The following is a 56,236-nucleotide window of genomic DNA, read 5'->3' as shown; positions in this document are numbered from 1 at the left end:
CGCCTTCGGTTCGCCGCTCTCCGAGGATCTCGGCAACACCGTCACGGCGGGCATCGTGAGCGCGATGGGGCGCACGAGCGTCAACCTCAGCCAGCTCAACACCTTCGCGGCGTTCATCCAGACCGACGCAGCCATCAACCCGGGCAACTCGGGCGGCCCGCTCGTCAACCTGGAAGGACAGCTCATCGGCATCAACTCGGCGATCTTTTCGCGCTCGGGCGGCTATCAGGGCATCGGCTTTGCCATCCCCGTCGACGTGGTGAAGAACGTGACGGACCAGCTCATCGAGAGCGGCAGCGTTCGCCGGGGCTATCTGGGCGTCCTCTTCGGACGGGTGAGTCCGGCCCTTGCGGAAGCCTGGAACGTGCCGCGCGGATCGGCGCTGGTCTCGGAGGTCCAGCCCGGCACCCCCGCCGACGAGGCCGGCCTCAAGGAAGGCGACGTCATCGTCGCCGTCGATGGACGGGAGCTTCAGGACAATTACCAGCTCCTGACCATCATCGGCAACAAGCACCCGGGCGACACGGTTGACCTCACCTATGTGCGCGACGGCGAACGCCACACCACGACCGTCACGCTCGGCACGCGCCCGGATGACCGCACCGCCGAGGCGGAAGGACCGCGCCCGAAAGACCGGAACTCCGACGTGATGAAGGAGGACCTCGGCTTCGAGATCCGCAACCTCACCCCGGCCACCGTGGAGCGGCTTGGCCTCACCGACCAGGACGTGACCGGCGTGCTCGTCGTCAACATCGACGAAAACAGTGACGCCTTCCGGGAAGCCGAACTCTTGCAGTACGACATCATCACCGAGATCGACCGCAAACCCGTCCGGAACGCGGCCGAGTTTCAGGAGATCTACGACAAGATCGAGCCCGGCAAGACGTTCATCGTCAAAGTCGCCCGCGTCACGCGGGGCGGACAGGTGAACGCGTTCTTCACGGCGCTGACCAAACCCAAGAAATAGCCTCCTCTTTGCGAAGTAGAGAAAGCCGCGCTCGGAAACGGGCGCGGCTTTTTTTTGGACCGCAGAGACGAACGGCTCCTTTCTTCAAACTTCCCCGGAGATGGACGGTGGAGCGTGAGCCGGAAATTTGGTATGTTGGCGGGACTGTGTGGACCGGGGCCTCCACCGCTCCGATCCTCTTCCCTCCGACCGAACCCGATGCTCATGACCCAGATCCGCCGCCTCGTAGAACGCGTCACCGAAGCGATGGGCCCGGACGCCACCCCGGACCGGGTGGAAGCCGTGGCTCAGGTCGTCCTCGACGAAGTATACGGCGAGGCAACCACGCCCGCGCCCGAGGCTCCTTTCGTCTCCCCCGAGCCGGGCGAACGCGCCATCATTACGGCGTACGGCCTGGACAGGCCCGGCATCCTCGCGGCCATCACGAACGTCGTCTCGGACGCCGGGTGCAACATCCTCGACGTCTCACAGAAAATCCTTCAGGGATACTTCACGCTCATCATGCTCACCGACATCACGAACATGCGCGGCGACGTGCGCACCCTTCAGCAAAAGCTCTCCGAGATCGGGGAACGGCTGCAGGTCCGCATCATCGTTCAGCATGAGGACCTCTTTCTCGCGATGCACCGTCCCTGACCGGCGCACCTTCCGACGCGTGGCGACGTATCGCGTCGGAGCACGTCCCGTGAACCTCTCTTTTTCCCGAACCCCACTTCCTCGAATCTCCGGTCTCCTCCATGCGCTACGACATCCGAGAGATCATCGACACCGTACAGATGCTCGAGGTCGAAAACTTCGACATCCGGACGATCACGCTCGGGATCTCGCTTCGTGACTGCAGCAGCCGTCTTCCGCAGACCGTGCGCGCCCGGGTCTACGACAAGATCCGGCGGACGGCGGCGCACCACGTGCACGCGGCCGAAGAGGTGGAGGCCCTCTTCGGCGTTCGGATCACGAACAAGCGCGTCTCCGTGACCCCGATGGCGCTCGTGGCCGACGGCGCTTCGCGAGACGACTTCATTGCCCTCGCCCAGATCCTCGACGTGGCGGCGGACCACGTAGGGATCGACTACATTGCCGGGTTCTCGGCGCTCGTCGAGAAGGGCATGACCGCCGGCGACCGCGCGCTCATCGAGGCGCTCCCCGAAGCGATGGCGACCACGGAGCGGGTCTGCGGCTCGGTCAATTGCGGCTCGACGGAGGCCGGCATCAACGGCGACGCCGTCCTCGCGATGGCCCGCGCCGTGAAGGAGACGGCCCGGTTGACCGCCGACCGTGACTCCATCGGATGCGCCCGCCTCGTGGCTTTTTGCAACGCCGTCCAGGACAACCCCTTCATTGCCGGGGCTTTTCACGGGGTGAGCGAGCCCGAGGCTACGATCAACGTCGGCATCTCCGGGCCGGGCGTCATCCTCCGCGCCGTCGGTGAGGTGGGCGCCTCGGCGAGCTTTGGGGCGCTCGCCGACGCCATCAAGCGCACCGCCTTCAAGATCACGCGCGCGGGCGAGCTCGTCGGGCATCGATGCGCCGAGCTCCTGAGCCGGAAGACCGGCATGCCCATCTCCTTCGGCGTCGTCGACATCTCGCTCGCGCCCACGCCCGCCGAGGGCGACTCCATCGCCGAAATCCTCATCGCGATGGGGCTCGAAGACGTGGGCGCCCCCGGCACGACGGCCGCCCTCGCCCTCCTCAACGAGGCCGTCAAGCGGGGCGGGCTGATGGCCGCCCGCCACGTCGGCGGCCTCAGCGGCGCGTTCATCCCCGTCGCCGAAGACGAGGCGATGGTGCAGGCGGCCATGAAAGGTCACATCACCCTCGAAAAGCTGGAGGCCATGACGGCCATCTGTTCCGTGGGGCTGGACATGGTGGCCGTCCCCGGCGACACGCCCGTGGAGACCCTCGCCGGGATCATGCTCGACGAGTTCGCCATCGGCATGGTGAACGACAAGACGACCTCGTGCCGCCTCATCCCCGTGTGGGGCAAAGGCGTCGGCGAGGTGGCGGACTACGGCGGGCTCCTCGGCCGCGCGCCCATCATGGCCGTCTCCACGCTCTCGAACGCGCCCTTCGCCCTTCGCGGCGGGCGCATCCCTGCTCCCATCCGGAGCCTCACGAACTGACGCGCCCGCTCGTGCCTCGATGAAGATGACCGTTCAAACGCTCACGCTCCGCCTCGCGACGCCTTTTCGCATCGCGCACGGCACGAGCACCGAACGGCACAACGTCCTCGTCCACCTCGGCGACGGGCTCGGCGAGGGCGCGCTCCCTCCGTACTACGGCCTCTCGATGGAGGAGGTCGTCTCTTACCTCCATCGCCTCGACCTCGACGCACTGCTCGCCGAAGACGTGCCGCCGCTCGTGCACGTCCTCGACGCCCTTCCCCCCGGCCCCGCCCCCGCCCGCGCCGCCGTCGACCTCGCGCTCCACGATCTCTGGGGCAAGCGACTCGGCCATCCCCTCTATCGTCTGTGGGGCCTCGACCCCGAGCGCGCCCCCCTCAGCGCCCGCACCCTCAGCATCCCCGAGAGCAACGCCGCCTTCCGAAAAACCCTCGCGCGTCACCGGGACGCCCCCATTCTCAAGCTGAAAATCGGCTCGGGCTCAACGGAGCGTGACGAGGAGATCATCCGCATCGCCCGCGAGGAGACCGGCGCCCGGCTGTGCGTGGACGCGAACAGCGCCTGGAGCGTCCGCGAAGCCGCCCTGTTCATCCCTCGCCTGACCGAATACGACCTGCTGTTCATCGAACAGCCCATCCCCGCCGGCGACCCTGACGACTGGCACGTGCTCCGCCGCCACCTCCCCGCCGGAGTCCCCCCGCTCATCGCCGACGAGAGCGCCCACCGAACCGAAGATGCCATCGTGCTCGCCGGGGCCGCCGACGGCGTGAACGTAAAGCTCGCCAAAACGGGCGGACTCCACGAAGCGCGGCGCATGATCACCGTGGCGAAAGCGCTCGACATGAAGGTCCTTCTCGGCTGCATGATCGAAAGCTCCGTCGCCGTCACGGCCGCCGCTCACCTCGCCCCGCTCGCCGACTTCCTCGACCTCGACGGCACGGTCCACCTCGCCAACGACCCCTTCTCCGGCATACGCTTCGACAACGGGCGCATCACCCTCCCCGACCGCCCGGGCCTCGGCGTGACGGCCCGTGAAACGGCGCTCCCGTAAAACTCCGGAGTCCGCCGAACCTCACGCGCCGCCGCGTCATACGATGGGGAAAGACCCCGGTCTGCCACGCTTTCCTTTCCATCGAGCCGAACGACGCCATGAAAATCGCCTGTCCGAAGTGCGCCTATGAACCCCGGCCCCACGACCGGTGGCAATGCGAATGTATGACCCTCTGGAACACCTTCGATACGCAGGGCCGCTGTCCGGGCTGCGGAAAAGTATGGCGGCACACCGCCTGCCCCCGATGCGGACGATGGTCGCCTCATCACGAGTGGTACCACGACCTCCCGCCCATCGACATCGAGGAGGTGGAATCGGGAGAAGAGATTCCGGCGAAGGGATAACCGGGCGTCGATGATCCGCGCACGCCCCGTCTTTGAGAAAAGCGATCAGTCCGACTCGCCCGAAAACTCCGGAGGCGCCCCGAGCACGTCGGTGACGGAAAGGATCTTCACCGGTCCCAGGCCCTGCGCCCGCACCTGTTCTTCGATCACGCTCCGATCCCCCACGACCACGAGGACGAGGTTGTCGGGATCGACGTATTTTCGCGCGGCTTCCGCGACGGCCTCTCCCGTCACGGCGAGGATGCCGTCGGTGTATTTTTCGAAGGAATCGAGGGGCAGATCGAAGTTTTCGAGTTCGGCCAGACGCCCGGCTACCTGACGCACCGCCTGGAAATTCGCCGGAAAACGCATCGCGAGGAAGTTTTTCGCCCGGTCGACCTCCTCCGCCGGGATCGGCTCGCGGATGCCGCGAAGCTCTTTCATAAACTCCGCGAGCGACGGACCGGTGACGGCGGTTTGCACGTCGGCTCCGGCGACGAAGGCCCCCTGTTTCCGCCGCATGTCAAAACTCGAGCGAGCGCCGTAGGTGTATCCCTTGTCCTCCCGGAGGTTCTGGTTCAGCCGCGACGTGAACGAGCCGCCGAGGATCGTGTTCATCACCTGAATCGCATAATAATCGCCGGTGTCGCGTCCCGGACCGACGCGTCCGATACGGATGACCGACTGCGCCGCGCCGGGCTTATCGACGAGGTAGACGGTCCGCCCCGTCACCTGTGGGACGTCCGGCACATCCGGCTCGGAGGGCCCGGCTTCGGAGGACCACGCGCCGAGCGCCGCTTCGAGCTTCGGCATCACCTCGTCCGCGGTGACGTCTCCCACCACGATGAGCGCGGCGCGGGCCGGCCCGTAGTGCGCCGCATAATACGCTCGGAGGTCTTCCGTGGTGAACCGCCGGAGGTCGGCTTCCCGCCCGAGCGGATACCGCGCATACGGGTGGTCCTTGCCGAAGAGCGTCTGATAAAGCATCGCGCCGGCGATCTCACTCGGCTCGTCGTGGCGGCGGAGCATCTCCGTCAGGCGTTGGAGCCGAAGGCGTTCGAGATCGGCCTCCGGAAAGTCGGGCCGAAGCGTCACGTCGGCCATGAGCCCGAGGGCTTCGTCGAAACGCTCCGTAGGCACGCGGAGGCCGACCGTGGTGAGGAAATCGGAGGCGCTGACGGAGAAACGGGCGCCGAGATAATCGATCGCGTCGGAGAGCTCGAGCGCCGAGCGGCCGGCCGCGCCTTCGTCAAGCATGTCGGCGGTGAGGTCGGCGAGGCCGTACTGTCCCGGTCGCTCATACGCCTGCCCCGCTTCGACGAGCAGGAGCGCCTGCACGAGCGGGACCTGATGCTTCTCCACGACCCAGACGCTGAGACCGTTCGAGAGCGTGAAGGTATGGATGGGCGGAAGCGTGACGTGCGGAGCGGGACCGACGGGCGGCGGCACGCTCCGGTCCGGCGTCTGTGCCTTTGCCGGTCGCGCAGACCCGAGAATCACCGCTACAACGAAGAACCGGCAAAAGGTGAAGAGACTGCGTTTCATGATCCGAGGGGCTGAAGGAAAAGCATGGCGAGGCGGACGAGCGGCGGGACCGGCGGATCAGTCGCCGGGGGGCGTCGTCTCGGCGGCGGGCCGGCTGTCCGGAACGGCGAGGGCGGCGGCGCCCTCCGGGACGACGCTGAGCACGACGCGACGATCGGGCTGGAGATAGGCGCTCACGAAAGCCGACACGTCATTCGGGCTCAGCGCTTTGAGTGCGCTCAGGTCCTCGTTGAAATAGTCGGGGTTGCGCGTATAGTAAAAGTAGGCATTGAACTGATCGGCCTTCTGCCCGAGCAGTTCGAGCCGTTCGAGGAAAGCCGTCTCGTTCTGATTGACCACGCGGCTCATCTCCCGCGTGGACGGCGCTTCCGTGGCAAGACGGGCGACCTCCTCGTCGATCACGGCCCGCAATTCTTCGAGCGTGTGCCCCCTGCGCGCCGTCGCGACGATAAAAAACTCGGAGGCGAGTTTCTTGGAATTCTGGAAAGCGAAAACGTCCTGGGCGATCTGGAGGTCGTACACGAGCCGCTCGTACAGCCGGGCGTTTTTGCCACCTGCGAAGATCTCCGCCGCCACGTCCGCCGCCGGGTTGCCGGGCGCGAAGGCGGGCGGCGTGATCCACGCCATGTACAGCCGGGGCAACTGCACCCGATCCTCCATGACGATCCGTTTTTCGGCCTCGAGCGAAGGCGTCGGGGCATAGAGCGGTTCCACTTTCGGCCCCGCCGGGATCTCCGCGAACCATTTCTCCACGAGCGCCGGCGTCGTCTCCAGGTCAATGTCCCCGGCGATGACGAGGCTTGCATTGTTCGGCGTATAATATGTCTTGAAGAAGTCCACGACGTCCTCGTACGTCGCCGCCGAAAGATCCTCCATAGAGCCGATGACCGGCCAGTGATACGGGAAATTGGGCGGATAGAGGTTCTCTCCGATCGTCTGCCAGGCGAGTCCGTACGGCCGATTCTCATAACTCTGCCGCCGTTCGTTCTTGACCACGTCCCGCTGCCCATCCACTTTCTCGGGCGTCATCGCGTCGAGGAGATAGCCCATGCGATCGGATTCGATGAAGAGCGCCAGTTCGAGCCCGTTCCTCGCGAACGTCTGCATGTAGTTCGTACGGTCGTTCGTAGTCGAGCCGTTGGGCGAGCCGCCGACGGCTTCGAACCACTCGTCGATCTTGCCCTCCGGCACGTGCTTCGAGCCTTCGAACATGAGGTGCTCGAAGAGATGGGCGAAGCCCGTTCGCCCGGGTTTTTCATACGCCGAACCGACGTGATACCAGAGGTTGGTGCTGATCAGCGGCGTGGAAGCGTCGCGGTGGAGAATGACGTTCAGACCGTTTTCGAGGGTGAACTGCTTGTACGGCTGAACGATGTGCCCGTCCTGGGCCGAGGCGGTGAGCGCAAACAGGCCGAACGCCAGAAAAAAGAGATATCGTGGGGACATGTCGATGCGGATCCGTGGGTCGGGACAACGGTGATGCCGTACGTTATTTGGCCGGAAAAGGTTCTTCAGGCTCCCCGCACGCGCAAGACGATCTTGCCTACGTTGCGATTGGCCTCCATGCGCCGATGCGCCTCGGCGACCTCCTCCCAGTCGAACACGGAGTCTATCACGGGGCGAACCCGTCCTTCTTCGAGGAGAAAACGCAGGAGCGGGGCAAGTTCTTTCGTGAGCCGGATCTTGTATGCCAGGCTGCGATTGCGAAGCGTCGAGGCCACCACTTTTGCGCGTTTCTTGAAGAGGAGTCGGAGGTCGAGCCCCTCGAGGCCGGCCCCGCCCATCGTGGCGAGCAGGACGAGCCGCCCGTCCACGGCGAGCGTCCGAAGGTTGCGTGTGAAGTACGGAGCGCCGATGAAGTCGAGGATCAGGTCCGCGCCGCGCCCCCCGGTCGCCTCCCGTACCCGGACGGCGAAGTCCTCGGAGCGATAGTCGATGGTCTGCATGGCACCGAGGCTCCGGCAGTGCTCGTGTTTGGCCGCCGAAGCGGTGACCAGAGGATGCGCCCCGGCGGCCCGGGCGAGCTGGATCGCCGCGGTGCCGACGCCGCCGGCGCCTGCGTGGATGAGCACCCACTGCTCGGGGTGCATCTCGCCGAGCCAGTACAGCGCCTGATAGGCCGTGAGGAACGCCTCCGGGAGCGCGGCCGCTTCCTCGAAGGAGAGCCCCTCCGGGATCGCCATGGCCAGGTCCTCGTGCAGGAGGGCGTATTCGGCGTACCCGCCTCCCGCGAGAAGCCCGAAGACCCGGTCGCCCGGATTCCAGCGCCGCACTTCCGCCCCGGTCGCCTCGACGGTCCCCGCGAGTTCCAGCCCGAGGATGTCGCTCGCTCCTTCCGGCGGCGGATACTTCCCCTCACGCTGAAGCAAATCGGCCCGGTTGAGCGCCGTCGCCGCCACACGCACGAGCAGTTCCCGGGGGCCCGGCTGCGGCTTCGGCCGGACGCCCATCGCGAGCGCCTCCACACCGCCGGGGTGACGGACGACAACAGCTTTCATCATGGCGTCCCGGCTCGCGCCGTTTCTCTTTCAGGATACGCCCCGAAGATATGCGCCGGGAGCGATTGTTTTCCGCCCCTCCCGAAAAAAGGCAGGGGCGTCCAGGCCGTCACCCGCGTGTGCTTGCGTTCGGCCGCCCCGCGGTTACGGATTTCGTCCCTGAGACGCCCTTAGAGCCGCCTACCGCCCGCCCGCAGCATGCCCTGGTCCGGAGACGGGTTCAGAAAAGAATCGGACTCGTCTATCCCTTCCGGCAGGCCGGCTCACCAAAACCGGCTTCCGAAGAAAAAATATTTAAGGTCTGGAATCAACGGGACGATATACCCTTCAGCAACCGCCAATTGCTCTTAGTCCAGAACCGTTCACTCAACCAGGATAGGTATCATGGGAGCTTTCGGAGATTTCTCTCGAATCAATACGAATATCCAGTCGCTGGATGCGCTTCGGCGCTTTCAGATGACCAATCAAAACCTTGGCGTCCGCCAGATGAGGCTTGCCACCGGCAGCCGAATCAACCGGGCCGAAGATGACTCGGCCGGCTTCCACATCGCGAAGAAGCTGGAAGCACGGGTGAGGGGTCAGGCTCAGGCACTGGCCAACATCGGCGACGCCAAGAGCATGCTCACCGTTGCCGAGGGCAGCCTTGGAACCGTGATGGACATCCTTCAGACGATGAAGGAGAAAACCGTCCAGGCCGCCAACGACACGATGGGCACTTCGGAGCGCACTGCGATTGAGAACGAATTGCAGGCCCTCTCCGATGAAGTCACTGACATTCTGGACGACACCACGTTCAACAGCACCGCGCTGTTCACGTCGGCGACGTTCAGTTTCCAGGTGAACGCTGAATCCGGCGACTCCTTCGCCGTCACGATCGGCACCCTGTCGGTCGGACAGATGGGTCTCGCCACCGGTTCGATAGATGTGTCCTCGGCCTCCGTGGCCACGTCCCTCTTATCGACCATCGACACGGCGATCACCACCGTCGCAGACAAGCTTGCCGACATCGGTGACAGCCAGAAGCGGCTGACGTTCAAGCAGGATGCGATCTCGATAGCGATCACGAACAACGAAGCCGCGCGAAGCCGCATCGCGGACGCCGACTTCGCCAAGGAGCAAATGGAAATCGTCAAGCTTCAGATTCTGCAGCAGACGGGTACGGCGGCCCTGGCCCAGGCCAATGCGGGACCGCAGTCCATCCTCCAGTTGCTCCAGTAAGAAGGCGTCCCACCGTGGAAGCCGACTTTGACCAACGGAAACCGCTCGGATGACGCCCCCTCGGGAGTGCGACGGATGAGCAAAAAGAAAGTGCGGGACCGTGCTGCCACACAGTCCCGCACCTGAGACCCCCCTCAGTGCCTTTTAAACGACTCAGACTAACCTAAAGGAGGGAATATTATGGCTTTCGGAGATTTAACCCGAATTAATACGAACCTGCAAGCGCTGGATTCTCTCAACCAGCTGCAGATGACGAACCAGAACCTCGGCATGCGCCAGTTGCGGCTTGCCACCGGTAAACGCATAAACCGTGCCGAAGACGACTCCGCTGGTTTCAACATTGCCAAAAAGCTCGAGGCAAAAGTCCGCGGCCAGGCCCAGGCCCTTTCCAACGTGGGCGACGCCAAGAGCATGCTCACCGTAGCCGAGGGCAGCCTGGGCACCGTGATGGACATCCTTCAGACGATGAAGGAGAAAACCGTCCAGGCCGCCAACGACACGATGGGCACTTCGGAAAGAAGCGCCATTTCGGATCAGCTCAAGGCGCTTTCCGAAGAGGTCACCGACATTCTCGGAGACACGACCTTCAACAGCACGGCGCTCTTCACGTCCAGCGCCTTCTCGTTCCAGGTCAACGCGGAATCCTCAGACTCCTTCTCCGTGACGGTCGGCACGATGTCCGTCGGACAGCTCGGCGTGGCCACCGGCTCCATCGACGTGTCCTCAGCCTCGGCGGCCACCTCGCTGCTGAGCACCATCGACTCGGCCATCACGACCGTCGCCAACAAGCTCGCCGACATCGGTGACAGCCAGAAGCGGCTTTCCTTCAAGCAGGACGCCCTCTCGACGGCGATCACGAACAACGAGTCGGCCCGGAGCCGGATTGAAGACGCCGACTTTGCCAAAGAGCAGATGGAGATCGTCAAGCTCCAGATTCTCCAGCAGACCGGCATCGCTTCTCTGGCGCAGGCAAACTCCTCGCCGCAGGCCGTGCTGTCGCTGTTCTAGCTTTAACGCTGATACCCACCCTGGGAACGGTTCTGGCATAGCTCCCATGGGTTCCTGGATGGACTGGCACTCTATCCGGCACAGCCTCTCCACGAAAGTGGAGGGGCTGTTTGCTTTTCCGTCAAAGGCGGTTCCCTGCTCGGCTCTCCCGCGACAACGCGTCGCTAGGCTGCCCCTCGCATCTCCGCGTGCACGATGCCCGTCTTCAGGGAGCTGATCAGCGCCTTGACGATCTCCGGGTTAAACGTCTCCTCTCCCCTCAAGGAATTGAACACGCGGGCATGGTCGTCAAGCCCAATCTTTCCGCACACGACACTCAGCACACGAAGCAACTCGTCGGTACTGAGCACGAAGCGGACCGATGAACCGGCGGCGTCATTGAGGTTAAACGCTTCCAGCAACATCAGCACGCCGTCTCCGATCTGCCGGGCGCCGAGAAGCGCAAGCCCGGTCGTGTAATACGCCACCGGTTCCTCCCGATTGATCGTGAGCATCTCGTTCGAGTGCACAAGGGCCATAGGAATATTGTTGATCTTCAGACCCGTTTGCGCCGCGAGAAGGTGGGTATAAAAAGCGTTGTCCGGGGACAGATACGCATATTCCAGTTCATTGAAGAGGCGGGCCGCTTCTTCATATTCGTGCAGGACGAAATAGACCACCCCGAGTTGATAGCCATAATAGGCCCGGTGTTTCGCCGCGCGCGGATGCTCATATTCCTGCTTCAGCAGATCGATCCGGGTCGTGTATTTCTGCGCCATCTTCTCTTTCGACAACGCATAGCCGGTATGGATGATCTCGGCTTCGACGCGGCGCACTTCCCGCCCCGTGCGAGCCATGTAGGCCACGAGCGCGTCGTGCACCTGGTGATGCACCCGGCCCTCATATCGTATCCCGGGATCGTTTCGGAACACCCGCTCCTGCCACATACGATCCGCGGCGATGATCTGCCCGTCCGGCAACAGGTTACGAATGAGCACCTGAAGCGCCGCAAGCCTGGGATTCCTGAGCGCCTTCCGCACACGCTTCCAGTGCTGGGCATCCGGCAGATATTCATCGCCGTCGAGAACAAAGATGAAATCACCGGAAGCTTTTTCGAAGGTGTAGTTTCGGGCTTCTGCGAAAGACCCCGGCCACGCGATTTCCTCGAATACGTCCGCATATCTTCGGGCGATCTCCTGCGTCCCGTCGGTCGAGCCGGTATCGATCACCACGATCTCGTCGACATACGGGCGGGCCAGACGTAATCCCTTCTCGAGCGTCTGCGCTTCATTCTTGACCATCATGCTGAGGCTCAGGGACGGTTCTCGTCTCCTGTTCCGTTCCAGCCTTCGTGCGGCTCGGGCCATATTGTACTTCGGTTTTGCCTGTGGCGACTGAAAACCAGCCTGGATCTCCCGCCCAACGACCCACACGATTCGAAGTGATCCGTAAAGCGGGAGCGCCGGGGCGCCTATGCTTCGGGGATCGAAGCCGTTTGCGTGCCAATCGACTATGCCTCGATGTTGGCTTCCATCCCGCACCTTCCCCGTGAGCTCCCGATTTTCGCGGGGGGAGGCCCTGCCCCCCCTTTTTCCGGCTTAAGCCTTTCTCCTCTTTCGCCGATAACAGGCTTCAGAGAGCATTCCCGGCAGGACTGACCGACCGGAAAAGGTGTCCATCCCGGGAAAAAGCTTCCGCGCCATCAAGAACGGCAACGTTCAGGCTGCCAAAAAAACGAGAGAAGCATTCAGGCACACGCCTTGTCACCCACCCGACCTCTTGAATCCAACTCAGAAAAGCTATGCATACCGCTATCCGCATGCGTCAGTACCAGCAGCAAGCGGTTTCGTCTGCATCACCGGAACAGTTGATCACCAAGCTCTATGACATCGGCATCGCCGCCTGTCATAGAGAAGACCGCCACAAGCTGCGGGCCGTGCTCAAGGAGTTGATCTCCAGCCTGAACTTTGAGCAGGGCGGTGAGATCGCGCAAGGCCTGTACAACATCTACGAGTTCTGTCTGCGGGAAAGTATCAGCGGCAATCTGGATCTGATTCAGGAGTTACTGAACGATCTCCGCTCCGTATGGAAAGAACAGGTTATTGGCCGTAAAGCGGCCTGATGCGCAACGCGCGTGAACGACTCCTTCCGGGAGTTTTTTATCCCACAAAGCCTTTCGTGAGCCATGGTTAGTGCAGCCTTCCAGACGTTCAAGGCCAACGATCCTTATGAGCTGCTGATCAGCCAGATCATTCAGGTTGAGAGCCAACCATTGTATGATCTTCAGGTCAAACGGGATACCCAGGATCGCATCAGTTCGGCACTCGACACCTTCGACAGCGACGTCTCTTCGCTGCATACGCTGCTCTCGAGCTTCACCGACACGTTCTCGAACCCGTTCGCGGCCCGCTCGGCGGAGCTCTCGGACGCCACGTCTTTTTCCGTCACTGCCGGCGACGAGGCTCCTCTCGGCAGCCATTCACTCCAGGTGCTCCGCCTGGCCTCGACCGATACGCGCATCTCGCAACAGTATACCTCCAGCGGTTCTTCCCTGCGAAGCTTTTTCGACACGAATGGAGAGCAGACCTTCGAGATCAACGTCACCAGTCCCACCGATACGGATCCCAATAACCGGGTGGCGATTTCCGTCACCGTCAACCCTACGGGCACGACAGACGAAGAAATCCTCGACGAGATCTCCCTCGCGATCAATGATGCGATGGACGCCGCTATCGACGCCGGCACGATCCAGACCGTCGAGGCGGCGAACGCTTCCGTCGTCAACGAAACTACGGACACCGCTCGTCTCTCGCTCCGCAGCGGGCAAACGGGCTATGCCAACCGTCTCGAATTCACCGACTCCGCCGCGGGACTTCTGGCCCAGCTCGACGTCACCAACGCCGCCGTCGCCACCGGGACCGGCGGCGGTCAGGTAACCAGCGTCGGCACGAGCGAGACGGATTCGGAACTCAACGCCCAGTTCGTCCTCGACGGCCTCACGATCTACCGGAGCAGCAACCAGGTCACCGATGCCCTCCAGGGACTCACGCTCGACCTCAAGCAGGTCGGCGATCCCTTTGACTTCAGCGTCGGACCGGACACCGAGGGCATCACGGATCAGATCAGCGACTTCATCAGCAAATACAACGCAATCCTCGAATTCATCGACGGAAACACACAGGTCGACAGCGACCTCGACATCCGGGCGGACTTCGCCGGGGATTCGCTGCTCACCGGGCTGAAATTCGGCATGCGGAGCGACATTGCCCAGCAGGTGACCGGGCAGCCCGTCGGCGCTCCCACGCTCCTGACCGAGATCGGGATTACGATCAACGACGACGGCACCCTCGAACTCTCCGACACCGATGCCCTCACCGACGCGCTCAGCGAAAACGCTGACGCCGTCCAGTCCCTCTTCTCCGGGAGCGACGGCATCGCCACGCGTCTCAAAGATCGCCTCGACACCTACATCGGCACGGACGGCCTGATCGACAATCGCATGGATTCCGTCGACGACCGCATCTCCCGCCTCGACGACCAGATCACCGATTACGAGGACCGACTCACGCAACGCGAAGATCAACTCCGTCAACAGTTCGCACGGCTCCAGGAAGCCCTCGCGCTGTTTCAGGGTCAACAACAAACCCTCGGCAGCTTCTTTGGCTTCTGATCTCCTGGTTTCGGAAGAGTGGCATATGTTTTGATGTACTGCTCCTTAGACCAGTGAGATGCCATGCAATCCCCTCTGATTCAATCAATTTTTGATCTCGGAGATCGTATGTACGAAGCGTTGATGCAAGAAGACCTCGACGCCTTTCTGCAGCGCTTATCCGAACGCACTGCCTTGATTGATTCCCTGCACGACGCGGCCCACATCCCGCCGGCGGAACGGAAGGAGATCGCATCCGGCCTGGTCCGGCAGCAACGACGCCTGGAGGAAGCCCTGGCACGGCAAGAGACCCGGTTGAGCGAAGCGCTCGCACGTCTGACGACCCATCGCACGGCGCATCAGACCTACCGCCGGCGCCCGCCTCGCCGCCCCCTGTTGAACAAAAATCTTCAGGGCTAGTTCGTGAAGAAGGCTCCCCCTCTGGCGCTCCGCAACTGCTTCACCGTTTGATGCTCCCATTCTTATCATCACCGTTCTTCGCGACTCCATCGTGTGAACAGCGGACTTAACCCGCTTCAGTGTTATGGATATTCGAAACATTGCCTCATCGGGCCTTCAAGGGGCCACGCCCATTCAGCCGACTTCGCCCGGTGAAGCCGGAAAAACGGAATCCGGCGCGCCCGCCGCTCATCCCTCCGGCGCACCCTCCGCCCTGCCTCAGGATCGGATCGAGCTTTCCGACGTCGTTCGGGGGCGTCTTCCGAACACGCAGCGGGGCCGAGAAATCGCCTTCGCACGCAAGGCCCTCCAGGAGCTCCCGCCGTTGAGCGAAGAGCGACTCTCGAAAATCCGAGACCGGATGGAGAGCGGCTTCTACTCACGAACGGACGTGCTGCAAAAAGTTGCCGATCGTCTTGCCGGTGAAGTGGCGGGCGAACCGCCGCAGGCCGAAGATATCTATCCGCCCGAAGGTGAACAGGACATCTATCCCCCTACGGCGGAAGACGTCCTGTATCCGCCCGACGTCGAAGGTGCGTGACGGACCCGTCCTTTCCTGCCTCCGGTAATTCTTTCCCCTGCCGGAGCAGCCCCTCCAGAAATCACGGGCGCGTGTCCGGATCATGATACGCGCCAGGGACTGACAACGCCCTGACGCCGCACCCGCGCGACGTCAGGTGATGTGCCCCTCTTCCCGGTACTTCCGCAGCTTGTTCCGAATGGTCCGGGCGCTGATGCCGAGACGCTCCGCTGCGAGTTGCTGGTTGTTGCCCGACTCAGAGAGCGCCTGAAGGATCATGTACCGCTCCATGTCCTCGATGGTCTGCATCTTTTCGTCGGGCCGTTTCCCGCTTCCGTTGGCTTCGGCCTCGGCGAAGAACTCATCGAACACGTGTTCCACCTCGATGGTCTCCTCGTCGGCGGATAGGATCACCCCGCGCTGGACCATGTTTTCGAGTTGGCGCACGTTCCCGGGCCAGGAATGAGACTTGAAGCGCCTCATGAGGTCCTTGGAGAGTTTTTTCTCCGGAAGGCCATAGAGTTCGCAGTATTTGCGCACGAAATGTTTCGCGAGTAACGGCACGTCGGAAATGCGCTCGCGCAGAGGCGGCACCATCAGAGGAAAAACCGAGAGCCGGTGATAGAGGTCCTCGCGAAAGATGCCTTCGGCGATGGCGTCTCCGACGTTTCGGTTGCTCGTAGCGATCACGCGGACGTCCACCTTCTGCGGCTCGGTCGTCCCCACGCGCTGAAATTCGCGCTCCTGCAACACGCGCAGGAGTTTGGCCTGCACGGCCGGTTCCACCTCGGTGATCTCGTCGAGCAGGAGGGTCCCGCCGTCGGCCCGCTCGAAGGCGCCGACCATGTCGTCGATGGCGCCGGTGAACGCTCCTTTCCGATGCCCGAAAAGGTGGCTCTCCACCAGTTCACGGGGCAGGTTGGCGCAATTGATCGTCACATACGGCCCTTCAGCGCGCTCGCTCATCAGATGGATCTGTCGGGCGAGCACTTCTTTACCCGTCCCGCTCTCGCCCTGGATAAAGACCGGCGCGCGGTTCTTGGCCACGCGGGGCAGCCGCTCCTTGAGCCGCTGGATGTTGGGGGACTCTCCGATAAAGGAGACCTTCGCCTGCTTCTTCCGGGAAGCGCTCGCCTTCGCCCGCGTCTTCGGTTTTTCGGAGTCCGCGGCCGGAGTCGCCAGAGAGGCCTTGACCCGCTCCACCAGATCCGCCGTCGCGAAAGGCTTGGCGATATAGTCGATGGCGCCGTACTGCATCGTCCGGACGGCATGTTGCACGTTGGCGTGGGCCGTGATCATGATCACGCGCGTCTCCGGATACTCCTGTCGGATGTGCGCCAGGAGCTCGAGCCCGTCCATGTCCGGCATCATGAAATCCGTGACGACAAGGTCGAAGGCCTGTTCCTTGAGGATCTCCATGGCCTGGGTGGCCGTCGAGCAACTGACCACCTCCATCCCGTGCCGGGCAAAAAGTCGTTCGAATAGATTATGTAAGAGTTGCTCGTCGTCGACGAAGAGAATACGGGGTTGACGATCCATGAACCTTTGCTTGCGGTACGTACGACATTCACCTTCAGACCTCCCGGCCTCACCGCAATATAAGGTGAAAATGCCCGCATCCACAGGATGGCCTAATATTTCGCCCCTGAGTCGCCGCTTTCCAGCCCGGTCGGAGCGTGCGTGGCAGCCCCCGGCATCTTTTCGCGCCGTCGACGAAATGCTCTTCGTCTCCCCTATGCGTTTCCGCGTCAGGCCCCGGTTTCGTGGATCGGCAACGTCAAGACGAACCGGACGCCCGTCTCCGGATCGTTTGCCGAGAGACGCAACGTGCCCCCGTGCGCCCGTGCGATCCGCCGCGCAAGCGTCAACCCGACGCCGAGGTTATGCGCCTTCGTGGTAAAAAACGGGGAGAAGACTTTCGTCTCGGCATCTTCGAACGGGATGAAGCCGTCATTTTGGATCACGAAATGAAAGGATCGGTTGGCGTGATCCCCTTCGGTAGCGAACAGGATCGCCCCGCCCTGTCGGGTGGCATCGATGGCGTTTTGAACCAGGATGAGGAGCGCCTGCCGGAGGAGCACCGGGTCGGCGCGAAGCTGGACGTCCGCGTCTTCCTTCACATCGAAGCCGATGCGTTCGAGATCGTCGTCGTCGAGGGCGGCCACGAGCGCGTCGAGCACGGCGCTGACGGGCAGGCATTGCACCACGGGCGCAATCTCGCGGCCGTACCGCTGAAGATCGGCCAGAACCCGTTCGATTCGCATGGCGCTCTCGAGGATGCGAAGCGCCAGGTCGCGTTGCTCTCGCATGGCCAGCGAGTCGATGAGCAGATCCGTATACCCTTCGATCCCCGTCACGAGCCCGCGTATCCGGTGCGCGAGCACCTGAGCGAGATGCGTCAACGGTTCGTCCGAGGAGGACCTCGAACGTGGGCTCTGATTCGAACGCTGTGCCGTAGAGGAGGCCAAGTCGGTGTGCCGTAAGAAAACGTCGTTCACGTGATGCTGCGTCTATGCAAACTGCGCGATGAAACGGAAGGCGTTTGCACGTACGAAGCGCTCGGTCAAATCATATGCCACCGACGAAGCTGCCGGATGGAGCAGCGTTGCGATCCCGTTCCCGCTCCGGTCCGCCTCTTCGCCCCACGAACCCGTGGATGCTATGAAACGCGCCGGCGTTCTCCCTGACGCGTAGATCCGACCTGCGCACGGCCCTCCTTCATATCGGCCGGGAGATCCTGAAGCTGAAGGGAAACCGCAGATTTCATCGTCCGAACGTCAGGCAATTCTTTCCCCGCCACGTACTTTTTTCCCGGCATCGATCTGCATGCGCGCGTTCCCCGGGCGCCCTCGCGCGCGCATCCGTCGCTGGCCCTGCGCCCGTCGCTTTCGGGCGGCGGCTCTCCGGGAATGCATCCGTTCTCGCGGGTATTCTCGCTCACGCCGGCCTGTCTCTCCTTCCGCTCTCGGCGCCCGCCCGGGCATACCGCCCCCGCCCCTTCGCACAAAGGGCACAATGGTTGCATCGCGGCTGCGTGCAGTCACGCTATCCTGAAGTCTAGGAGCGGTTATGGAAACGCCCAAGCTCAAACTCCTCTCACGCGCCATGCAGGCCTATACGTGGCGCATGCAGGCGCTCTCGGCCAACATCGCCAACCTCGACACGCCCGACTACCAACGCGTATCGGTCACGTTTGAGGAAACTTTACAGGAGGTGCGCCATGAGGTGCCCGGCAGTCGCGACGTAACCGACGTCAAGCCGAAGATGCGGGTCGAGGAAGGTCCGCCGGTTCTGGAAAACGAACTGATGGAGCTGGCCGACACGCAGATGCGCACCCAGTTTGCCACACGCGCGCTCAAGGAGCACTTCGGCATGCTCCGCATGTCGATCACGGGACGCACGGGCTAACGCCGCCTGGCCCGACGCTAACCTCCGCCCCCCTTCTATCCTCCGCACTCCCGCCGCTCCATGCTGATCAACGAACGTTTCTTCAGTGTTTTCCGAACGTCTGCACGCGGTATGCAGGCCCAGCGGATCGCGCTCGGCGCCGCCTCGGAGAACATCGCCAACGCCTCCACCACCCGCACCGCCGACGGCTCTCCGTACGCCATCAAACGCGCCGTGCACCGCGTCTCCGACGAAGAATACACGAGGTTCTCGGACCTGATCAGCCAGGTCAATGGCGAGATGTCCACCAAAGACGGGCGGCACCTGAGCGGCCCCACGCTGCGCACCCGGCTCCACAAGGCCGAGCTCGGCCCCACCACGGAGATCGACGAAAAGATCCGGCTGCGGCAGGAATACGACCCCACCCACCCGCACGCCGACGCCGACGGATACGTCTACTATCCGGACGTCAACATCGTCGAGGAGATGGCCATGATGGTTTCCGCAAGCCGGATCTATGAAGCCAACCTCTCGGCGGTGCAAACGGCCAAGGACATGATCAAGAGAACTCTCGACATCTGAGCCACGATTCGACGCATACGTTGACCACGCCGACTTTTTCCGAGATCACATGAGCAACCGCATCAACTCTTTTTTGAACGGATCGATTCATCCGTATCAGCGGACGTCTTCCGCGCGCGAACCGGTCCCGGCGCAGAAGGCTCCCGATGCACCGAAGCCGGCAGCCGCCCGACGCACCGAAGCCGCCGTGCCCGGCCCGCCGCTCTCGCCCGAGGAGCAGCAGATGATCGCTCGTGAGTTTCCGCCCACGCCGGCGCTTTCGCTCCGGCTCTACGGTCCCGGCGCCGGCAGCCGCACCATGACGCCCCGGGCCCTCGGCAGCCGTCTCGACCTCCGAGCCTGATCCCAAAGAAGCCAACCCGCGTTCCTCATGACTCTCTCCGAACTCCAACGGATGCGTTCTGCCGGTATTTCCGGCTCCGACGATCCTCGCAGCCTTCCCCGTCCCCGCATGGGCGCCGGGGACGGCGCCGGTTTCACCGAAACGCTGAAAGAAGCCATCGAAAGCGTGGACGGCGCGCAGAAAGAGGCGGGCGAACAAATGACGGCCTTCATCTCCGGAGAACAGGAGAACGTGCACGAAGTGATGATCGCGATGAACCAGGCCCAACTCTCGTTTCAACTCATGACGGAAGTCCGAAACAAGATGCTGGATACCTATCAGGAATTAATGCGCATGCAGGTCTAGCATACGCCCCCCATCCTTGAGCATAGACAGGGAGTACTCGAAGTAGGATGAACGGATTTTTGGAACAGTTCACGGAGTTTCTCAAACGTCTCCCTCCCCGCCAGAAACTGGCCCTGGGCGCGGTTATCCTCGGCAGCATCGCCATACTCGCCGGCGTCGGCTACTGGGCGAGCCGTCCTGATTATGCCCTCCTCTTCAGCAACCTCAAACCCAGCGAGGCCAGCCGCGCCATCGAGACCCTCACGGACAAGGGCGTCACGTATGAGTTGAAGGAGAACGGCACGGCCATCTACGTGCCGCGCGAGAAGGTGTACGAACTTCGACTGACCATGATGGGCGAAGACGTCATCTCGGACGGCCCCCTCGGCGACAAGCTCTTCGACACCGGGGCGCTCGGGATGACCAACTTCATGCAGAAGGTGAACCTCCGCCGCGCCCTTGAAGGGGAACTCGCCCGCACGATCGCCAGCCTCAAACAGGTGAGCATGGCGCGCGTGCATCTGGTCCTGCCCGAGAAACGCGCCTTCTCGGATACCCAGAGCCCCGCCACCGCCTCCGTCGTGCTCCAACTCAACGGCAACAGCACCCTGACCGAATCGCAGACCCTCGGCATCACCTCGCTCGTCGCCGGAGCGGTCGAAGGCATGAATCCCGCAGACGTCACGCTGCTCGACACGCGCGGCAACCTGCTCTCCAACCCCAACCAGGGCGACACCGACGTGATGCTCACGTCGACGCAACTCGATATGCAACGCGATGTCGAAACACACCTTGCCCAGAACGGGCAGTCGATGCTCGACCGCGTCCTCGGGCAGGGCAACGCCATCGTTCGCGTGGCGGCCACGCTCGACTTCACCCGCTCGCTCGTCGAAACCAAGAACATCGACCCGGAGAGCGCTACGGTCATCAGCGAGGAACGTCTGGAGGAAAACTCCGACGTGGACACGGCCAAGTCCTCCGTTAAAAACTACGAGTTGAGCGAGACCCGGGCGCGGACGGAGAAGAGCATCGGCGAGCTCTCCTATCTCACCGTGTCGGTCATCCTCAATCAGAAGATGTCGACGCCGCCCGCGGACGACCCCGAGGCCAAACCGCAACCCCGCCCCTACACCGCCGATGAGCTGGCCGAGATCGAGGCGCTCGTCAAGAATGCCGTCGGCTTCAAAGAAGAGCGCGGCGACCGGTTTGCCATTTCCCAGACCGTCTTCGACAACAGCATCAACGAACAGATAGCTGCCGATTTCCGCGAGCAACAGTTTAAAGAAGAGGTACAACTCTATGTGCGATATGGACTTATGGCCCTCGCCATCCTCCTTGCGCTCTGGCTGATGCGCTCGGCCGCGCGACGCACCACGGAGCTCGTCCACGGAGAATCACAGGCCCTGGCCGACGCCGACCCGGCAGCGCTCCCGGAGGGCCAGGTTCCTGCCGGGCTCCCGGACGGCGCCGCCGACGTAAACCGCCGGCTCACCGCTCCTCAAGAGGAAGAGTTCATTCTCGTCGAAGACATCTACACGAGTAAACTCTCCGCCGAAGCCAAAGCCCGGATCAAGGCCAAGCACAAGCTCTTCGAAGAGATCAAAGAGCAGATCGCCAAGCATCCCGAGGACACCGCAGAACTGCTCATCTCGTGGATGGCCGAGGACCCCCAGCCGGTAGAAGCCTGACCTTCCCCGACCTCCCCGACCTCAACCCTCAGACCGCCCATGTCCGAAGCCGTCGCAACCGTAGAGAAAACCCCTGAGGTGAATGATACGCCGGATTACGCCGCGATCTCCAAGAGCCTCTCCGGAGCCAAGAAAGCGGCCATTCTGCTCGTATCCATCGGCACCGAGGCCGCCAGCGCCGTCTTGCGCGCCCTTCCCGCCGAGGAAGTCGAGCGCATCTCCATCGAAATCGCCAAGCTTCGGAACGTATCGAGCGATCTCGTCGAGACGGTCTTGTTCGAGTATCGCGACATGACCATGGCGCACGACTACATCACGCAGGGCGGCATCAACTTCGCGCGTGAGGCCCTCCAGAGCGCCCTCGGCCCACGCCGCGCGGAAGAGATCATCATGAAGATCGAGGCGGCCATGCAGGTCTCGGCCTTCCACCTGCTTCAGACCGTCGAGACGAGCCAGTTGGCCAACTTCCTCAAGAACGAACATCCGCAGACGGCTTCGCTCATCCTCGCCAACCTCAACCCCAGAAAAGCCGCCGACATCATCGGTCACTTCGATCAGGAGCTTCAAAACGAAATCATGTACCGCCTCGCGACGATGGGCAAGACCTCTCCCGAGCTCCTGCGCGACATCGAGGAGGTGATCCGCGACCAGATCGGTTCGGTCATCGGGACGGAGCTGAGCATGCAGGGCGGCATCGAAAAGGTGGCGGAGATCCTCAACAGCATCAGCCGCTCCGCCGAACGCAACATCATGGAGGGCATCCGGGAGCGCGATCCGGAACTGGCCAACAGCGTCAAGGGGCTCATGTTCGTCTTCGACGACCTCGTCAACGTGAACGAACGCGACCTCCAGCGGCTCCTCGTCGAAGTGGAGCAGAAAGACCTGGTGCTGGCGCTCAAGGGCGCTTCGCCGGACCTGCAGGAGAAGATGCTCAAGAACGTCAGCGAGCGGGCGGCGGCCATGATCCAGGAGGAGATCGAACTGATGGGACAGGTGCGGGTGCGCGACGTGGAGGAAGCCCAGCGCCGCATCCTCGAGGTGGCCCAAACCCTCGAAGAACAGGAGGAAATTACGCTCTCCCGTTCGAAGGACGACTACGTATAGACCCGTACTTGCCGGTTGGCGGATCGATCAGGCCGGTCGTTGTCTACTCGAACGATCGCCCTATCGAACGATCGACCTTGCTCTCCTTCATGCTCCCAACGTTTCACGCGACCGATGCATACCCTTCCCAGAATCATCAAGTCGGACACCGCGCAGGTTGTCGGCGCACCCGAACCCCAGTCTTCCGAGCGGCTTCAACGCCGCATCCCGCGCACCCGCATTGCAGTCGCGCCCGTGGAGGCGGAAGAGGAGACGCCTTATCGGCTGAGCGGCGTCGTGCGACGGAACGAGGCGGCCCTGCTCGCCGAGCCCTTCGAGTTGCCCGCCCTCGCTCCGGAGCCCGAGTTCCCGCTGGCCGCCCCGGAGCCCGAAGCCGTCGAGCCGGTGGAGCCGCCCCCGCCGCCGCCCGTAGACCCCGAAGCGCTGAAGGCCGAGTGGGACGCCGCCTGGCAGGCGCGCATGACCGTGGCGGTCGAGCAAGCGCGGAAAGAAGGCTATGACGCCGGACGCGCCGAGGCGGAAGAAGCGCTCCGCGCAGAGGTTGCATCCGCGAAAGCCGCCTTCGTCGCGGATGCCGCGCGCCTCAAGGAAGCCTGGCGGGCCTTCATGGAAAAAGCCGAACCCATGCTCGCTCATCTGGCCTTCACCACGGCCCGCACCATCCTCGACGCGCCGCTCCCCACCGATGTCAAGGACCTCGCCACCCGGACCCTCTCAAAGGCCGTCGACCGCCTGGCCGGTGAAGCGCAACTGCGCATCAGCCTCCACCCCGTCGACCTGCTTCGCCTTCGGGAATCCGGCCTGGCGGACGAGCTTTCCGCCGCGCACCCCGGCCTCGAATGGGATTCCGACGAAAGGCTCCAGGAAGGCGACTGGATCGTGCAGTCTCCCGCCGCCATGATCCGCCACGTCAAAGAGGAGCTTCTCGCAACGCTCCGCGAGCGCCTGGGCCTGCCCCCGCTCGACCACTGATCCGCGCCGGCGCCGTTCCCTTTCCATTGTCTCGAACCCGCAACCCATGAGCCATCTCGCCCACTGTCTCGAAGACGTCCTCGCCAACCCCGTGCACATGCTCCATTTCGGGAAAGTGCAATCCGTGGTCGGGCTTCTGGTGGAGGCCAGCGACGTGCACGCCGCCGTCGGCGAGTTGTGCTTCATCTATGAGAGGGACATCCGCGACGGGCGGAGGGTGCCGGCGGAAGTCGTGGGGGTGCGGGGCCGAACGTCGGTGCTCATGCCGCTCGAACAGACTGCGGGGTTGCGCGCGGGATGCCTGGTGCAACGTTCGGACCTGCCCCTCTCCGTGGCGGTGGGCGAGGCGCTCCTGGGCCGTGTCATCGACGGACACGGCCATCCGCTCGACGGCAAGGGCCCGCTCCTCCTCGAAGACGAGCAACCCGTCCACGCCGAGCCGCCCTCTCCGCTCGAACGGCAGATGATCCGGGAGCCGCTCCGCACCGGGGTGCGCGCCATCGACGCCTTCCTCACCATCGGCAAAGGGCAGCGCATCGGCATCTTCGCCGGCTCCGGCGTCGGCAAAAGCACGCTCCTCGGCATGATCGCCCGCCGCGCCGAAGCCGACGTGAACGTGATCGCGCTCATCGGCGAACGCGGGCGTGAAGTGCAGGAGTTCATCGTGGACAACCTCGGCGAAGAAGGGTTGAAGCGCTCCGTCGTGGTGGCCGTCACCGGCGATCAGGCCGCCATGAGCCGCGTCAAAGGAGCGCATGCGGCCCTCGCCATCGCCGAGTATTTCCGGGACCGAGGTCTCGACGTTTTGCTCATGATGGATTCCGTCACGCGCGTGGCGATGGCCCAGCGGGAGATCGGGCTGGCCGTAGGCGAGCCGCCGACGACGCGCGGGTACACCCCCAGCGTCTTCGCCATGCTCCCGCGCCTGCTCGAACGCGCCGGCCCCGGCGCCAAAGGCACCATCACCGGCATCTTCACCGTGCTCGTCGACGGCGACGACATGAACGAGCCCATCGGCGACGCCGCCCGGGGCATCCTCGACGGCCATATCGTGCTCTCCCGAAAGCTTGCCCATGCCAACCATTTCCCCGCCATCGACGTGCTTCAGAGCGTCAGCCGCGTGATGCCGCGCGTCACCCCGCCCGAAGCGCGGGAGGCTGCCCACCGCGCCCGGCGCCTGTTGGCCGCCTACCGGGAGGCCGAGGACCTCATCCGCATCGGCGCCTATGAGCCCGGCACGAGCCCCGAAGTAGACGCCGCCATCGCGGCGCACGCCCCCCTCAACCACTTCCTCCGTCAGAGCACCACCGAGCCCGCCGACCCCGATGCCTCCCAAACCCTCCGTTCGGTCCTACAGACGATCGGGCCCGGCGAAGCATAGACGAACCCGCAATGCGCCGCACCCTCACGCGCGCCCGACATCGGGCAAGCAAACCGGCCCGGTCGTCGGCGCCCTGAAACAAACGCCGGAGCTTTCTCCCCGATGCCCCGGATTGGCCGGTCTTTTGCATGGAGTACGGACCCGCAGGGTTCTCCCCGATAGTTGCGAAAAATGGCGTCATGGCAGGAAAGAAGTTCCAGTTCTCACTCGCGAGCGTGCTCCGGCTGCGAAGCCACGAGTCCAACCGCGCCCGCCGAAGGCTCACACACGCCATCGAGACGCGCAAGGCCCAGGAGGCCAAACTCGCCGAGGTGGAAACCCGTCTCGCCGAAGCCAATCTCACCGCCCCGCTCACCGGGACCGCCGGCCCCCTCGCTTTTCGACGATTCGCCGCCTACCGCACGCACCTCCAGCGCGTCCGCGACCGCGAACGTCGCGCCCTCACCCAGAAGCGCATGGACGAGGAAAACGCCCGGACCGCTCTGATCGAACGGCGACGCGCCGAAGAGACGCTTCAGACGCTCCACGACGAGGAACGCGCCCGTCACCAGCGGGAGATCAACGAATCCGAGATCGCTTTCCTCGACGAGCAGGCCCTGACCAGTCACTTTAGAAAGCTACGTTCTACCGACTCATGAAGAAGATCCTTACCATCGTAGCCATTGCGCTGCCCGCATTCTTTCTCGGTTTCATCGGAATCTATTTTGCGATGCCGATGCTGGCTCCCGAGCGCGTCGAGGAGACCCGGCACATGCTCGACAGCCTCCAGGCGCAGTCTTCCATGGCCGGCATCGAGGACAGCGCGCTCGTCGCCATGCAGTACCATGCCTTCGGGATCATCACCGATTCGCTCGATGCCTCGCTCAAGCGTCTCGATTCAAGTATGCGCGAGAGCATCCTCCAGCAGGAAAAAACCATCGCGTTCCTTCGAGATTCATTGAAGATGGCGTATGAACGCCTGACGTCCACCGAACAAGAGACCTCTGAACTCCGCCGTGTGATCGACGAGTTGAACGAGCGGCTCAAAGTCATCGAAGCCCAGCGGGTGGAAGCCAAAGATCTGAGCGCCACCCTGCCCAAACTAGAGACCGGGGAACTCAGTCCCATCCTTCAACAACTCGACATGAACGTGCTCGAGATCCTTTATTCGGAGGCTTCCGGGAGGAATCGAACGAAGATCCTCCAGGCGCTTTCTTCGGATCGGGCCGCGCGGTTCGTCAAACAGCTCGTGAGCGGCAAAAGTGGAGAAAATCCGCCGCTCCCTTCATCCGCGGGGGAGGAGCCTCCCTCTTCCACCGAGCCCGTCTCCTCGCCGCCCCTGACCACCGCCAACGGAGTTTGATGATGCAGTCGGCTTCCCTTTTCCCAGTCCCCGTGGCCCGTTCCGAGCCGGACGAACCGGCCGCCTCGCCGACGGACGCAGCCGAACGCACCGACGGACCCGGCTTCGACGAGGTCCTCGCCGCCGAGATCGACGCGCACGCCCCCGAGGACGCGCCCGCAGAGACGACAACGGAAACGGAGTCGACCGAGACGCAGCGCACACCGCTCTCGGCCGAGCCGACCGTCGTCCTCGGCGCGCCCGTCTCCGCCGAGGTCCCCGTTGCCGCGCCTGCGGAGATCCCGTCCGACGACGCCCGGCCCGCCGGGAGCGGCGCACCCTCGACTATCGCCCCCGGAACGCTCCCCGCAGACATCGCCCCAGGAACGCTCCCCGCAGACATCGCCCCAGGAACGTTGCCCCCGGAGACCACGCCATCCCTCCCCGCAAAGGCCGCCTCTTTCGAAGAAGCGCTCCCCGGAACGAATGGCGATCCGGAACCCGAAGTAAAGCCTGCGCACGCCCACACCTCGGTGCGAACGTCCCGCCCAACCGACAGCCCGGACGCCCTCTCCGCCTCGGCGAACAAAACATCCGGGAATAGGGAGGGGCTCTCCTTCGTCACGCCCCCTGCGTCTGAAGAAACACCGGCGCATGTCCCCGATGGTTCGGATGAGTCTTCCGGAAAAACGCCGAAAGACTCCGGGGAAAAAGGGCCTCGGCCGACCGAGCAGAAATCCCCCTTGAAATCGCATCCGGGGGGTGAGATTCTTTCCACCGTATCCGCCGAAGCGGATGGCGAGGGTTCCTCGACTTTCTCCTCGGATGCGGGTGAGGGTGAGCGCCGACAGACCGGGCGACACGCCGGGGTCCCACGCCAGGCTTCCGCCCCCGCCCGTCCGGACGGCGACGTGTCGGACCCGGTTGAGAAGGCCGACGCCCGAACGACACCCGTGCAAAAAGAGACCTCGGGGTCGCTGCCGTCCATGGACGAACCCTCCCCCGAGCCCTCGTCCATGGACGGGAACGCTCCCATGCCCGACCCCACGTCTGAAGCGGACGCCGTCCTCGGCCTTGTCAAAAACAATCTTCGGGACGGCGTGAAGGCCCTTCACGGAGTTGCCCGCCCGCTCCCGCGCGGCCCTGTCTCTGCCGCCTGGCTCCGCGCCGCGCTCCATCAGGGCGGCGGCGCACTCTCGGCGGGCGACGGGTGGAACATGCTAGAGATGAAACTCGACGACGGCGACGGCACCATGATCATCAAGGCGAGGCGGGACGCGGAGCGCGTCGCCGTCACCGTCGGTTTCAGCGATCCGCACCTGCGTGCGCTGACGGCTGAGCATGCGGACCGTCTTCAGGAAGCCCTTCGCCGTCAGTATGACGCTTCCGTGGACCTCTCGTTTACCGGCGACGGCTCCGGCGCTTCGCCCGGACGCGAGCACGCGAACGCTCCCCGGCGTCCCTCCGCCCTGCCGACCTCGGAGCGGAACGCGGAGGCCTCCGAAGCCGCTCGACCTCATGCGCAGCGATACACCGACCGCAACGTGTGGGTCGGCTAACCTTTGTCCCACGACTCCCGGAACCCTCCCATGGAAATCCAGTCCCCCTTTTCTCCCGGCGAACCCGAGGCAGCCGCCTCGTCCACCTCTCTCGACGCCGGGTCTCAGGTGCTCGGAGAAGACGAGTTCCTCCAGCTCCTCGTGACCCAGCTCAGCAATCAGGATCCGCTGAACCCGCTCGACGGGCAGGAGTTTGCCGCCCAGCTCGCCCAGTTCTCGACGGTCGAACAACTCGTCAACATCAAGGAGACGCTGGAGGGGAACAACGCCTCCATCGACCTTCTCTCCCAGAGCACGAACGCCGGCATCGCCGCCGGCCTCATTGGCCAGACGATTGAGGCCGAAGGCAATGCCGTGGACTGGTCCGGGGAAGGCGACGTGCCGCTCGCGTTCGACCTCGGCGCCGCCGCCACGAGCGTGACCGTCACCATCCGCGACGATGCCGGAAACGTCGTCCGGACGCTGGACGTGGGTGCGATGGGCGACGGGGAACAGACCGTGGACTGGGACGGCAAGAACAGCGACGGCGCCGCCGTCGAGCAGGGCGTCTATACGTTCGAAGTCGCCGCCACCGACGCCGACGGAAACACCGTCGAAGCGACGACCATGACGCGCGGCGCCGTGGACCGGGTCACGTTCGGCCTCGACGGCATCCTCCTCTGGCTCGGAGACGTTCCGGTGCCGCTCGAAATGGTCACCAGCGTCGCCTCCTGACCCGCCCCCTCCCACGCTTCAACCTTTTTCACACGCAATCAAACCGGAAGTATCCTCATGATTCGCTCTCTACGCACCGCCGTCACCGGCCTCAAGAGCCACCAGATCCGCATGGATGTGGTCGGAAACAACATCGCCAACGTCAACTCGATCGGCTTCAAACGGGGGCGCACCGCCTTCAGCGAAGTGCTCGGGCAGAAGCTCTTCAGCGCCAGCCGCGCCTCCGGCGGCCAGAGCATCAACTCCTCGTTCATCGGCTTTGGCGTCGGCGTCGCGGCCATCGACCAGAACTGGAACCAGGGCGCGCTCGAGAACACGAACATCGCCACCGACATGGCCCTCAACGGCGACGGCTTTTTTGTGGTCAACAACGGCTCGCGGACGATGCTCACACGCGCCGGAAACTTCGCTTTCGACGACCAGGGACGGCTCGTCACCAGCGCCGGCGTCAACGTGCAGGGCTACGCCGTCGACAGCGACGGAAACGTGGACACCAGCGCCTTCCGGGACGTGACCATCGACTTCGCGGTGCAGGCCCCTCCCCGCGTGACCGAGAACGTGACCGTGGCCGGCAACCTCCCTTCGGACACCGCAGAAGGCGAAACGGTCGACATCTCTACCGTCATTTACGACGAGCAGGGGCGCGCCCACAGCGTCATCGTTTCCTTCACGAAGACCGCCAACGCCAACGAGTGGGACTACGAGGCCAGATACAATGGAGACCTCTCGCCCGCACCGTTTGCTACCGAAACGGGCACCATCACCTTCGACGTCGACGGAACGCTCTCCTCTCCCGACCCCATCGAACCGACCTTCGACACGAATTACGTGACCAGCGGAAGCACCTTCGCCATCGCGCTAGACGGAGTCACCCAGTACAGCGGTTCGACGACCATCGGCGTGCAGGATCAGGACGGGTTCGGCCGCGGCCAGGTCATCGGCTATTACATCGATTCCGACGGCATGGTGGCGCTCAACTTTTCGAACGGCGAGCAGCAAGCGCTCTATCAACTTGCCATCGCCTCGGTAAACAATCCGAACGGCCTCGAAAACCTCGGAGAAAACTTCTACGGCCTCACCAGCGAATCCGGCGATCCGATCTACGGACGCGCCGGTCAGGAGATCCAGACCGCCGTCGTGGAGGGCTTTCTCGAAATGAGCAACGTGGACCTGGCCACGGAATTCACGGACATGATCGTCGCACAACGGGGCTATCAGGCTTCGGCGCGGGTCATCACCACATCGGACGAACTTCTTCAGGAAACGGTCAACCTGAAGCGGTAATCCGCTCCGCTTTTTCCGAAACCCTGCGCTCGCATCGGGCGCAGGGTTTTTTTTGTTGAAGGGAAACGAGAGAACGCTCTTTTTTTGCCGAACGCCAAACAGGAAAACTGCCGGTTAAGAGTATCGCGAAATTGTCGATATGGTTAGCGAGGGCGGCTGCAACCCATGCGGCCTCGGTGCCCCGGAGCCCCCTTTCCGCACCGCATTTCCGCATGGGCTTCTCTATCCCGAAGTCCAGGCTTCGGGTTCAGCCAATCCGTCCGGCGCGCGCGCCATGACCCGACGGAGAGCCACCGCCTCCCGCACGCGCTACCGAATGTCCATTTTCTCACATCAGTTTCGTGAGTCCCATGAGTGAATACGCAACACACAGCGAAGATCTGCTGCAACTCGTCAGCTTCATCATTGAGAATGAGGAGTTCGGCATCGACATCCTGAACGTTCAGGAAATCATCCGGCCCGTGGCCATCACGCGCGTGCCCAACGCGCCGTCCTACGTAGAGGGCGTCATCAACCTGCGCGGTCGCATCGTGCCGGTGGTCGATCTCCGGAAACGGTTCGGCCTGCCCCCGCGCCCGACCGATCACCAGACCCGCATCGTGGTGGTCGAGCTCGAAGGCAAGGTCATGGGCTTCATGATGGACGCCGTCAAGGAAGTGATCCGGGTCAGCCGATCGGTGATTGAGCCTCCCCCGGACCTGACCGTCGGCATCGACACGCACTACATCAGCGGCGTGGCCAAGCTCGAAGACCGGCTCCTGATTCTGCTCGAGCTCGAGGAAGTGCTCTCGACCGAGGAGAAAGAAGCCGTGCTCCGCGCCCAGCAAGCGGTTGCCGCCTGATGATCCGTCGATTCCGTCCTTTGCTGCTTCCCGCAGTCATCGGCGTGCTCTGGATGGCGGTGGTGGGAGTCGGAGTGGTGTATCTGACCGCCTATGCCAATCAACCGGGCGCGGTGGGCGAGCCCCCCTCCGACTGGCCCTACACGAGCGCCGTCATGCCCGGCTACGGAACGCCGACGCTCGTGCTTTTCGCACACCCTCGCTGCCCCTGCACGCGCGCCACCATCGCTGAGCTGGCCATCCTCATTGCCCAACTCGAGCGCCCCGTACGCACCCATGTTTTCTTTTATAAACCTTCGAATAAACCTGATTCCTGGGTGAAAACAGACCTCTGGACCAACGCGTCCGCCATTCCCGGCGTAACGCCGCACGTGGACCCCGAGGGACTCGAAGCCCGGCGTTTCGGAGCAATGACCTCCGGCCACACGCTGCTCTTCGACGAAGACCACCGCCTGCGCTTCTCCGGAGGCATCACTGGAGCACGAGGCCATCAGGGCGACAACGCGGGACGATCGGCGCTCTATGAATGGATCACTCGGGGGAAGACGGATCGCAAAACTACGTTTGTCTTCGGATGCGCCCTCTATTCGAGCTCCACCCTTTCCGAATCCTCATGAAACTCTTCTCCAAACATACCACAGAGCCGACCCTGCTCGACGAGCGCTCAGAGCAATTGTATCATGCCATGCTCAAGAACGCCTACGCGCGCACCGACCGGCTCTTCGGCGTCCTGATGATCATCCAGTGGATTGCCGGGATCGTGCTGGCGCTGGTGGTTTCTCCCAGAACGTGGAGCGGGGCCGAAAGTCAGGCGCACGTCCACGTCTACGCCGCCATCTTCCTCGGAGGCGCCCTCTCGCTGCTGCCGGCCGCCCTGGCCTTTCGCAAGCCCGGCGAGGTCTATACCCGGCATGCGATTGCCATCGGGCAGATGCTCACCTCGGGGTTGCTCATCCACCTCACGGGCGGACGCATCGAGACCCACTTTCACATCTTCGGCTCTCTGGGCATTCTCGCCTTCTATCACGACTGGCGTGTCCTCCTGACCGCCACCCTCGTCACGGCCCTCGATCACGTGTTTCGCGCCTACTTCTGGCCTCAGTCCCTCTTCGGCGTGCTCACCGCCAGTCCCTGGCGCGTCCTCGAACATGCCTGGTGGGTCGTCTTTGCCGTCGCTTTCCTCATCAAGGCTTCCCTCGACGCCAACCGGGAAAAACGCGCCTTCGCCCGTCAACAAAGAGACATGGAGGAGAGCTCCAAAAGAACCGAAGCGCTCATGGCCGAATCCGAAAAAAACCGGCGGGCGCTTCAAGAGAAAAGCCGGGAGTTGGAAAAAGCCTTCTCCATTCTTCAAGGACAGCAGACGACCCTCTCCTCCGGGGTCGAGACCATGCTCGAGCAGATTAACCGCGTTGCCTCAGGCAATATGTGCGTCGATCTACCCGACGATGCGGAGGGCGACATCGGACGGTTGTTCGTCGGCTTCAACGAAGCGATATCGAACGTCCGAGAGATGCTGCTCCAGGTCCACACCGTCGCCAACGTCACGGCCGATTCGGCCCGGCAGATCCGGACCGCAGCCGAGGCCCTCGCCGCAGGCTCGAGCGAGCTTTCGAGCGAATCCCAGGAAGTGGCGGCCTCTATCGAAGAAATGACTCAAACGATCATCGAGACGGCCCACAATGCCTCTCGGACGGCGGAGCTGACCACCGTCAACGGACGGACGGCCGAAGAGGGCCGCACCGTCGTCGAGCAAACCGTCAACAAGATTCGCAGTATCGCCGAGGTGGTGTACTCCTCCGCCGAGACCATCGAGCAGCTCGGGGCGTCCAGCCAGCAGATCGGCGAGATCATCTCCGTCATCGAGGACATCGCCGACCAGACCAACCTCCTGGCCCTCAATGCCGCCATCGAGGCGGCCCGAGCCGGAGAACAGGGCCGCGGCTTCGCCGTCGTCGCCGACGAGGTGCGGAAGCTGGCCGAGCGAACGACCACCGCCACCCGTCAGATCGCCGACATGATCGGCTCGATACAGTCCGACACCACCGCCGCCGTCACCTCCATGAAGCGGGGCACGCAGGAGGTGGAAGAAGGCATCGCGCTGGCCGACCGGGCCGACGAGGCCCTCGAACGGATCGTCCAGGGCGTCACCGAGGTGATCGACGTGGTTCAGCACATTGCATCCTCGAGCGAGGAACAGTCGCAGGCGAGCGAGTTGATCTCACGCAGTGTAGAGGCCATCTCCACCGTCTCGACCGAGTCCGCCGCCGGTGTGGGACAGATCGCGCAGGGAGCGGACGAGCTCAGCCGTCAAATCCATGATTTACGGGAGATGCTCTCCCTGTTCACCGTCAACACACCCGGCTCCGTTTCGGCTCCGTCGAAGGCAAGGCCTCAGCGCCTCCTCGCACCGGACCGGGCGCCGACCGGTGCTCACACGCCGGGCGCCTCATGCCCCGTTTCCGTTATCCACCCTTCGTCTGAAGAATTATGAGCACACCAACCCCTCCTCCGGAACTAAGACACCCGGATCCGCTGGCGCGCGCCTCGGCCCTCGAAGCGCTCCGTCTGAGCGCCGACGTACAGATGACGGCGACCGCCGCCGCTCAGCTGCTGGCCGACTGCGACCCCGGCGTTCGGGAAACCGCCGCCCGGCTCCTCGTCGAGATCCGAACCGAGGAAGCCGCCCGCCTGACCGCCCCCCACATTGCGAGCGACAACATCACGATTCGCAACCTCGCCGGCGAGGTGCTCACCGGAATGGGCGAAGCCGCCGTCCCGGTGGTGGCCGATTTCATCGACCACGATCATTACGACGTGCGAAAATTCGCCATCGACGTGCTGGCGCTGCTCCCCTCGCATGCCGTGGCCGACCGGATCGCCCGGCGCCTGGAAGATCCGGACGCCAACGTCCGGATCGCCGCCGTGGATGCCCTGTGCGCCCTCGGCGCGTCCGAATACGCCGAGGCGTTGCGCACGCTCTACGAACGTGAACCCTTGATGCGTCCCAGCGTGGTCGCCGCCTTCGGCGCTTTCGGTCCGGGCCCCCACCTCGACTTCCTCGAAGAGGCGCTTTCGGATGAAGACCCCGTCGTGCAGTTCACCGCCGCCGAGGCGCTCGCGGCCTGGAACGTGCCCGAGGTCTTCCCCGCGCTGCTGCGCAAAGTCGACGAGATCGACCCCATGGCCCGGCCCGTCTTACTCAAGTCGATGGTTTCCCTCTGGGAAAGACACCCGGAGCTGGCGGATCAACTGCCGGATCGTCTGAAGACCTATCTCATGGAGATGCTCGACGATCCCGACCCCGAGTATGCGTGCGCGGCCGCGCGCGGCCTTCAGCCCTTCCTCGATGAAGAGAGCATCGACGCATTGCTCTCCCACACCGGCATCGACGACGCCCTCGACCTCGAGATCTTCAAAGCCCTGACCCTCTTCCCCTCTTCTTTCATGGGCATCCTGCGCGCCATCGAAGGGAACCGGCTTCGGGTCATCCCCGGGGTCCAGATCGTGCTCGGCTTGCTCTCCCGGCAAGCGCTCGCCCACGACCAGTGGCCGCAAGCCGGCCGATTCCTCCAGCGCCACTTCCACACACTCGACTTAGAGACGAAACTGGCGGCCCTCGGAATCTGCCAGCACCTGCTCGATCCGGCATTGACTCCGGTGCTTCAAGCCGGCGCAATGGATGACGACCCCTCCGTGTCCTCCTTCGCCCGCGACGTCATCCGGCATACCACGCACTCCGGCATCGCCCCTGAAGGCGACGCCCCCAATGGCGCTATTTCGTGACCTGGAACGAGGGATGAACCTATGAGCTTATTAGCCCAGATAAATCTGCCTCCCCGCCAATCGGGCATTCATGGCAGAAATGAATTGACGGCGCCGCTTTTCGACCAGTATCGCCGATTCATTTACGAGCAAACCGGAATCTATTTCCAGGACAACAAAAAATATCTCCTCGAAAGCCGGATAAGCCGAAGGCTATTGGCAACCAGCAAAGGAGACTACCAGAGTTATCTCCAGTTTTTAAAAAATGGAGGCATGCGCACCGAGTTACCCGAACTCGTGAACGCCGTCACCATCAACGAGACCTTTTTCTTCCGCACCCCCCCGCAGTTCGACATCATCGAACAGCACATCATTCCGGAGTTGGTAAGCCGGAGAGAAAAAACCTCCCGCCGCATTAAGATCTGGAGCGCTGCCTGTTCGACGGGGGATGAGCCGTACACGCTCGCGCTCATCACGAAAGACCGGCTGCAACCACGGTTTCCGCACATTACGTTTGAGATTGTCGGCACGGACATCAACACGGACGTGCTCGAAAACGCTCGCAAAGGCTCCTACGGACCGCGATCGGTCCGAAACGTGCCGCCCAGGATGCTCAGCCGGTACTTTTCCGTCGAACAGGATCGCTATATCGTCAAGCCGGAAATCCGGCAGATGGTCAAGTTCATGCACGGAAACCTGGCGGACCGATCCTCCATGCTCAAGATGCGCAATTTCGACCTCATCATTTGCGCCAACGTGCTTATCTATTTCGACAACAAGTCGAAACAACAGGTGGTCTCATCTCTCTACAACAGCCTCAATCAAGATGGGTACTTACTTGTTGGATTCTCCGAAACGCTCTACGGGGTCACACAGGCATTCAAGCCCGTTCGTTTCGAAAAAACCATTGCATATAAAAAGGGGTGAATCGCCATGTCCAAGACGGTAATGGTCGTCGATGACTCTAGCGCCATACGAAAGTTTGTCATGTTCGCTCTGCGCGCCCGCGGTTTGACCGTGGTGACGGCTCAAGACGGCATGGACGCGCTCGAAAAGATGGCTCGCTCGCAAGTTGATCTCGTCATCACGGACCTGAACATGCCCAAACTCGACGGTTTCGGGCTTCTCCGCGCGCTTCGCGACGACCAAGATTACGCCGAGCTTCCGATCATCATTCTGTCCTCGCTCTCCAGCAGCGAAGAACAACAGCAAGGGCTTCAACTCGGGGCCAACGCCTACCTCGTCAAGCCGTTTGACCAACGGCGCATCCAGTACGAAGTGTCAAAATACATCTAGGAGGTAAACCATGAAGTTCCTCGTCGTGGATGATTCGCTCACCATGAGGCGCATCGTTTGCAACGCGCTCAAAGAAATCGGATTCAGCGACTACATCGAAGCCGCTGATGGCGCCCAGGCTATTGAAAAAATGGACGGCGAGCCTGTCGATTTCGTGATTACAGACTGGAATATGCCGAATATGAACGGTCTCGAACTGTCCAAATCGATTCGCAGCCATCCGAAATGGGGGCATCTGCCCATTCTGATGGTCACCACGCGCGGCATGAAGGAAGACGTGATGGCGGCTATGCAGGCTCGCGTCAACAACTACATCGTCAAACCCTTTACCCCAGAAGTGTTGCGGGAAAAGATCGACCTGATCCTCAAAACCGTCTAAGTCCCTTGCGCCATGGCATCGCTCCCATTGAATGACATCCTCAATCGCCTCGACGAACTCCGAGCCGTCTTCGTGCTCGGACAACGCGCCATGCCTTTCATCGAAGAGGTGCTGGCTTTCCTGCGGGAAATCGTGCCGATCCTCGATGAGGTGGACTCTTCGATCCGTGTGAGCACCTCCAGGATGATGCCCACGGCCACGTCGCGCATCGCCAGCGTCAACCAGGCCACCGAACTGGCGACCACGGAGATCATGGACCTCGTCGATGAAACCAACGAAAAGGTCAAAACGACGAAGGATATGATCGATAGGTCGGGCAAGCATCTGCAGGCGCTCGACGACGTCGACCGACGTCTCCTGTCTCTCCTGCGCGTGAAGCTTACCGATCCGGAAGTGCTTGCAGAGGTCGAGATCCTGATCCAGGAAAAAGACGCCCGCCGCGCCGAAATCGCGACGACGCTGAACAAGAAAGCCGCGATCCTCGAAGAGATCCGGACGAACATGAACGCGATCATGATGTCTCTCCAGGTGCAGGACATCACCTCGCAGCAACTCGCTTCCGTAAGCCACCTCATCGAGTCCGTACGGGAGCGCCTGTCGAAGTTTGAAGGACAGCTCGGTTCCGGCACTCTCGAAAACTTTCTCGACACGTCTCCGCCCGACAACGTCACCTTCGACGGGAACGCAAGCTATGACCGCACCGGCAAGAAGCAAGAGACGGCCGATGCCGTCATTGCCTCCTTCGCAGATGTCCCTCCACCCGATGCGTCCGAAGGAGAGACATCTCCGAGCCAGGATGAGGTCGATGCCCTCTTCGGAAACGCTCAGCCCCCCCCTGCCGCGCCGGCTTCGCAAGACGAGGTCGATGCCCTCTTCGGAAACGGCCGCCCTCCCTCTGCCGCGCCGGCTTCGCAAGACGAGGTCGATGCCCTCTTCGGAAACGCTCAGCCTCCCTCTGCCGCGCCGGCTTCGCAAGACGAGGTCGATGCCCTCTTCGGAAACGCTCAGCCTCCCTCTGCCGCGCCGGCTTCGCAAGACGAGATCGATGCCCTCCTGACCGGTGACGGCGCTCCCTCCTCCACCGACCAGGAAGAGATCGACGCCATGTTCAAACAGAGCAGCGAGCCGGCCTCACAAGACGACATCGACAAACTTTTCAATGGGCAATAACCCGGGAGTCCCGCCCCTCCAACCATTCTGCAAACCAACGAAGTAATGGCTGATCATCCCGCTTTTTCGGAAGACCTCCGCGAGATCCTGGAGAGCTTCGTCGTCGAAACACAGGAGATCTTCGAGGAACTCGACAACGACCTGCTCGAGCTCGAACAAAACGCGCACGACCCTGAACTCGTCGACAAGATCTTCCGCGCCGTGCACACGGTCAAGGGCACCTCGGGCTTCCTCAGCCTCGAACAAATCTCCGTGCTCGCCCATCACTTCGAGGACGTGCTCAACCGCCTGCGCAAGGGACAGCTCGAACTCGTCCCCGGCATGATGGACGTCATGTTCGAGGCCTTCGATATGATGAAGGCGCTCCTGCAACAGGTCGTCGACGAACAACTCGTGGAGATCGACCTTTCGGGCGTGATCGGCAAGCTCGAGCGCATTGCCGAAGGGACCTTTTCCGCCGAAGCGCCCGCGGCGCCCTCCCGAGACCGGGCCGACGCGCCCGAAGAGACGCCGAAACCGGGGGCCATGCCTGCCGAAGAGGACCCTCCCGCGCCCCCGAAAAAAACGGAACGGAAAGCCTCCGGACGCTCCGAGCGCAACACGGAAACCATCCGTGTGGAAGTCCGACGCCTCGACAGTCTGATGGACCTCGTCGGTGAACTCGTCCTCGGACGCAACCGTCTCCTCCAGCTTGTTTCGGACCTCGACGGCGAGCACGATGCCCAGGACCTCATCCACGAACTCGTCGACACGAGCACCCAGGTTGATTTCATAACGACCGAGCTTCAGGCGGCCGTCATGCACACACGCATGGTTCAGATCGGCCGTGTGTTCAACAAGTTTCCCCGGGTGGTCCGCGACCTTGCGAAGGAGTTCAACAAGCAGATCGACCTCGTGATCGAGGGTCAGGATACGGAAGTTGACAAGTCCCTCATTGAAGAGATCAGTGATCCGCTCGTGCATTTGATCCGGAATGCCTCCGATCATGGGGTGGAGACCCCGGAGGTCCGCCGGGCTCAGGGCAAGCCCGACCGGGGAACCATTCGCCTGACTGCGGCCCATGAGGGCAACCACATCGTCATCCGCGTCGAAGACGACGGAGCCGGGATCGATCCCGAAAAAATCAAGGCCCACGCGATCTCCAGAGGCCTCATCACACGGAAAGAAGCCGATGAGATGAAAGATCAGAACGCTTTCGATCTCATCTTTGCGCCGGGCTTCAGCACCGCGAAATCCGTCAGTCAGGTTTCGGGCCGGGGCGTGGGCATGGACGTGGTGAAAACCAACATCACCCGGCTCAACGGCGCCATTCAGATCGAATCGAAGATCGGAGAAGGAACCCGGTTCACGCTCAAGCTTCCCCTGACGCTCGCCATCATCCAGAGCCTGCTCGTCCATGTGGGTAAGGAGACCTTCGCGATTCCCCTGCACTCCGTCCTCGAAGTGGTCGGGCTAAAAGACGGCGACGTCCAGACGATTCGCGGTCGCGAGGTGATTCGGCTCCGGGAACAGGTGATGCCGCTCGTGCGCATCGGGGAAACCCTGAACGTGCAGGACGCCCACACGGACGACAGCCGGTCCTACGCCGTTATCGTCGGCATCGCCCACCACCGCCTGGGGCTGATCGTGGATGATTTGATCGGCCAGAAAGAGATTGTCATCAAGCCCCTCGGCTCTTTCCTCAAGAAAACGCCCGCCATTGCCGGCTCTACGATCCTCGGGGACGGGCGGGTCATCATGATTCTCGATATGGCCGAGATCGCCCGGATGGAGAACAGCCGGAGACGCGACAGCTTTGACCAGCGTGAGGCTGCATGAAGCCCCCCGGAAGCGCCCCTTTGATCTGACGCCGATGCACCGGCCAAATGATTCCACGTTATCATATTTAAAATAATCAACTATTTACTCACCTTTTAGAAGCCTCCCATGATTCGCATCCTTGTCGTAGACGATTCGGCGTTCATGAGAAAGGCGCTTTCGATGATGCTCTCTGAAGATCCGGAGATCCAGATCATCGATACCGCCCGTGACGGGATCGAGGCGATAGAGAAGGTAAAAAAACTCGCCCCGGACCTCGTTACGCTCGACATCGAGATGCCGCGGATGGACGGGCTGACGGCTCTGCGCCACATCATGAAGGAGCACCCTTGCCCGGTGCTCATGGTCAGTTCGCTGACCAAAGAGGGCGCGCAAGCCACGCTTGACGCCCTCGAAGCGGGCGCGGTCGATTTCATACCCAAGCAACTGTCGTTCGTCTCCCTCGAGATCACCAAGATCAAGGCGGAGTTGATCGCCAAGGTCAAGGCCATTGTGCGATCCCGGAAACGGTCGCACGGAGGCTCCGTGCCCGTCCCGACGAACCGACCCTCGAGAGCCTCGTCCTCGCTCCTTTTTCGACGGGCGCGGCTCGTAGCCGTCGGCATCTCTACCGGCGGCCCGGCCGCCCTTCAGAAGGTGATCCCCCTTCTGCCCGCCGGTTTTCCCTTGCCGGTGACCGTCGTCCAGCATATGCCTCCTCATTTCACCCGTTCCCTTGCGAAGAGGCTCAATGGACTCAGCCCGTTAGAAGTCGTTGAGGCCGAAAAGGGGATGAAGGTCGTCCCGGGCAGGGTCTACATTGCCCCGGGCGGCAAACATCTGATCTTACGCGCGGCCGGCCCCGATGTGATCGTTGACACACCGGATCAGCCGGCTACGTTGCATCGCCCGTCGGTGGATGTCATGTTCGAGTCCGCCAACAAGGCCTATGGCGGGCGCGTATTGGCCGCCGTGATGACCGGAATGGGACACGACGGCCGGGACGGGGCGGCGTCGATCCGGAAGCGGGGCGGAAAGGTCATCGCTCAGGATGAAGCGTCTTGCGTAGTCTATGGGATGCCCCGAGCCATCGTCGAGGACGGGCTGGCCGACGCCGTCGTGTCTCTGGACCGCATGGCGCAGGTCATCCAGGCAGCCGTAGGCCTCGCCCCGTCGGCTGCCCCGCGCGCTCGTTTTACAGCCACCCCGGAATACGCAGCCTTCCGAAGAGAGCGCAAAACTTGACCCATTTCATCTCCATCACTTTTCCAACACATAAATTGTCAATTTCATCGACTATACGATCGTTTTCCACCCTGAAGTTTCCCGGGGGGAAATGTACCGGGCTCAAAGGATCAGCTTAAGAAATTTCTTCCTTTGACGATAATGATCGCATACCCCCCATCCCGATCATCAGACCCTCACCCCAACCAAAGCCCAATTAACATTCGTGGAGGTAGTGCCCATGCGCAGGCAGTTTCAGATCGCGCTTACGGTCTTCACCCTTGCCTTAACCGGCGCCGTTGCTCCTCCCCCCCCGGGGAACGGAGCGACCATCATCCAGCAGATGTTCGTGATCAAGGAACTGAAACCGGACGTCGAACGCGTCGGCATCATCCTGGACACGAACGTCTCCCCTGTTGAGAAGCTCATGCCGCAGATTCAGCGGGCGGGCGCCTCGACCGGCATCAAGGTCTTTCTCACCGAAGTGAAAGACCTCAAGGACGTCGCCCCCATGTACCGGAAGTTATCCCGAGATCACAATATCCAGGCGCTTCTGATCGTCAACGGCGAAGGCGTCATGGGGAACCCGGTCGCCCGGAGCTTCCTGATCAAAAACGCCACCACGGCGAGCATCCCGATTTTTGCGCCGGATGCCGACTGGATAAACGAAGGCGCGAGTGTTTCCATCACCAAGGTCAACGGGAGCATTTCTCTGCTGGTAAACCGCGCGGCTGCCTCGGCGACGGCCCTGCAGATCCCGGAGAAATACCTTGAGCGCACGGAATATCTCGCCTTGAACTGACCCGGGGCTTATCTCGGAAGACGGTAGCGAGATCGAGCGGTGCAAAGGCCCTACGCTGGCCCTTTCCGAGTTCCGGGAAGTGTTGCGCCCGCCTCCCGGCCTCCGGCGGATTCCTCGGGGCTCAAAAGGTCTGTCCGCAGCGCATCCGCTCCCCGTATTTCTCCCTTCCCCAGACCCGCCACACCAGCCCCGTCTCGGGGATGGATTTACCCCTCCGCTTCCACGCTAGGCCAAACAAATCCCCCTGTGCACCATGCCGAAGCTTTCATCATCCCCCAAAAGACTCTTCACCGGCTTAAACCTCCGGAACCGGTTCATGGTTCAACTTGGAGCCATTGCCTTTTTCACCTTTCTTCTGTTCTTCCTTTTCGCCCGGTACGCCATCAACCTGACGGAGCGTGAATTCGAACAGCGCAGCATTTTGCTGGCCGAGACGCTCGGCTCCGAGTCGGTGCTCAACCTCGTCATGCAGGACACGGAAGGGCTGCGCGAACGACTGGAGATGGTCGTGGACAACGGGAATGCCGTCGCCGGCGCTTTTTATGACCCCGAGGGCGCGCTCGTCTCCGAGTATGAGATGGTGGATCGAATTGCCGAGGACGATCGTCTCGTAGACCCGAATCGCATGCTTCGATGGACGAACACGATAGACGGAGAGCCCGTGCTCGTCACGTTTTCGGACATCCGGGGAGAGAACGACGGCGCGGACGATGCCGTGAAGGGGTACGTCATGGTGGCCGTCCCCTCGGCCGCTCTCCATGAACAGAAGCGCACGGCGATGATCATTTCTCTCGCCATCCCGACCTTCCTGGCCCTGCTGGCCTGGCTGATACTCGTTCAGATGCGACGGAAAGTCGTTCGCCCCCTCGAGGCGCTCCGCGATGCGGCTCAGGCCGTCGAGAAGGGCGACCTTTCGGTGCGGGTCGATTGCAAGCAGACCGACGAGATCGGCGAACTGGCTTCGTCGTTCAATGCGATGGTCGAAGCCAATGAGCGCGCCACCTGGGCTCTCAAAGAACAGACCGAACAGTCGGAAGCTGCGCAGAGACGGGCGATGGAGCTTCAGCAAGAGGCCGAGGAGGAAAGAAAATATCTTCGGGAACAGTTTCAGCGGATCTCCACCGTCATCGCAGCCGTCACGCGCGGCGATTTGACCCGTCGGCTGGAGGTGGAGCGAGAAGATGAGGTGGGGGCGCTCATCCACGGTATCAACCAGATGATCCACGACCTCGCCGGGCTGATCCACGAGGTGCACACGTCCGGCAACGAGCTCTCCGAGGCGGCCCATCGGGTTGCTTCCTCTGCCGAAGAGATGTCCACCGGTGCGAAGAATCAGGCCGGACAAACCATCGAAGTGGCGGCGGCGGTCGAAGAGATGTCGGCCACCATAGCCGAGTCCTCCCGCAACGCGTATGAGGCCAACGAGATGGCCAAGCGAGCTTCGGATCTGGCTGCCGAAGGCGAAAGCGTTTTCCGTGAGACGACGGAAGGCATGCGGCGAATCGCTACGATCGTTCAGGAGTCCGCAGAGAAAGTGACGGCGCTCGGGGATTCGAGTGCGCAGATCGGCGAGATCATCCAGGTCATCGGCGGCATTGCAGATCAGACCAACCTCCTGGCCCTCAATGCCGCCATCGAGGCGGCCCGAGCCGGCGAGCAGGGACGCGGGTTTGCCGTGGTGGCCGACGAAGTGCGCAAGCTGGCCGAGCGCACGAGCGAGGCAACCAAGCAGATCGGCGAGATGATCACCCGGATCCAGTCCAACACCGACGAGGTCGTGGCTTCCATGACGCGCGGGAACGAAGAGGTTAAGTCCGGATTGCTTCAGGCAGACAATGCCACGCACGCCTTGAGTGAGATCATCGAGTCCATCAACAAGATGGATTCGATGATCGACCAGATTGCGGCGGCCAGCCAGCAGCAATCGACGGCCAGCAGCCAGATCTCCCAGAACGTTGAGTCCATCTCTTCGGTCGCCAAAGAAGTGTCCAACGCAACGACCGACCTTGCATATACCGCCGACGTGATGAACCGGCAAGTCGAAACGCTCCGACAGCTCATCGAACGGTTCTCCATCAATGACCGGCACGGGTCCACCGAAGGGGCCCCGCCGCCCGAGCCCTTCTTCTCGAGCGGCGACGGCGCACCGAGCTATCACCCCTGAGTTTCCGTTCCATTGATGCGTGACAGGAAAACCGGGCTTCCGTGAATTCGGGAGTCCGGTTTTCGTTTCCTCATCCCTTTTTTCGACTGACGCGCCTCTCTGGTCCGGCTTCACCGGGACGCATCGCAACGGACGCTTAAAAAGCAGGACGGAACACCGATACTGTGGGTACCTCATCCTCCGGCGCCTACCGAACCGTTGCCGGAAGATGCACCACGACCCATTCGTAGTCTGGACCTTCCGTACGGGCGCCGCCAGGTTGACCTCTAGGCCTCTGTAGACCACATGAAAGCAACTCCCATTGGTATTGGCGCAGGGTTCGCGCTCATTTTCGGCACCATCTTCATGGGGGAAGGTTGGGCGACGTTTTTCGACGTCCCCTCCCTCGTGATGGTCGTGGGCGGCACCATCGCCGCCCTCATGGTGGGATTTTCATTCGACGAACTGAAACAGTCCATCGCGGGCGCCAAGGGGGTCTTCAGCTTCAAGGCTCCTGACCTCGAGTCCTACGTCACCCAGTTCGCCGAACTCTCTAGAACGGCTCGCCGGGAGGGACTGCTTGCGCTCGACCGGCAAATCCAGGATTGTGAGGACGAGTTCATGAAGTTCGGCCTGGAAATGGCTGTGGACGGCATCGAAGACGTCGAGATCGACGAACTCATGAAAGGTCGCATCGCCACCGAGGCCGGACAGATGGCGCTCACCTCGAAGTTTTTCAACTCGGCGGGCACCTATTGTCCGGCCTTTGGAATGGTCGGCACGCTGATCGGGCTGATCCAGATGATGCAGAACCTGACGGACCCCGCCGCCATCGGCGCGGGCATGGCCGTGGCCATGATCACCACCTTCTACGGAGCCTTGCTCGCCAACCTGATCTTCCTGCCAATGGCCAACAAGGCCAAGGCCCAGATGGGCGACGCGCTCAAGGCACGGACCATCGTGCATACGGGCGTGCTCAGCATCGTGCGCGGCGAGAGTCCGAGCATGGTCGAAAAACGCCTCCGCCTGTTCCTGCTCGACGACGCCGAAGGCCAGGACGCCGAAGAACCCGCCCCGCTCAAGAAAGCCGCCTGACGAACCCCAACACCTTGACGGACCGTGAGTGATCTGCCGAACATAGCCGACGACGACGACGACGAACCGTCCGCTCCATTCTGGATGACGACCTTCAGCGACATGGCTACATTGTTGCTGACGTTCTTCGTTATGATCGTGTCGATGTCCGAAGTGGAAGTGAAAAAATTCAAGGAGGCCCTGAGCTATTTTCAGGGAAGCACCGGCGTGCTCGCACAGGATGCCGTGCTCCCGCCCTCGCGCCCGAAGGTCATTTCGAAGAAAGCAAAGAACGTCGAAAACCAGGAGGAGAAGTACGAGCGTGTGATGCAGTACCTTCAGGAGAACGACCTCCTGGACAAGGTGCAGGTGACCCTCCTGGAAGAAGGGGTTCACGTGTTGATCTCCGATTCGGTCATGTTCCGTTCCGGCGAAGCCGAGTTGATCGACCCTTCGCGCTCGCTCCTTCGGATGATCGCCGACGTGCTCAGCGACGAGATCTCGGAAGTGATCGTGGAGGGCCACACGGACAACCGTCCGATCAACACCAACCTTTTTCCTTCGAACTGGGAACTATCGACCGCGCGCGCCGCTTCGGTCGTCCGTTTTCTGCTCGAACAGTCTTCAGCCCTCGATCCCTCGCGGTATTCGGCCGTCGGTTATGGCGAATATCAACCGCTCGCCTCGAACGACACCGCGGCCGGGAGGGCGAAAAACCGACGTGTCGCAATTTTATTTAAATGGAAGTCATGGCAGACGAACCCAACGAACAACCGGCAGCAACCGCCGAAGGAGACGCCGTAAAGACGAAAGGGGGAAAATCCTTCCTCCTGATGATCCTTCCCGTGCTTTTCGTCGCCCTCACCGGGGGCGGATGGATCGCCTTTAGCTATTATCCGAAGCTAATGCTCGTAGCCGAAGTATTTGGGCGCGATATTGGCTCAGACGCAGCCGAGGAAGAAGCCGAACCCATCGAATACGGTCAGTTCACGGAGCTTCAGGGGTTGATCATCAATCCTTCCGACAGCGAAGGCACCCGGTATCTGATGTTGAACATCGGGATCGAGGCGCTGGACGCCGGCGTGCTCGAACAGGTCGATCAGATGGACATGGTGATCCGGGACACGATCCTCAAGCTATTGAGCCGACGCACGGTACGGGAGCTCTCGGACATCAACCTCCGCGACGAGATCAAGACGGAATTGAAGCAGGCGATCAACGACATCCTGAAAGACGGAGAGATCACGCGCCTGTATTTCACGCAATACGTCCTCCAGTAACGGACCCTCTTCGCGGATAGGCTTCATCCGGCGTGTAGCACACGTCATCCCGTTCCGTTGTACCAAAGCAGTGCCGGGTGTCTGTCGCCATGACGAAACCGCTCAGTCAGGATGAAATTGACATTCTCCTGGAAGTAAGAAACCAGATTGGAGAGGATGAGGAGTCCGGGTACGACTTCGATGATCTCGCGTCGATGATTGCGGTCGATGCGGAGAAGAAAGTCAACCCCTATAATTTCAAGCGACCGCGGCTTTTCTCACAGGATCAGATGCGTCTGCTCAATTATGTGCACGACGCCTTTGCCCGCGATCTTTCCGTCTATCTTTCCGCGCAGCTCCGCACCATCGTCGACATTTCGCTCACGTCCATGGACCAGGTGCTCTATTCGGAGTACGTGATGTCGAGCGCCCCTCCGTCGGCCCTGTACGTAGTCGGCATCAAGGATCTGCCCCAGCAACTCGTCTTCGAGCTCGATCCCCGACTGGTCATCTTCATGATCGAGAAGCTCTTCGGCGGCTCGGGCGTCTTCGTCCGGAAACCCCGGGAAATCTCCCAGATCGAGCGAAGGATCATGAGCAAGATCATGAGCCGGGCCTTCCGCGAACTCGAGAAGTCGTGGCAACAGGTCCACGAAGTGGAGATGTATGAGGAGTCTTTCGAAACCAACGCGGAATTCGTCCAGATCATCCCGGGCGTCGAGCCGGCGCTGGTCGGCACGTTCGACATTTCGATCTACGAGCAACACTCGTTCCTCAACATCTGCTACCCGTACATCCTCCTTGAACGCATGCTCGGACGAGCAGGCATCAAGCAATGGCTCTCCAGCACGACGAGCGACGTCGACCCGAAAATACGATCCCGGTACGAGGAATCGATCCGGAATACAACCGTAGAGATGCGCGCCGAACTGGGCCGTACGACGCTTCCGATCTCAGAACTGACGAGACTGGAAGTCGGCGACGTGATTCCGCTGCAACAGAAGGTGACGGAACCGGTCCGGGTCTTTATTGGGGATCGGGAAACTTTCAGGGCCACCTCCGGAAAAGCGGGGAAACGGCGCGCCCTGCGCATTCTGGACGTAAACGAACCCCAACCCTTCGAAGAATATGAGTCCTAGCATCGACACGTTCATCCCCCAGGCTCAGGAAGCCCTCCGCGGCTTTCTGTCCACCCTGCTCGGCGAGGAGGCTCCGCTGACCATCGACGCTCCCGAGGCTTCGTCGATGGAGGCCGTCCGTTCCGAAGAAGGCCCGATGCTGAACATCGTGGGATCCCCGGAGCCGGGCTTCGCCATTCGCCTGTCCCCGCAATGGCTTCCACTGCTTTCGAAAGCCATGCTCGGCGAAGAAGTCCGCGCCGGGGAAGAGGGGTATGAGGATCTGGTCTCAGAGTTGATGGGGCAGGCCTACGGAGCCCTCCGGACGCAGCTTTCCGGCGCCGGCGTGACGCTGCCGGAGGTCACCTTCAAGATCCTTGCCCCCGAGGAGTCCTTTCCCGAGGACTTGCTGCCCGGCGCCCTGTGGAAGGTCTCGGGCCACATGGAGATCGGCGGGGAAACGCTCCAGGGCGCAGTCCTTCTGCCGAAACGGCCCGAAACCACTCCGCCCGAGCCCGCCCCTTCGGCCGCTGCTCCCCAGCCCGCAGCAGCCTCGGTGCCCGTCGCGCCGCTCCAGTTCCCGGACCTGGGGCAAGAAACGTTCGGCGACGGCGGACATCCGTTCGGCCTCCTGGCCGACGTCGAACTCGAAGTAACGGTTGAACTGGGCCGACGGCGACTGCCGCTGGCCGACATCCTACGCCTGACCAGCGGCAGCGTGATCGAGTTGGAGAAGTTGGTCGGGGAGCCGCTCGATATCTATGCCAACGGCCGATTTATCGCCCAGGGCGAAGCCGTCGTCATCGACGAGCAGTTCGGCATTCGAATCACGACGCTCGCCACGGCCCGGCGCGCGGACAAGGCCGTTCGCTGAGCACCCCGTCCGCGCCGGCGGCGCTCTGCCCGACGTTTTAGAGCACCTTCTGCCCGGTCGGCATTGTTTTGGCATTCGACACGCTCAAGGTTGCGAGCGCGCCTCTGGGGCCCCGCTCGCATGAGTGCCATGCAATCCGTGCCGCATCGTGAGCAATTTCTTCCCCCGGTCGTTTCGGCCCTTCGCCCGCGCCTCCACGCCCCGCCGTCCACAGCGTCCCCTGTCGCGCCTCCTCTTTTTCATCGGCGCGTTGCTGTTGCTCTGGGCGGCGTCCCGGTTGATGCCGGCTCGCACGTCTTCTCCTCCCGTCGTGCTGTCGACCGAAGCCTCCGGCGCCGTCGCCGCCATCCCTGAGGCCGGGACCACCATCCGGAAACCCTCCAGTTTGCTTCGGCCGGGATACTTCGTCGTCGTGGCGATCCTGATCGGGGGCGTCGGCCTGGCCGTCCACCTGCGTCGCCGGGAAGGCGGCGGAGGAAGCGGGGGGCTTCCATTGCGGACGCTCGGGCAGATGCAGGTGGCCCCACAACAACACCTCCGGCTCGTCTCCTGTGGTGAGGACGTGTTGCTCCTCGGCGTCACCGCCGGACAGATCACTCTTCTGAAAAGCTATCCGAAAGACGCCTTCCCGTCGGCAGAGGAACCGGAGGCCTCGCCCGCTGTCTCCGCCGCGAGCGCACCTTCGCAAGCCGAGCCGTTCGCCGACGTCCTTCGCCGCTTCGCCCGCCGGCACATCAACGCACAGGCTTCCCGATCCGTATGAAGCACGCGACCCGTTCCCCGCGCGCGTTTGCAATCCTCGTGTGGATGATACTCGCCGTCACGTTCGCGCCACGCGCGAGCCTGGGACAACAGACCGCCCCGGGCCCCGCCCCGTCCCTTCTCGCCGACAGCACGGGACAGGCGGCTTCCTCTCCCGGCTCGTTCGGCGTCCTGCCGAAGGTGCGGCTCTCCCGCGGCGACGAGGATTACGAACTCCCCATTCAGCTGCTCCTGCTGCTGACGGTCCTTTCGCTGGCCCCCGCGCTGGTCATTCTGATGACGAGCTTCACGCGGCTGGTGATCATCTTCGGCATCCTCCGTCAGGCGCTCGGCACCCAGCAGTCGCCGCCGTCACAGGTCATCATCGGACTGGCGCTCTTTCTGACCTTCTACATCATGTACCCGGTCTTCGACACGATCAACCAGGATGCGCTTCAGCCCTACATTGCCGGGGAGATGGGCCAGAAGGAAGCGCTCGACCGCGCGGCCCGGCCCATGAAAAGCTTCATGCTCACCCAGACGCGCGAGAAGGACCTGCTCCTCTTCATGGACCTCGCCTCCATCAAATCTTTCAAGGCGCCCGAGGAAGCTCCGCTTCACGTGCTCGTGCCGGCCTTCGTCATCAGCGAGCTTCGCATCGCCTTTCAGATCGGCTTCATGATCTTCCTCCCGTTCCTCATCATCGACCTCGTGGTGGCCAGCGTGTTGATGAGCATGGGCATGATGATGCTTCCACCGGTGATGATCTCTCTACCCATCAAATTACTCCTTTTCGTGCTCGCCGACGGATGGTACCTGATCGTCGAGTCCGTCGTGCAGGGATATACGATCCTCTAGCTGTATTCACCACCCTTAACCTCGCGCACGCATGAACACCGATCTCGCTCTGTACTGGGCCCAGGAAGCCATGCGCACGGCGCTGATGCTCACGCTCCCGCTGCTTGGCGCAGCCCTCATGATCGGCCTGACGGTCAGCCTCTTCCAGGCGGTGACCTCGATCCAGGAGATGACCCTCAGCTATGTGCCGAAGATGCTCATCGTCGGAGCCATCCTCCTCTTCATGGCCCCCTGGATGATTCAGATGCTCGTAGACTTCACGGTCAACGTCTTCACCTTCATCCCGAGCATCTCGCGATAGCCGGAATCGCCCCGCACGAGGCGCACCGATCCCATGGCCTATCTCGACCCCGAGTATTACCTCAACGTGTTCCTCGTCTTCGTCCGAATCGGGGGCCTGATGCTGACCGCTCCCTTTTTCGGGCAGACCACGATCCCGGTGCGGCTCCGCATCTTCATCGCCGTGCTGTTGGCCTACCTCATCGTCGGATTGCGCCCCGGACCGCTGCCGGAAGCGGCCTTTACGACCTTCGGGCTCATGCTCCTCGTCGGCATCGAAGCGCTGACCGGAGCCGTCATCGGGCTGTCGAGCCAGTTCATTTTCTGGGGCGTGCAATACGCCGGAGACATCCTCGGATTCCAGATGGGGCTCAGCCTGGCCCAGGTGTTCAATCCCATCGACGGGCAGCAAACCAACCCCATGGGACGCTTCCTCCTCATGACGTTTCTGCTCGTCTTCATTCTTCTCGACGGCCCGCACCTGCTCCTGATCGCGCTCATCTCCTCCTTCGACGTGGTCCCGCTCGGGGGCGCAAACCTCGCCTCCGTCGGCCCGCTCATGCTCGACTGGACGGGCGGGCTGTTTCTGACGGCGCTTCGCCTCGCTGCGCCGTTCATGGTCACGTTCTTCCTCGTCGAAGCGACGATGGGCATCTTCGCGCGCGTCGTGCCCCAGGCCGACCTCTTTGCCCTGAGCATGCCCCTGAAACTCCTCATCGGTCTCGGGCTCGGCTACCTCTTCCTCCAAAATTTCTTCCCCATCATCCCCACCTTCGTCGATCAGATGAACGACGCGCTCCATACCCTCATTGCCGTGCTCGGGCAATAAGAAAAGCTGGAAAAACGCCGGGGTGACGGTGGGGGTACCTCCCGGTCGAGTTCGTCTAGGGCTTCGGGAGTCCACTCTTTGACACACAGCGGTTATCGAGCCTTTTTTCCAGGCAAGACAAAGCTCCCGGGTCTATCCGCACCCCCCGTGATTGCACGTGAATGCTATCATATTTTTGCCGAAAAATGGATCTGGCCCGGGGAATCCACCTTACGCCCAGAAACATAAATCAACCCGCTAACCAATAAAAGGGCAGGGCTACGGCGTAGCGCAATGACATTAACCCTTCGACATCAAACTATTCATAAAAAGCTCTATAAAACATTTCCATATCCGGGGATAAATATCCGAAGTGTTGTCCGGTGCGAGCAGCCGGACGGCGCCGGGTGGAAGTCAACGGATCGGGACCGGCGAGCGGGCTCTATCTCGCGCGCGCCGAGTTGGTGTCTTCGACGAACGAGGCGCATCATTTTCCCCTGCACCTTGCCCCTCGTCCAATAACGAAACGAGCCGCCTGGTTATAACCCCAGTCTCCGGAAGCCGCGCTCGAGCACCTCGGCGAGGAACGCTGAGTACGGCTTTCCGGTGAGTTCGGCGAGGATAGCGAAGGTGCCGTCGGGCGCGAAGGTCGGGAGCGGGTTGATCTCGAGAAACCACGGACGCCCTTCCCCGTCGACGCGGAAGTCGATGCGGGCGAAATCCTTGCATGCGAGCTTCTCATAAATGCGGACGGCGAGGCTCTGGAGTTCGGCTTCGAGCGCGGGCGTGAGCCGGCCTTCGAGCGTGTACGCCCACGCGCGCGCAGGCATCGAGCGGCGGTCGAGCGCGTGCAGGCCGATGCCCGTCTCCACCTCGACGGCGCGCTGAAGCGCCGGGAGCGGCTCCGGCGGCGCATTCCCCACCACGGCGACGGTGAACTCGCCCCCGCCCCCGACGAACGTCTCGACAAGGGCCTCCTGCCGGTACGTCGTCACGATGCGCGCCACCTCGTTCCGAAGCCCGGCGACCGTGCGCACCTTGCTCGCCGCCGTGATCCCTTTCGACGAGCCCTCATACCGGGGCTTGACGAAGAGCGGAAACGGGCCGGGCAGATCCGCCTCCGCCACGGCGTCCGCGGAAGCATACGTGCGGTACGGCGGCGTCCGCACCCCGGCGGCGACGGCGAGGTCCTTCGTCCATGCCTTGTCGAGGCTGAGCGAGAGGGTGAGCGCATCGGAGCCGAGGAACGGAACACCCGCCATTTCGAGGAGGACCGGCGCGTACGCCTCGCGGTTGCGCCCCCGCGCCCCCTCGGCGATGTTGACGGCGGCGTCGAAGTCGAGCGCGGGCATCCGGCGCAGGAGGTCGTACGCCGTGCCGACGCGCACGGGCGTATGGCCGAGCGTCTCGAGCGCCGCCGCGAGGGCCGCCACCGTCTCCGGCGGCTCGTTCTCGGCGTCGGCGTCGGGCGCTTCCCCCGGCTCCCACGGGTAATCGTCGAAAAGGTCGTAAATCAGACCAACACGCATCGTCGAAAGGGTCTCATGCTTCACGGGAAAGGCGGGAAGGTACGACGCGCGTGTGCCTCTCTCCACGCCCCCGCCCGATTCCATCGGGATTTCGGATTGTATGGGTGGATGGTTCGGATCAGCTTCGCCGTTTGGCTCTCGTCATGAGGCCATGCACCCGTAGCCGTATGCTTTAGCTTGCGCGAACGGGCAACGCTGCCCACTCCTGCTGAAGAAGAAAAATGGCCGCACCCATCTCCCCACCGCCGTATCTTCCCACCACCCTCCTCACCAAACCCGAGACTTCCGATGAAACCCGCGACCTTTCTCCTCATGACGGCGTTTGCCCTTGCGTCGTGCCGGGCGCCCGAGCCGCCCCCTGCCGCCTTCCCGAACGGCGAGATCATCGACCTCACGTATGCCTTCGATGAGAACACCGTGTACTGGCCCACGGCCTCGGGCTTCGAGAAGACGACCGACTTCGAGGGCATCACCGACGCCGGGTACTATTATGCGGCCTACTCTTTCTCCACCGCCGAGCATGGCGGCACCCACCTCGACGCCCCGGTTCATTTCGCCGAAGGGCAGCGCACCACCGACGAGATCCCGCTCACGCAGCTCATCGGCCCCGCCGTCGTCGTCGACGTGACAGAGAAGGCCGCCGCCGACCGGGATTACCTCGTCACGACGGCGGACTTCGAGGCATGGGAAGCCGAACACGGGCGGCTGCCGGACGGCGTCATCGTGCTTCTCCGCACTGGCTTCGGGCGCTTCTGGCCCGACCGCACCGCGTACATGGGCGCCGACGAGCGCGGCGCGGAGGCCGTGCCGAAGCTCCACTTCCCCGGCCTCGCCCCCGAAGCCGCCCGGTGGCTCGTCGAGAACCGCGCGGTCCATGCCATCGGCCTCGACACTCCGAGCATCGACTACGGGCAGTCGCGCCTGTTCGAGTCGCACCGGACGCTCTTCGCGGCGAACATCCCGGCCTTCGAGAACGTGGCGAACCTCGACCGTCTCCCGACGACCGGCTTCACCGTGATCGCGCTTCCGATGAAGATTCGCGGCGGAAGCGGCGGGCCGCTCCGGATCGTCGCCGTCGTCCCGGAAGGTTGAGCGGCTTTCCTTCCCGTCAGCGCCCCGTCCCGGTCGTATCCGGCGGCGCGATGAAACCCGGCCCGGCGGTCGTGTCCGGCGCAGGGGTCGTGCCCGGCACAGGAGCCGGGACGGCGGGCATCGCCGTCGTGTCGGCGCTCGGTGGAGGCGCGGGCATCGCCGTCGTGTCGGCAGGCATAGGCGCGGGTTCGAGAGCGCCCGCCCGCATCGTGACGGCGCCGTTTTCGGTCTTCAGCGTGACGACCGCCCCGCCGGAGCCTAGTTTTCCACGGAACCGTCCTCCCGCGCCCACGGGATCGAGGCTTCGTTCGGCAAAGGCAAGCCCCTCGACCCTGATCTCACCGGCTTTCGTGCGCGCCTCCACGCGGGCCGAGGCCTCGGGCGGCAGCGCGAGCGTGAGGTCGCCGTTGACCGTGGTGAGGTTCACCCGGGCCTCCGGCGCGAGGCGCGCCATCCCCACGGCGACGTTTCCGTTGTGCGTCTCCACCTCGACCGTGGCCCCCGCACCCGAGATCCATACGTTGCCGTTCTCATCTTTGACCCACACCGGCCCTTCGAGGCCTGCGAGCGTCACATGGCCGTTTTGCAGCAGGATCCGGAGTGTCGTGTTTTTCGGGACCGTGCCCGTCACGTCCACGCGGCTGACCCTCGGCGCGTCGGCGCGGAGCACGTACCGGTACGTCGTTTCGTCGCCGCTCTCCTCGATGCGGATGCGTTCGAGTGCGCGCCGGGCCGCCGACGCGCCATCCCCGCGCGCGTGCTTCGTAAAGGTCAGGTGCGCCACCTCATCGGCGGAGCCCGTGAGCGCGACGTGGCCCGAGAAGCCGTCGAGCACGAGCGTGCGATTCTCCGGCGCGACGGCCCGGGTCACGGTCTCCGTCGCCTCCGTCGTGCCGAGGACGAGCCGGCCTTCCTCCGTCTCCCCCACCCCCGTCCCCTTGCCGCAGGCCGTCAGGCCGAGGAGAATCAGCGTCGCCGCCCCCACGCGGCCCATCATCTTCAAAGGATTCATCTTCTTTCTTCGGAAAAATTCGTCGTTTGTGGGGTGGTGAAGGGCGCCGCACCTTTACGAAGCGTACGCCTCCTTCACGAAAGGATCCAGCCGGAGCGAAAAAAAGATGTGTCGCGCGAGGGCCGGTCCCGGCAATGAAACGCGCGAAGGCGGCTCAGTGGAGCGCCACGTTCTTGACGAAGCGACGCACCGAGAAGTACGACCCGACCCACCCGAGCGCCACGCCGATCGACAGCAGTCCGAGGCCGAACGCGACCGGCACGAGCCCCGGTACGTCGATGGCGGGGAGATAACTCCGCATGAAGGTGTACAGCCCGGCGAGCACCACCAGGGCGAGCACGGCCGCCAGAAAACCTTGCGCAATGCCCTCCACGATGAAGGGACGACGGATGAAGGCGTCGGTGGCTCCGACGAGTTTCATGGTGCGGATCAAGAGACGGCGGGCATAGATCGTCAGCCGGATGGTGTTGGCGACGAGGAACACCGAGGCGAGCACGACGAGCACCCCGAGTGCGAGTCCGATCATCGAGAGCAGCCGCAGGTTTTGCTGCACCTTGACGAGCAAGGGCTGGTTGAAGACGACCTCGTCGACCCGGTTCCACGAGGCAAACTCCTCGACGAGCGCCTGAAGACTGTCCGGGTTGGCATAATCCGGCTCGACGCGCACCTTGATCGAAGCGGGCAGGAACGGCTCGTCGAAGAACAGCTCGGCGCCCTCTCCGAACTCCCGTTTGAAGATGGCCTCGGCCTCGGCGCGGGAGACGTATTCCGTTTCGGCCACGCCCGGCATGGAGGCGGCGCGTTCCTTGAGTGCCTGCGCCATCGGCTCGTTGACGTCTTCGAGGAAAATCTCGAGTTCCCCCACACGTTGCCGGAGCCAGTCGGAGACGGCCTGCGCCTCGTAGGTCAGGAGCATGAACAGCCCGATCATCACGAGCGCAACCGCCATGGCGCTCGTCGAGGCCACGGAAGCAAAACGGGCGCGGCGCAACCCGGCGAGTCCCTCGCGCACACTGTACGGCAACAACGGCATGTCCGGTCTTCGGCTAAAGGTGAGAGCGTCGCGGGCGGATAGTCAACGTCACCCTGCGGGGCGGGGGTTCCGCGGCTCCGCCCTTTCGGGACGAAAGCCTCCCTCCGTGTTTTCGACCCGATCCCGGCTTTCTCAACCGCCGTGGCGCTTCGCTGCTCAAGGACGGACCGGACGGCCCTCACGCGCCGAGCGGAGCAGCGCCGTCAGAACGGCCGTGTTGGCGCGGCTGTCCGCGAGCGGGAGGCCGGGCGTCTTGCCGTCGAGCACGGCGTCGGCCAGGTCCTCGATCTCCCCCGCATACAGATCCTCCGGCCCCGGCACGGAGACGACCACCTCGTCGTCCCCTTTGTGGCGAACGAGCACGAGCGCGGCCTTCGCCGACGGCTTGAACGCCCGTGGCACGTGGAGCACGCCCCGGCTGCCGACGAACGTCATCTCCATGCGAAAGCGCGACCGGAAGCCGCAGTCGAACGGCGCGAGCACACCGCCGGGGAAGCGCATCTGCCCGGCGAGCGAAACATCCACGCCCGTAGAGCCGAGGACCGCGTCGGCGAAAACCGACTCCGGCTCCGCACCGACGACGTACCGGGCAAAATTGACCGGATAGCATCCGACGTCCCACAGGCTCCCGCCGCCCCATTCAGGTCGCCACCGGAAGTCGTCGGGCCGGTCGAGCGTGAACGTGAACGCGCCTCGGACCAGGTGAAGATCGCCGATCTCGCCGCCTTCGATCATTTCGCGCACCCGCCGGGTGCGGGGATGATGGCGATACATGAAGGCCTCCGTCACCACCACACCCGCGCGTCGGGCCGCCTCGCCCACCGCATCCACCTCTGCGACCGTAAGCGCGAGGGGCTTCTCGCAGAGCACGTGCTTGCCGGCCTCCGCCGCGCGGATCGTCCACGGCGCGTGGAGATGGTTTGGCAGAGGGTTGTAGACCACGTCTACGTCGGGATCGGCGAGGAGCGCCCCATAGTCGCCATAGGCCCGGGGGATGTCCCAGGCACGGGCATAGACCTTCGCCCGCTCTTCGTCCCGGCTCGCCACGGCGACGAGCTCGTGCCGCTCGGAACGTCGAAGGGCGGGAATGATCTTTCGGCTGATCCGGGCTGTTCCGAACAGTCCCCATCGTAGCTTTCGCATGA

General features: G+C 62.8%; 56 protein-coding genes (1 of these 56 cut by a window edge). 46 read left to right on the top strand and 10 right to left on the bottom strand.

Going from position 1 to position 56,236, the window contains the following annotated elements:
- The 5 genes from AC1HIY_RS08775 to AC1HIY_RS08755 all read left to right on the top strand — a co-directional run.
- Nucleotides 1-967 carry the 3' portion of a Do family serine endopeptidase gene (locus tag AC1HIY_RS08775; RefSeq protein WP_479576350.1) on the top strand. It extends 587 nt beyond the left edge of the window, so 967 of the gene's 1,554 nt are visible here — the last part of the coding sequence; the start codon falls outside the window, past its left edge; the stop codon is at nt 965-967.
- A 204-nt stretch (nt 968-1,171) separates the two neighbouring features.
- Entirely contained in the window at nt 1,172-1,603 is a 432-nt protein-coding gene (locus tag AC1HIY_RS08770; protein ID WP_479576349.1) for an ACT domain-containing protein, read from the top strand.
- Nucleotides 1,604-1,704: 101 nt separating this feature from the next.
- Nucleotides 1,705-3,087, top strand: a complete 1,383-nt coding sequence (locus tag AC1HIY_RS08765; protein WP_479576348.1) for a DUF711 family protein — start codon at nt 1,705-1,707, stop codon at nt 3,085-3,087.
- A gap of 25 nt (nt 3,088-3,112) precedes the next feature.
- Complete coding sequence (locus AC1HIY_RS08760; RefSeq protein WP_479576347.1) at nt 3,113-4,138, top strand: mandelate racemase/muconate lactonizing enzyme family protein; 1,026 nt, start codon at nt 3,113-3,115, stop codon at nt 4,136-4,138.
- Between the two features lie 98 nt (nt 4,139-4,236).
- On the top strand, nt 4,237-4,482 hold the full coding sequence (locus AC1HIY_RS08755; RefSeq protein ID WP_479576346.1) for a hypothetical protein: 246 nt from the start codon (nt 4,237-4,239) through the stop codon (nt 4,480-4,482).
- A 45-nt stretch (nt 4,483-4,527) separates the two neighbouring features.
- Here AC1HIY_RS08755 and AC1HIY_RS08750 read toward each other — a convergent pair whose 3' ends face one another.
- The 3 genes from AC1HIY_RS08750 to AC1HIY_RS08740 all read right to left on the bottom strand — a co-directional run bounded on the left by AC1HIY_RS08750 (nt 4,528) and on the right by AC1HIY_RS08740 (nt 8,504).
- Complete coding sequence (locus AC1HIY_RS08750) at nt 4,528-6,006, bottom strand: M16 family metallopeptidase (protein ID WP_479576345.1); 1,479 nt, start codon at nt 6,004-6,006, stop codon at nt 4,528-4,530.
- A gap of 57 nt (nt 6,007-6,063) precedes the next feature.
- Entirely contained in the window at nt 6,064-7,452 is a 1,389-nt protein-coding gene (locus AC1HIY_RS08745) for a M16 family metallopeptidase (RefSeq protein ID WP_479576344.1), read from the bottom strand.
- A gap of 65 nt (nt 7,453-7,517) precedes the next feature.
- Nucleotides 7,518-8,504 (bottom strand): NAD(P)H-quinone oxidoreductase, encoded by a 987-nt coding sequence (locus AC1HIY_RS08740; protein WP_479576417.1) that lies wholly within the window; start codon nt 8,502-8,504, stop codon nt 7,518-7,520.
- A gap of 384 nt (nt 8,505-8,888) precedes the next feature.
- Here AC1HIY_RS08740 and AC1HIY_RS08735 point away from each other — a divergent pair, with 384 nt between their 5' ends.
- Both AC1HIY_RS08735 and AC1HIY_RS08730 read left to right on the top strand, forming a co-directional pair.
- Entirely contained in the window at nt 8,889-9,722 is an 834-nt protein-coding gene (locus AC1HIY_RS08735) for a flagellin (protein WP_479576343.1), read from the top strand.
- A 180-nt stretch (nt 9,723-9,902) separates the two neighbouring features.
- The gene (locus AC1HIY_RS08730; protein WP_479576342.1) at nt 9,903-10,730 is read left to right on the top strand and encodes a flagellin; all 828 of its coding nucleotides are present in this window, start codon (nt 9,903-9,905) and stop codon (nt 10,728-10,730) included.
- Between the two features lie 164 nt (nt 10,731-10,894).
- Here the strand turns inward: AC1HIY_RS08730 and AC1HIY_RS08725 are convergent, their stop codons facing one another.
- Nucleotides 10,895-12,013: a glycosyltransferase gene (locus AC1HIY_RS08725; RefSeq protein ID WP_479576341.1), complete on the bottom strand. Its 1,119-nt coding sequence runs from the start codon at nt 12,011-12,013 to the stop codon at nt 10,895-10,897.
- Nucleotides 12,014-12,510: 497 nt separating this feature from the next.
- Here AC1HIY_RS08725 and AC1HIY_RS08720 point away from each other — a divergent pair, with 497 nt between their 5' ends.
- From AC1HIY_RS08720 to AC1HIY_RS08705, 4 genes are all read left to right on the top strand, one after another.
- Nucleotides 12,511-12,831 carry a flagellar export chaperone FliS gene (locus AC1HIY_RS08720; RefSeq protein WP_479576340.1) on the top strand — a complete coding sequence of 107 codons (321 nt, stop codon included), beginning with the start codon at nt 12,511-12,513 and terminating at the stop codon, nt 12,829-12,831.
- A 63-nt stretch (nt 12,832-12,894) separates the two neighbouring features.
- On the top strand, nt 12,895-14,379 hold the full coding sequence (gene fliD / locus AC1HIY_RS08715; RefSeq protein WP_479576339.1) for a flagellar filament capping protein FliD: 1,485 nt from the start codon (nt 12,895-12,897) through the stop codon (nt 14,377-14,379).
- A gap of 63 nt (nt 14,380-14,442) precedes the next feature.
- Nucleotides 14,443-14,778 carry a flagellar protein FliT gene (fliT, locus tag AC1HIY_RS08710; RefSeq protein ID WP_479576338.1) on the top strand — a complete coding sequence of 112 codons (336 nt, stop codon included), beginning with the start codon at nt 14,443-14,445 and terminating at the stop codon, nt 14,776-14,778.
- Nucleotides 14,779-14,902: 124 nt separating this feature from the next.
- A complete protein-coding gene (locus AC1HIY_RS08705) occupies nt 14,903-15,358 on the top strand; it encodes a hypothetical protein (protein ID WP_479576337.1) in 456 nt (151 codons plus the stop codon).
- A 132-nt stretch (nt 15,359-15,490) separates the two neighbouring features.
- Here AC1HIY_RS08705 and AC1HIY_RS08700 read toward each other — a convergent pair whose 3' ends face one another.
- Together AC1HIY_RS08700 and AC1HIY_RS08695 are read right to left on the bottom strand one after the other, a co-directional pair.
- A complete protein-coding gene (locus AC1HIY_RS08700) occupies nt 15,491-16,876 on the bottom strand; it encodes a sigma-54-dependent transcriptional regulator (RefSeq protein ID WP_479576336.1) in 1,386 nt (461 codons plus the stop codon).
- Nucleotides 16,877-17,085: 209 nt separating this feature from the next.
- A complete protein-coding gene (locus AC1HIY_RS08695; protein WP_479576335.1) occupies nt 17,086-17,739 on the bottom strand; it encodes an ATP-binding protein in 654 nt (217 codons plus the stop codon).
- Between the two features lie 667 nt (nt 17,740-18,406).
- Between AC1HIY_RS08695 and AC1HIY_RS08690 the strand changes: the two genes are divergently transcribed.
- The 34 genes from AC1HIY_RS08690 to fliR all read left to right on the top strand — a co-directional run bounded on the left by AC1HIY_RS08690 (nt 18,407) and on the right by fliR (nt 50,446).
- Nucleotides 18,407-18,745, top strand: coding sequence for a flagellar basal body rod protein FlgB (locus AC1HIY_RS08690; protein WP_479576334.1), 339 nt, complete (start codon nt 18,407-18,409; stop codon nt 18,743-18,745).
- A 60-nt stretch (nt 18,746-18,805) separates the two neighbouring features.
- Nucleotides 18,806-19,306, top strand: coding sequence for a flagellar basal body rod protein FlgC (flgC, locus tag AC1HIY_RS08685; protein ID WP_479576333.1), 501 nt, complete (start codon nt 18,806-18,808; stop codon nt 19,304-19,306).
- Nucleotides 19,307-19,355: 49 nt separating this feature from the next.
- Nucleotides 19,356-19,649, top strand: coding sequence for a hypothetical protein (locus AC1HIY_RS08680; protein ID WP_479576332.1), 294 nt, complete (start codon nt 19,356-19,358; stop codon nt 19,647-19,649).
- A 27-nt stretch (nt 19,650-19,676) separates the two neighbouring features.
- A complete protein-coding gene (gene fliE, locus AC1HIY_RS08675; RefSeq protein ID WP_479576331.1) occupies nt 19,677-19,994 on the top strand; it encodes a flagellar hook-basal body complex protein FliE in 318 nt (105 codons plus the stop codon).
- Between the two features lie 47 nt (nt 19,995-20,041).
- On the top strand, nt 20,042-21,661 hold the full coding sequence (gene fliF / locus AC1HIY_RS08670) for a flagellar basal-body MS-ring/collar protein FliF (RefSeq protein ID WP_479576330.1): 1,620 nt from the start codon (nt 20,042-20,044) through the stop codon (nt 21,659-21,661).
- Nucleotides 21,662-21,700: 39 nt separating this feature from the next.
- Nucleotides 21,701-22,765 (top strand): flagellar motor switch protein FliG, encoded by a 1,065-nt coding sequence (fliG, locus tag AC1HIY_RS08665; RefSeq protein ID WP_479576329.1) that lies wholly within the window; start codon nt 21,701-21,703, stop codon nt 22,763-22,765.
- A gap of 114 nt (nt 22,766-22,879) precedes the next feature.
- Nucleotides 22,880-23,737 (top strand): FliH/SctL family protein, encoded by an 858-nt coding sequence (locus AC1HIY_RS08660; protein ID WP_479576328.1) that lies wholly within the window; start codon nt 22,880-22,882, stop codon nt 23,735-23,737.
- 46 nt (nt 23,738-23,783) lie between these two features.
- Entirely contained in the window at nt 23,784-25,118 is a 1,335-nt protein-coding gene (locus tag AC1HIY_RS08655; protein ID WP_479576327.1) for a FliI/YscN family ATPase, read from the top strand.
- A 179-nt stretch (nt 25,119-25,297) separates the two neighbouring features.
- Nucleotides 25,298-25,756, top strand: a complete 459-nt coding sequence (gene fliJ / locus AC1HIY_RS08650) for a flagellar export protein FliJ (RefSeq protein WP_479576326.1) — start codon at nt 25,298-25,300, stop codon at nt 25,754-25,756.
- The gene (locus AC1HIY_RS08645; protein ID WP_479576325.1) at nt 25,753-26,460 is read left to right on the top strand and encodes a MotE family protein; all 708 of its coding nucleotides are present in this window, start codon (nt 25,753-25,755) and stop codon (nt 26,458-26,460) included. The genes fliJ and AC1HIY_RS08645 overlap by 4 nt, the downstream gene beginning before the upstream one ends.
- 1,013 nt (nt 26,461-27,473) lie before the next feature.
- Entirely contained in the window at nt 27,474-27,998 is a 525-nt protein-coding gene (locus AC1HIY_RS08640; RefSeq protein WP_479576324.1) for a hypothetical protein, read from the top strand.
- A gap of 30 nt (nt 27,999-28,028) precedes the next feature.
- The gene (locus AC1HIY_RS08635) at nt 28,029-28,712 is read left to right on the top strand and encodes a flagellar hook assembly protein FlgD (protein ID WP_479576323.1); all 684 of its coding nucleotides are present in this window, start codon (nt 28,029-28,031) and stop codon (nt 28,710-28,712) included.
- A gap of 57 nt (nt 28,713-28,769) precedes the next feature.
- A complete protein-coding gene (locus tag AC1HIY_RS08630; RefSeq protein ID WP_479576322.1) occupies nt 28,770-29,996 on the top strand; it encodes a flagellar hook protein FlgE in 1,227 nt (408 codons plus the stop codon).
- Between the two features lie 350 nt (nt 29,997-30,346).
- Complete coding sequence (locus AC1HIY_RS08625; RefSeq protein WP_479576321.1) at nt 30,347-30,838, top strand: chemotaxis protein CheW; 492 nt, start codon at nt 30,347-30,349, stop codon at nt 30,836-30,838.
- 20 nt (nt 30,839-30,858) lie between these two features.
- Entirely contained in the window at nt 30,859-31,455 is a 597-nt protein-coding gene (locus tag AC1HIY_RS08620; RefSeq protein WP_479576320.1) for a RedB protein, read from the top strand.
- Entirely contained in the window at nt 31,452-33,332 is a 1,881-nt protein-coding gene (locus AC1HIY_RS08615) for a methyl-accepting chemotaxis protein (RefSeq protein ID WP_479576319.1), read from the top strand. The genes AC1HIY_RS08620 and AC1HIY_RS08615 overlap by 4 nt, the downstream gene beginning before the upstream one ends.
- Nucleotides 33,329-34,624 (top strand): HEAT repeat domain-containing protein, encoded by a 1,296-nt coding sequence (locus tag AC1HIY_RS08610; protein ID WP_479576318.1) that lies wholly within the window; start codon nt 33,329-33,331, stop codon nt 34,622-34,624. The genes AC1HIY_RS08615 and AC1HIY_RS08610 overlap by 4 nt, the downstream gene beginning before the upstream one ends.
- A 21-nt stretch (nt 34,625-34,645) precedes the next feature.
- Nucleotides 34,646-35,530 (top strand): CheR family methyltransferase, encoded by an 885-nt coding sequence (locus AC1HIY_RS08605; RefSeq protein WP_479576317.1) that lies wholly within the window; start codon nt 34,646-34,648, stop codon nt 35,528-35,530.
- A gap of 6 nt (nt 35,531-35,536) precedes the next feature.
- A complete protein-coding gene (locus tag AC1HIY_RS08600; RefSeq protein WP_479576316.1) occupies nt 35,537-35,899 on the top strand; it encodes a response regulator in 363 nt (120 codons plus the stop codon).
- A gap of 10 nt (nt 35,900-35,909) precedes the next feature.
- On the top strand, nt 35,910-36,278 hold the full coding sequence (locus tag AC1HIY_RS08595; protein ID WP_479576315.1) for a response regulator: 369 nt from the start codon (nt 35,910-35,912) through the stop codon (nt 36,276-36,278).
- 12 nt (nt 36,279-36,290) lie between these two features.
- On the top strand, nt 36,291-37,448 hold the full coding sequence (locus tag AC1HIY_RS08590; RefSeq protein WP_479576314.1) for a protein phosphatase CheZ: 1,158 nt from the start codon (nt 36,291-36,293) through the stop codon (nt 37,446-37,448).
- Nucleotides 37,449-37,493: 45 nt separating this feature from the next.
- Nucleotides 37,494-39,266: a chemotaxis protein CheA gene (locus tag AC1HIY_RS08585; protein WP_479576313.1), complete on the top strand. Its 1,773-nt coding sequence runs from the start codon at nt 37,494-37,496 to the stop codon at nt 39,264-39,266.
- A 108-nt stretch (nt 39,267-39,374) separates the two neighbouring features.
- Nucleotides 39,375-40,490 (top strand): protein-glutamate methylesterase/protein-glutamine glutaminase, encoded by a 1,116-nt coding sequence (locus tag AC1HIY_RS08580; RefSeq protein ID WP_479576312.1) that lies wholly within the window; start codon nt 39,375-39,377, stop codon nt 40,488-40,490.
- Nucleotides 40,491-40,710: 220 nt separating this feature from the next.
- The gene (locus tag AC1HIY_RS08575) at nt 40,711-41,271 is read left to right on the top strand and encodes an ABC transporter substrate binding protein (RefSeq protein ID WP_479576311.1); all 561 of its coding nucleotides are present in this window, start codon (nt 40,711-40,713) and stop codon (nt 41,269-41,271) included.
- 316 nt (nt 41,272-41,587) lie between these two features.
- Nucleotides 41,588-43,435, top strand: a complete 1,848-nt coding sequence (locus AC1HIY_RS08570) for a methyl-accepting chemotaxis protein (RefSeq protein ID WP_479576310.1) — start codon at nt 41,588-41,590, stop codon at nt 43,433-43,435.
- Nucleotides 43,436-43,720: 285 nt separating this feature from the next.
- Complete coding sequence (locus tag AC1HIY_RS08565; protein ID WP_479576309.1) at nt 43,721-44,509, top strand: motility protein A; 789 nt, start codon at nt 43,721-43,723, stop codon at nt 44,507-44,509.
- Between the two features lie 24 nt (nt 44,510-44,533).
- The gene (locus AC1HIY_RS08560) at nt 44,534-45,292 is read left to right on the top strand and encodes an OmpA/MotB family protein (protein ID WP_479576308.1); all 759 of its coding nucleotides are present in this window, start codon (nt 44,534-44,536) and stop codon (nt 45,290-45,292) included.
- Complete coding sequence (locus AC1HIY_RS08555) at nt 45,238-45,768, top strand: flagellar basal body-associated FliL family protein (RefSeq protein ID WP_479576307.1); 531 nt, start codon at nt 45,238-45,240, stop codon at nt 45,766-45,768. The genes AC1HIY_RS08560 and AC1HIY_RS08555 overlap by 55 nt, the downstream gene beginning before the upstream one ends.
- Before the next feature lie 89 nt (nt 45,769-45,857).
- Complete coding sequence (fliM, locus tag AC1HIY_RS08550; protein ID WP_479576306.1) at nt 45,858-46,886, top strand: flagellar motor switch protein FliM; 1,029 nt, start codon at nt 45,858-45,860, stop codon at nt 46,884-46,886.
- Entirely contained in the window at nt 46,876-47,739 is an 864-nt protein-coding gene (gene fliN, locus AC1HIY_RS08545) for a flagellar motor switch protein FliN (protein WP_479576305.1), read from the top strand. The genes fliM and fliN overlap by 11 nt, the downstream gene beginning before the upstream one ends.
- A 148-nt stretch (nt 47,740-47,887) precedes the next feature.
- Nucleotides 47,888-48,502 carry a flagellar biosynthetic protein FliO gene (locus AC1HIY_RS08540; RefSeq protein ID WP_479576304.1) on the top strand — a complete coding sequence of 205 codons (615 nt, stop codon included), beginning with the start codon at nt 47,888-47,890 and terminating at the stop codon, nt 48,500-48,502.
- Nucleotides 48,499-49,338, top strand: coding sequence for a flagellar type III secretion system pore protein FliP (fliP, locus tag AC1HIY_RS08535; protein ID WP_479576303.1), 840 nt, complete (start codon nt 48,499-48,501; stop codon nt 49,336-49,338). Before AC1HIY_RS08540 ends, fliP begins: the two co-directional genes overlap by 4 nt.
- A gap of 31 nt (nt 49,339-49,369) precedes the next feature.
- Nucleotides 49,370-49,639 (top strand): flagellar biosynthesis protein FliQ, encoded by a 270-nt coding sequence (gene fliQ / locus AC1HIY_RS08530; protein ID WP_456427668.1) that lies wholly within the window; start codon nt 49,370-49,372, stop codon nt 49,637-49,639.
- A gap of 33 nt (nt 49,640-49,672) precedes the next feature.
- Nucleotides 49,673-50,446, top strand: coding sequence for a flagellar biosynthetic protein FliR (fliR, locus tag AC1HIY_RS08525; RefSeq protein WP_479576302.1), 774 nt, complete (start codon nt 49,673-49,675; stop codon nt 50,444-50,446).
- A gap of 518 nt (nt 50,447-50,964) precedes the next feature.
- Here fliR and AC1HIY_RS08520 read toward each other — a convergent pair.
- Complete coding sequence (locus tag AC1HIY_RS08520; RefSeq protein WP_479576301.1) at nt 50,965-51,954, bottom strand: D-alanine--D-alanine ligase family protein; 990 nt, start codon at nt 51,952-51,954, stop codon at nt 50,965-50,967.
- 288 nt (nt 51,955-52,242) lie between these two features.
- Between AC1HIY_RS08520 and AC1HIY_RS08515 the strand changes: the two genes are divergently transcribed.
- Nucleotides 52,243-53,046: a cyclase family protein gene (locus AC1HIY_RS08515; protein ID WP_479576300.1), complete on the top strand. Its 804-nt coding sequence runs from the start codon at nt 52,243-52,245 to the stop codon at nt 53,044-53,046.
- 16 nt (nt 53,047-53,062) lie between these two features.
- Here the strand turns inward: AC1HIY_RS08515 and AC1HIY_RS08510 are convergent, their stop codons facing one another.
- The 3 genes from AC1HIY_RS08510 to AC1HIY_RS08500 all read right to left on the bottom strand — a co-directional run.
- Nucleotides 53,063-54,058 (bottom strand): DUF4097 family beta strand repeat-containing protein, encoded by a 996-nt coding sequence (locus tag AC1HIY_RS08510; protein WP_479576299.1) that lies wholly within the window; start codon nt 54,056-54,058, stop codon nt 53,063-53,065.
- 154 nt (nt 54,059-54,212) lie between these two features.
- On the bottom strand, nt 54,213-55,091 hold the full coding sequence (locus AC1HIY_RS08505; RefSeq protein WP_479576298.1) for a cell division protein FtsX: 879 nt from the start codon (nt 55,089-55,091) through the stop codon (nt 54,213-54,215).
- Nucleotides 55,092-55,247: 156 nt separating this feature from the next.
- On the bottom strand, nt 55,248-56,236 hold a 989-nt coding region (locus AC1HIY_RS08500; protein ID WP_479576297.1), incomplete at its 5' end, for a Gfo/Idh/MocA family protein.

This window comes from Rhodocaloribacter sp. (assembly GCF_056451265.1).
Note: the sequence above shows the minus strand (reverse complement) of the source record. Positions and strands in the feature narration are given on the sequence as shown.

What these genes read in the sequence shown, in the direction of transcription:
- AC1HIY_RS08760 (WP_479576347.1), top strand. Translation starts at nt 3,113, where the DNA reads ATGACCGTTCAAACGCTCACGCTCCGCCTCGCGACGCCTTTTCGCATC.
- AC1HIY_RS08700 (WP_479576336.1), bottom strand. Translation starts at nt 16,876, where the DNA reads ATGGATCGTCAACCCCGTATTCTCTTCGTCGACGACGAGCAACTCTTA.
- fliQ (WP_456427668.1), top strand. Translation starts at nt 49,370, where the DNA reads ATGAACACCGATCTCGCTCTGTACTGGGCCCAGGAAGCCATGCGCACG.
- fliD (WP_479576339.1), top strand. Translation starts at nt 12,895, where the DNA reads ATGGTTAGTGCAGCCTTCCAGACGTTCAAGGCCAACGATCCTTATGAG.
- AC1HIY_RS08745 (WP_479576344.1), bottom strand. Translation starts at nt 7,452, where the DNA reads ATGTCCCCACGATATCTCTTTTTTCTGGCGTTCGGCCTGTTTGCGCTC.
- AC1HIY_RS08630 (WP_479576322.1), top strand. Translation starts at nt 28,770, where the DNA reads ATGATTCGCTCTCTACGCACCGCCGTCACCGGCCTCAAGAGCCACCAG.
- AC1HIY_RS08680 (WP_479576332.1), top strand. Translation starts at nt 19,356, where the DNA reads ATGAGCAACCGCATCAACTCTTTTTTGAACGGATCGATTCATCCGTAT.
- AC1HIY_RS08625 (WP_479576321.1), top strand. Translation starts at nt 30,347, where the DNA reads ATGAGTGAATACGCAACACACAGCGAAGATCTGCTGCAACTCGTCAGC.
- AC1HIY_RS08645 (WP_479576325.1), top strand. Translation starts at nt 25,753, where the DNA reads ATGAAGAAGATCCTTACCATCGTAGCCATTGCGCTGCCCGCATTCTTT.
- AC1HIY_RS08725 (WP_479576341.1), bottom strand. Translation starts at nt 12,013, where the DNA reads ATGATGGTCAAGAATGAAGCGCAGACGCTCGAGAAGGGATTACGTCTG.
- fliJ (WP_479576326.1), top strand. Translation starts at nt 25,298, where the DNA reads ATGGCAGGAAAGAAGTTCCAGTTCTCACTCGCGAGCGTGCTCCGGCTG.
- AC1HIY_RS08740 (WP_479576417.1), bottom strand. Translation starts at nt 8,504, where the DNA reads ATGAAAGCTGTTGTCGTCCGTCACCCCGGCGGTGTGGAGGCGCTCGCG.
- fliN (WP_479576305.1), top strand. Translation starts at nt 46,876, where the DNA reads ATGAGTCCTAGCATCGACACGTTCATCCCCCAGGCTCAGGAAGCCCTC.
- flgC (WP_479576333.1), top strand. Translation starts at nt 18,806, where the DNA reads ATGCTGATCAACGAACGTTTCTTCAGTGTTTTCCGAACGTCTGCACGC.
- AC1HIY_RS08765 (WP_479576348.1), top strand. Translation starts at nt 1,705, where the DNA reads ATGCGCTACGACATCCGAGAGATCATCGACACCGTACAGATGCTCGAG.
- AC1HIY_RS08575 (WP_479576311.1), top strand. Translation starts at nt 40,711, where the DNA reads ATGCGCAGGCAGTTTCAGATCGCGCTTACGGTCTTCACCCTTGCCTTA.
- AC1HIY_RS08585 (WP_479576313.1), top strand. Translation starts at nt 37,494, where the DNA reads ATGGCTGATCATCCCGCTTTTTCGGAAGACCTCCGCGAGATCCTGGAG.
- AC1HIY_RS08750 (WP_479576345.1), bottom strand. Translation starts at nt 6,006, where the DNA reads ATGAAACGCAGTCTCTTCACCTTTTGCCGGTTCTTCGTTGTAGCGGTG.
- AC1HIY_RS08505 (WP_479576298.1), bottom strand. Translation starts at nt 55,091, where the DNA reads ATGCCGTTGTTGCCGTACAGTGTGCGCGAGGGACTCGCCGGGTTGCGC.
- AC1HIY_RS08660 (WP_479576328.1), top strand. Translation starts at nt 22,880, where the DNA reads ATGCATACCCTTCCCAGAATCATCAAGTCGGACACCGCGCAGGTTGTC.
- AC1HIY_RS08565 (WP_479576309.1), top strand. Translation starts at nt 43,721, where the DNA reads ATGAAAGCAACTCCCATTGGTATTGGCGCAGGGTTCGCGCTCATTTTC.
- AC1HIY_RS08580 (WP_479576312.1), top strand. Translation starts at nt 39,375, where the DNA reads ATGATTCGCATCCTTGTCGTAGACGATTCGGCGTTCATGAGAAAGGCG.
- fliG (WP_479576329.1), top strand. Translation starts at nt 21,701, where the DNA reads ATGTCCGAAGCCGTCGCAACCGTAGAGAAAACCCCTGAGGTGAATGAT.
- AC1HIY_RS08510 (WP_479576299.1), bottom strand. Translation starts at nt 54,058, where the DNA reads ATGAATCCTTTGAAGATGATGGGCCGCGTGGGGGCGGCGACGCTGATT.
- AC1HIY_RS08720 (WP_479576340.1), top strand. Translation starts at nt 12,511, where the DNA reads ATGCATACCGCTATCCGCATGCGTCAGTACCAGCAGCAAGCGGTTTCG.
- AC1HIY_RS08595 (WP_479576315.1), top strand. Translation starts at nt 35,910, where the DNA reads ATGAAGTTCCTCGTCGTGGATGATTCGCTCACCATGAGGCGCATCGTT.
- AC1HIY_RS08735 (WP_479576343.1), top strand. Translation starts at nt 8,889, where the DNA reads ATGGGAGCTTTCGGAGATTTCTCTCGAATCAATACGAATATCCAGTCG.
- fliR (WP_479576302.1), top strand. Translation starts at nt 49,673, where the DNA reads ATGGCCTATCTCGACCCCGAGTATTACCTCAACGTGTTCCTCGTCTTC.
- fliE (WP_479576331.1), top strand. Translation starts at nt 19,677, where the DNA reads ATGACTCTCTCCGAACTCCAACGGATGCGTTCTGCCGGTATTTCCGGC.
- AC1HIY_RS08570 (WP_479576310.1), top strand. Translation starts at nt 41,588, where the DNA reads ATGGTTCAACTTGGAGCCATTGCCTTTTTCACCTTTCTTCTGTTCTTC.
- AC1HIY_RS08730 (WP_479576342.1), top strand. Translation starts at nt 9,903, where the DNA reads ATGGCTTTCGGAGATTTAACCCGAATTAATACGAACCTGCAAGCGCTG.
- AC1HIY_RS08640 (WP_479576324.1), top strand. Translation starts at nt 27,474, where the DNA reads ATGCCCGACCCCACGTCTGAAGCGGACGCCGTCCTCGGCCTTGTCAAA.
- fliP (WP_479576303.1), top strand. Translation starts at nt 48,499, where the DNA reads ATGAAGCACGCGACCCGTTCCCCGCGCGCGTTTGCAATCCTCGTGTGG.
- AC1HIY_RS08705 (WP_479576337.1), top strand. Translation starts at nt 14,903, where the DNA reads ATGGATATTCGAAACATTGCCTCATCGGGCCTTCAAGGGGCCACGCCC.
- AC1HIY_RS08590 (WP_479576314.1), top strand. Translation starts at nt 36,291, where the DNA reads ATGGCATCGCTCCCATTGAATGACATCCTCAATCGCCTCGACGAACTC.
- AC1HIY_RS08555 (WP_479576307.1), top strand. Translation starts at nt 45,238, where the DNA reads ATGGCAGACGAACCCAACGAACAACCGGCAGCAACCGCCGAAGGAGAC.
- AC1HIY_RS08615 (WP_479576319.1), top strand. Translation starts at nt 31,452, where the DNA reads ATGAAACTCTTCTCCAAACATACCACAGAGCCGACCCTGCTCGACGAG.
- fliM (WP_479576306.1), top strand. Translation starts at nt 45,858, where the DNA reads ATGACGAAACCGCTCAGTCAGGATGAAATTGACATTCTCCTGGAAGTA.
- AC1HIY_RS08690 (WP_479576334.1), top strand. Translation starts at nt 18,407, where the DNA reads ATGGAAACGCCCAAGCTCAAACTCCTCTCACGCGCCATGCAGGCCTAT.
- AC1HIY_RS08610 (WP_479576318.1), top strand. Translation starts at nt 33,329, where the DNA reads ATGAGCACACCAACCCCTCCTCCGGAACTAAGACACCCGGATCCGCTG.
- AC1HIY_RS08770 (WP_479576349.1), top strand. Translation starts at nt 1,172, where the DNA reads ATGACCCAGATCCGCCGCCTCGTAGAACGCGTCACCGAAGCGATGGGC.
- AC1HIY_RS08755 (WP_479576346.1), top strand. Translation starts at nt 4,237, where the DNA reads ATGAAAATCGCCTGTCCGAAGTGCGCCTATGAACCCCGGCCCCACGAC.
- AC1HIY_RS08635 (WP_479576323.1), top strand. Translation starts at nt 28,029, where the DNA reads ATGGAAATCCAGTCCCCCTTTTCTCCCGGCGAACCCGAGGCAGCCGCC.
- fliT (WP_479576338.1), top strand. Translation starts at nt 14,443, where the DNA reads ATGCAATCCCCTCTGATTCAATCAATTTTTGATCTCGGAGATCGTATG.
- AC1HIY_RS08605 (WP_479576317.1), top strand. Translation starts at nt 34,646, where the DNA reads ATGAGCTTATTAGCCCAGATAAATCTGCCTCCCCGCCAATCGGGCATT.
- AC1HIY_RS08520 (WP_479576301.1), bottom strand. Translation starts at nt 51,954, where the DNA reads ATGCGTGTTGGTCTGATTTACGACCTTTTCGACGATTACCCGTGGGAG.
- AC1HIY_RS08655 (WP_479576327.1), top strand. Translation starts at nt 23,784, where the DNA reads ATGAGCCATCTCGCCCACTGTCTCGAAGACGTCCTCGCCAACCCCGTG.
- AC1HIY_RS08600 (WP_479576316.1), top strand. Translation starts at nt 35,537, where the DNA reads ATGTCCAAGACGGTAATGGTCGTCGATGACTCTAGCGCCATACGAAAG.
- fliF (WP_479576330.1), top strand. Translation starts at nt 20,042, where the DNA reads ATGAACGGATTTTTGGAACAGTTCACGGAGTTTCTCAAACGTCTCCCT.
- AC1HIY_RS08515 (WP_479576300.1), top strand. Translation starts at nt 52,243, where the DNA reads ATGAAACCCGCGACCTTTCTCCTCATGACGGCGTTTGCCCTTGCGTCG.